The organism is uncultured Bradyrhizobium sp. (assembly GCF_964252615.1).
Classification (GTDB): domain Bacteria; phylum Pseudomonadota; class Alphaproteobacteria; order Rhizobiales; family Xanthobacteraceae; genus Bradyrhizobium.
This window is the reverse complement of sequence record NZ_CAXUNQ010000005.1, coordinates 1-56,057: the sequence shown is the minus strand read 5'-3', so window position 1 is coordinate 56,057 and position 56,057 is coordinate 1. Positions and strand designations below refer to the sequence as shown.

The 56,057-nt window shown below is 62.1% G+C and carries 56 protein-coding genes (1 of these 56 running past the window's edge); 17 read left to right on the top strand and 39 right to left on the bottom strand.

Annotation, left to right across the window (positions count from 1 at the left end; all coding sequences use genetic code 11):
- On the top strand, positions 1 to 841 hold the 3' portion of the coding sequence (locus ACFE72_RS04875; protein ID WP_375411934.1) for a carbohydrate ABC transporter permease. Its footprint begins 83 nt before the window's first position; only the last 841 of its 924 coding nucleotides appear in the window; its start codon lies beyond the left edge, outside the window; the stop codon is at positions 839 to 841.
- Entirely contained in the window at positions 838 to 1,662 is an 825-nt protein-coding gene (locus ACFE72_RS04870; RefSeq protein ID WP_375411933.1) for a carbohydrate ABC transporter permease, read from the top strand. Before ACFE72_RS04875 ends, ACFE72_RS04870 begins: the two co-directional genes overlap by 4 nt.
- A gap of 101 nt (positions 1,663 to 1,763) precedes the next feature.
- On the opposite strand, the gene ACFE72_RS04865 is transcribed toward ACFE72_RS04870, so the two are convergent.
- From ACFE72_RS04865 to ACFE72_RS04835, 7 genes are all read right to left on the bottom strand, one after another.
- On the bottom strand, positions 1,764 to 4,472 hold the full coding sequence (locus ACFE72_RS04865) for a molybdopterin-dependent oxidoreductase (RefSeq protein ID WP_375411932.1): 2,709 nt from the start codon (positions 4,470 to 4,472) through the stop codon (positions 1,764 to 1,766).
- Between the two features lie 18 nt (positions 4,473 to 4,490).
- Entirely contained in the window at positions 4,491 to 5,708 is a 1,218-nt protein-coding gene (locus ACFE72_RS04860) for an NAD(P)/FAD-dependent oxidoreductase (protein WP_375411931.1), read from the bottom strand.
- 10 nt (positions 5,709 to 5,718) lie between these two features.
- The gene (locus tag ACFE72_RS04855) at positions 5,719 to 6,144 is read right to left on the bottom strand and encodes a globin family protein (RefSeq protein ID WP_375412044.1); all 426 of its coding nucleotides are present in this window, start codon (positions 6,142 to 6,144) and stop codon (positions 5,719 to 5,721) included.
- Between the two features lie 121 nt (positions 6,145 to 6,265).
- Positions 6,266 to 7,060, bottom strand: a complete 795-nt coding sequence (locus tag ACFE72_RS04850) for an ABC transporter ATP-binding protein (RefSeq protein ID WP_375411930.1) — start codon at positions 7,058 to 7,060, stop codon at positions 6,266 to 6,268.
- 10 nt (positions 7,061 to 7,070) lie between these two features.
- Positions 7,071 to 7,964, bottom strand: coding sequence for a nitrate ABC transporter permease (ntrB, locus tag ACFE72_RS04845; protein WP_375411929.1), 894 nt, complete (start codon positions 7,962 to 7,964; stop codon positions 7,071 to 7,073).
- 2 nt (positions 7,965 to 7,966) lie between these two features.
- Entirely contained in the window at positions 7,967 to 9,283 is a 1,317-nt protein-coding gene (locus ACFE72_RS04840; RefSeq protein WP_375411928.1) for a CmpA/NrtA family ABC transporter substrate-binding protein, read from the bottom strand.
- Positions 9,284 to 9,691: 408 nt separating this feature from the next.
- Entirely contained in the window at positions 9,692 to 10,606 is a 915-nt protein-coding gene (locus tag ACFE72_RS04835; protein WP_375411927.1) for an intradiol ring-cleavage dioxygenase, read from the bottom strand.
- A gap of 138 nt (positions 10,607 to 10,744) precedes the next feature.
- On the opposite strand from ACFE72_RS04835, the gene ACFE72_RS04830 reads away from it, so the two are divergent.
- Positions 10,745 to 12,019 carry a serine hydrolase domain-containing protein gene (locus ACFE72_RS04830; protein WP_375411926.1) on the top strand — a complete coding sequence of 425 codons (1,275 nt, stop codon included), beginning with the start codon at positions 10,745 to 10,747 and terminating at the stop codon, positions 12,017 to 12,019.
- Between the two features lie 203 nt (positions 12,020 to 12,222).
- Here ACFE72_RS04830 and ACFE72_RS04825 read toward each other — a convergent pair whose 3' ends face one another.
- Both ACFE72_RS04825 and ACFE72_RS04820 read right to left on the bottom strand, forming a co-directional pair.
- Positions 12,223 to 12,534 carry a hypothetical protein gene (locus tag ACFE72_RS04825; protein WP_375411925.1) on the bottom strand — a complete coding sequence of 104 codons (312 nt, stop codon included), beginning with the start codon at positions 12,532 to 12,534 and terminating at the stop codon, positions 12,223 to 12,225.
- The gene (locus ACFE72_RS04820) at positions 12,527 to 13,087 is read right to left on the bottom strand and encodes a cysteine hydrolase family protein (protein WP_375411924.1); all 561 of its coding nucleotides are present in this window, start codon (positions 13,085 to 13,087) and stop codon (positions 12,527 to 12,529) included. Before ACFE72_RS04820 ends, ACFE72_RS04825 begins: the two co-directional genes overlap by 8 nt.
- A 273-nt stretch (positions 13,088 to 13,360) precedes the next feature.
- Here ACFE72_RS04820 and ACFE72_RS04815 point away from each other — a divergent pair, with 273 nt between their 5' ends.
- Together ACFE72_RS04815 and ACFE72_RS04810 are read left to right on the top strand one after the other, a co-directional pair.
- A complete protein-coding gene (locus tag ACFE72_RS04815) occupies positions 13,361 to 14,407 on the top strand; it encodes a LysR family transcriptional regulator (RefSeq protein ID WP_375411923.1) in 1,047 nt (348 codons plus the stop codon).
- A gap of 12 nt (positions 14,408 to 14,419) precedes the next feature.
- Entirely contained in the window at positions 14,420 to 14,812 is a 393-nt protein-coding gene (locus tag ACFE72_RS04810; protein ID WP_375411922.1) for a helix-turn-helix domain-containing protein, read from the top strand.
- A 34-nt stretch (positions 14,813 to 14,846) separates the two neighbouring features.
- Here ACFE72_RS04810 and ACFE72_RS04805 read toward each other — a convergent pair whose 3' ends face one another.
- Together ACFE72_RS04805 and ACFE72_RS04800 are read right to left on the bottom strand one after the other, a co-directional pair.
- A complete protein-coding gene (locus ACFE72_RS04805; protein ID WP_375411921.1) occupies positions 14,847 to 16,496 on the bottom strand; it encodes an FAD-dependent oxidoreductase in 1,650 nt (549 codons plus the stop codon).
- A gap of 9 nt (positions 16,497 to 16,505) precedes the next feature.
- Complete coding sequence (locus ACFE72_RS04800; protein WP_375411920.1) at positions 16,506 to 17,480, bottom strand: Bug family tripartite tricarboxylate transporter substrate binding protein; 975 nt, start codon at positions 17,478 to 17,480, stop codon at positions 16,506 to 16,508.
- Between the two features lie 384 nt (positions 17,481 to 17,864).
- Here ACFE72_RS04800 and ACFE72_RS04795 point away from each other — a divergent pair, with 384 nt between their 5' ends.
- The gene (locus ACFE72_RS04795; protein WP_375411919.1) at positions 17,865 to 19,070 is read left to right on the top strand and encodes a murein L,D-transpeptidase; all 1,206 of its coding nucleotides are present in this window, start codon (positions 17,865 to 17,867) and stop codon (positions 19,068 to 19,070) included.
- Positions 19,067 to 19,891, top strand: a complete 825-nt coding sequence (locus ACFE72_RS04790) for an enoyl-CoA hydratase (RefSeq protein WP_375411918.1) — start codon at positions 19,067 to 19,069, stop codon at positions 19,889 to 19,891. Before ACFE72_RS04795 ends, ACFE72_RS04790 begins: the two co-directional genes overlap by 4 nt.
- A gap of 176 nt (positions 19,892 to 20,067) precedes the next feature.
- On the opposite strand, the gene ACFE72_RS04785 is transcribed toward ACFE72_RS04790, so the two are convergent.
- The 4 genes from ACFE72_RS04785 to ACFE72_RS04770 form a co-directional block, all read right to left on the bottom strand.
- Positions 20,068 to 21,147 (bottom strand): isocitrate/isopropylmalate dehydrogenase family protein, encoded by a 1,080-nt coding sequence (locus ACFE72_RS04785; RefSeq protein WP_375412043.1) that lies wholly within the window; start codon positions 21,145 to 21,147, stop codon positions 20,068 to 20,070.
- Positions 21,148 to 21,593: 446 nt separating this feature from the next.
- Positions 21,594 to 21,872 carry a hypothetical protein gene (locus tag ACFE72_RS04780; protein ID WP_375411917.1) on the bottom strand — a complete coding sequence of 93 codons (279 nt, stop codon included), beginning with the start codon at positions 21,870 to 21,872 and terminating at the stop codon, positions 21,594 to 21,596.
- A 52-nt stretch (positions 21,873 to 21,924) separates the two neighbouring features.
- A complete protein-coding gene (locus ACFE72_RS04775; RefSeq protein WP_375411916.1) occupies positions 21,925 to 22,878 on the bottom strand; it encodes an alpha/beta fold hydrolase in 954 nt (317 codons plus the stop codon).
- A complete protein-coding gene (locus tag ACFE72_RS04770; protein WP_375411915.1) occupies positions 22,782 to 23,651 on the bottom strand; it encodes a tripartite tricarboxylate transporter substrate binding protein in 870 nt (289 codons plus the stop codon). The genes ACFE72_RS04775 and ACFE72_RS04770 overlap by 97 nt, the downstream gene beginning before the upstream one ends.
- A 288-nt stretch (positions 23,652 to 23,939) precedes the next feature.
- On the opposite strand from ACFE72_RS04770, the gene ACFE72_RS04765 reads away from it, so the two are divergent.
- The 4 genes from ACFE72_RS04765 (at position 23,940) to ACFE72_RS04750 (ending at position 26,656) form a co-directional block, all read left to right on the top strand.
- The gene (locus ACFE72_RS04765; protein ID WP_375411914.1) at positions 23,940 to 24,911 is read left to right on the top strand and encodes a LysR family transcriptional regulator; all 972 of its coding nucleotides are present in this window, start codon (positions 23,940 to 23,942) and stop codon (positions 24,909 to 24,911) included.
- Between the two features lie 108 nt (positions 24,912 to 25,019).
- On the top strand, positions 25,020 to 26,084 hold the full coding sequence (locus ACFE72_RS04760; RefSeq protein WP_375411913.1) for an extracellular solute-binding protein: 1,065 nt from the start codon (positions 25,020 to 25,022) through the stop codon (positions 26,082 to 26,084).
- Positions 26,085 to 26,257: 173 nt separating this feature from the next.
- Positions 26,258 to 26,413 carry a hypothetical protein gene (locus tag ACFE72_RS04755; protein WP_375411912.1) on the top strand — a complete coding sequence of 52 codons (156 nt, stop codon included), beginning with the start codon at positions 26,258 to 26,260 and terminating at the stop codon, positions 26,411 to 26,413.
- Between the two features lie 72 nt (positions 26,414 to 26,485).
- Positions 26,486 to 26,656 (top strand): hypothetical protein, encoded by a 171-nt coding sequence (locus tag ACFE72_RS04750; RefSeq protein WP_375411911.1) that lies wholly within the window; start codon positions 26,486 to 26,488, stop codon positions 26,654 to 26,656.
- Between the two features lie 52 nt (positions 26,657 to 26,708).
- On the opposite strand, the gene ACFE72_RS04745 is transcribed toward ACFE72_RS04750, so the two are convergent.
- From ACFE72_RS04745 to ACFE72_RS04735, 3 genes are all read right to left on the bottom strand, one after another.
- Positions 26,709 to 28,052 (bottom strand): MFS transporter, encoded by a 1,344-nt coding sequence (locus tag ACFE72_RS04745; protein ID WP_375411910.1) that lies wholly within the window; start codon positions 28,050 to 28,052, stop codon positions 26,709 to 26,711.
- Positions 28,053 to 28,132: 80 nt separating this feature from the next.
- Positions 28,133 to 29,662: an aldehyde dehydrogenase gene (locus ACFE72_RS04740; protein WP_375411909.1), complete on the bottom strand. Its 1,530-nt coding sequence runs from the start codon at positions 29,660 to 29,662 to the stop codon at positions 28,133 to 28,135.
- Positions 29,659 to 30,309, bottom strand: coding sequence for a GntR family transcriptional regulator (locus ACFE72_RS04735; RefSeq protein WP_375411908.1), 651 nt, complete (start codon positions 30,307 to 30,309; stop codon positions 29,659 to 29,661). Before ACFE72_RS04735 ends, ACFE72_RS04740 begins: the two co-directional genes overlap by 4 nt.
- Before the next feature lie 153 nt (positions 30,310 to 30,462).
- On the opposite strand from ACFE72_RS04735, the gene ACFE72_RS04730 reads away from it, so the two are divergent.
- On the top strand, positions 30,463 to 31,242 hold the full coding sequence (locus ACFE72_RS04730) for an alpha/beta fold hydrolase (RefSeq protein WP_375411907.1): 780 nt from the start codon (positions 30,463 to 30,465) through the stop codon (positions 31,240 to 31,242).
- A gap of 49 nt (positions 31,243 to 31,291) precedes the next feature.
- Here the strand turns inward: ACFE72_RS04730 and ACFE72_RS04725 are convergent, their stop codons facing one another.
- From ACFE72_RS04725 to ACFE72_RS04710, 4 genes are all read right to left on the bottom strand, one after another.
- Positions 31,292 to 31,513: a hypothetical protein gene (locus tag ACFE72_RS04725; RefSeq protein WP_375411906.1), complete on the bottom strand. Its 222-nt coding sequence runs from the start codon at positions 31,511 to 31,513 to the stop codon at positions 31,292 to 31,294.
- Between the two features lie 122 nt (positions 31,514 to 31,635).
- Positions 31,636 to 31,863 carry a hypothetical protein gene (locus ACFE72_RS04720; protein ID WP_375411905.1) on the bottom strand — a complete coding sequence of 76 codons (228 nt, stop codon included), beginning with the start codon at positions 31,861 to 31,863 and terminating at the stop codon, positions 31,636 to 31,638.
- Between the two features lie 125 nt (positions 31,864 to 31,988).
- The gene (locus tag ACFE72_RS04715) at positions 31,989 to 32,714 is read right to left on the bottom strand and encodes a Crp/Fnr family transcriptional regulator (protein ID WP_375411904.1); all 726 of its coding nucleotides are present in this window, start codon (positions 32,712 to 32,714) and stop codon (positions 31,989 to 31,991) included.
- A gap of 27 nt (positions 32,715 to 32,741) precedes the next feature.
- A complete protein-coding gene (locus tag ACFE72_RS04710) occupies positions 32,742 to 33,809 on the bottom strand; it encodes an alcohol dehydrogenase (protein ID WP_375411903.1) in 1,068 nt (355 codons plus the stop codon).
- A 360-nt stretch (positions 33,810 to 34,169) separates the two neighbouring features.
- Between ACFE72_RS04710 and ACFE72_RS04705 the strand changes: the two genes are divergently transcribed.
- The 4 genes from ACFE72_RS04705 (at position 34,170) to ACFE72_RS04690 (ending at position 38,785) form a co-directional block, all read left to right on the top strand.
- The gene (locus ACFE72_RS04705; RefSeq protein WP_375412042.1) at positions 34,170 to 35,369 is read left to right on the top strand and encodes an ABC transporter substrate-binding protein; all 1,200 of its coding nucleotides are present in this window, start codon (positions 34,170 to 34,172) and stop codon (positions 35,367 to 35,369) included.
- A 133-nt stretch (positions 35,370 to 35,502) separates the two neighbouring features.
- Positions 35,503 to 36,378: a branched-chain amino acid ABC transporter permease gene (locus tag ACFE72_RS04700; protein WP_375411902.1), complete on the top strand. Its 876-nt coding sequence runs from the start codon at positions 35,503 to 35,505 to the stop codon at positions 36,376 to 36,378.
- 2 nt (positions 36,379 to 36,380) lie between these two features.
- On the top strand, positions 36,381 to 37,307 hold the full coding sequence (locus ACFE72_RS04695; RefSeq protein WP_375411901.1) for a branched-chain amino acid ABC transporter permease: 927 nt from the start codon (positions 36,381 to 36,383) through the stop codon (positions 37,305 to 37,307).
- A complete protein-coding gene (locus ACFE72_RS04690) occupies positions 37,307 to 38,785 on the top strand; it encodes an ATP-binding cassette domain-containing protein (protein WP_375411900.1) in 1,479 nt (492 codons plus the stop codon). The genes ACFE72_RS04695 and ACFE72_RS04690 overlap by 1 nt, the downstream gene beginning before the upstream one ends.
- Here ACFE72_RS04690 and ACFE72_RS04685 read toward each other — a convergent pair.
- The 15 genes from ACFE72_RS04685 to ACFE72_RS04615 form a co-directional block, all read right to left on the bottom strand.
- Positions 38,782 to 39,783: an Ldh family oxidoreductase gene (locus ACFE72_RS04685; RefSeq protein ID WP_375411899.1), complete on the bottom strand. Its 1,002-nt coding sequence runs from the start codon at positions 39,781 to 39,783 to the stop codon at positions 38,782 to 38,784. The genes ACFE72_RS04690 and ACFE72_RS04685 overlap by 4 nt on opposite strands.
- Positions 39,780 to 40,988 carry a UxaA family hydrolase gene (locus ACFE72_RS04680; protein ID WP_375412041.1) on the bottom strand — a complete coding sequence of 403 codons (1,209 nt, stop codon included), beginning with the start codon at positions 40,986 to 40,988 and terminating at the stop codon, positions 39,780 to 39,782. Before ACFE72_RS04680 ends, ACFE72_RS04685 begins: the two co-directional genes overlap by 4 nt.
- Before the next feature lie 74 nt (positions 40,989 to 41,062).
- Positions 41,063 to 41,392 (bottom strand): UxaA family hydrolase, encoded by a 330-nt coding sequence (locus tag ACFE72_RS04675; RefSeq protein WP_375411898.1) that lies wholly within the window; start codon positions 41,390 to 41,392, stop codon positions 41,063 to 41,065.
- A 74-nt stretch (positions 41,393 to 41,466) separates the two neighbouring features.
- On the bottom strand, positions 41,467 to 42,252 hold the full coding sequence (locus ACFE72_RS04670; RefSeq protein WP_375411897.1) for a GntR family transcriptional regulator: 786 nt from the start codon (positions 42,250 to 42,252) through the stop codon (positions 41,467 to 41,469).
- Between the two features lie 30 nt (positions 42,253 to 42,282).
- Complete coding sequence (locus ACFE72_RS04665) at positions 42,283 to 44,034, bottom strand: L-aspartate oxidase (protein WP_375411896.1); 1,752 nt, start codon at positions 44,032 to 44,034, stop codon at positions 42,283 to 42,285.
- 4 nt (positions 44,035 to 44,038) lie between these two features.
- Positions 44,039 to 44,647: a fumarate hydratase C-terminal domain-containing protein gene (locus ACFE72_RS04660; RefSeq protein WP_375411895.1), complete on the bottom strand. Its 609-nt coding sequence runs from the start codon at positions 44,645 to 44,647 to the stop codon at positions 44,039 to 44,041.
- A 10-nt stretch (positions 44,648 to 44,657) separates the two neighbouring features.
- A complete protein-coding gene (locus tag ACFE72_RS04655) occupies positions 44,658 to 45,533 on the bottom strand; it encodes a fumarate hydratase (RefSeq protein ID WP_375411894.1) in 876 nt (291 codons plus the stop codon).
- Between the two features lie 9 nt (positions 45,534 to 45,542).
- Positions 45,543 to 45,884 carry a succinate dehydrogenase gene (locus ACFE72_RS04650; RefSeq protein ID WP_375411893.1) on the bottom strand — a complete coding sequence of 114 codons (342 nt, stop codon included), beginning with the start codon at positions 45,882 to 45,884 and terminating at the stop codon, positions 45,543 to 45,545.
- Complete coding sequence (locus tag ACFE72_RS04645) at positions 45,881 to 46,225, bottom strand: succinate dehydrogenase (protein ID WP_375411892.1); 345 nt, start codon at positions 46,223 to 46,225, stop codon at positions 45,881 to 45,883. The genes ACFE72_RS04650 and ACFE72_RS04645 overlap by 4 nt, the downstream gene beginning before the upstream one ends.
- Positions 46,207 to 46,908 carry a succinate dehydrogenase/fumarate reductase iron-sulfur subunit gene (locus tag ACFE72_RS04640; RefSeq protein WP_375411891.1) on the bottom strand — a complete coding sequence of 234 codons (702 nt, stop codon included), beginning with the start codon at positions 46,906 to 46,908 and terminating at the stop codon, positions 46,207 to 46,209. Before ACFE72_RS04640 ends, ACFE72_RS04645 begins: the two co-directional genes overlap by 19 nt.
- A 75-nt stretch (positions 46,909 to 46,983) precedes the next feature.
- Entirely contained in the window at positions 46,984 to 47,994 is a 1,011-nt protein-coding gene (locus tag ACFE72_RS04635) for an ABC transporter substrate-binding protein (protein ID WP_375411890.1), read from the bottom strand.
- Between the two features lie 13 nt (positions 47,995 to 48,007).
- On the bottom strand, positions 48,008 to 48,907 hold the full coding sequence (locus tag ACFE72_RS04630) for an ABC transporter permease (RefSeq protein WP_375411889.1): 900 nt from the start codon (positions 48,905 to 48,907) through the stop codon (positions 48,008 to 48,010).
- Positions 48,900 to 49,670, bottom strand: a complete 771-nt coding sequence (locus ACFE72_RS04625) for an ABC transporter ATP-binding protein (RefSeq protein WP_375411888.1) — start codon at positions 49,668 to 49,670, stop codon at positions 48,900 to 48,902. The genes ACFE72_RS04630 and ACFE72_RS04625 overlap by 8 nt, the downstream gene beginning before the upstream one ends.
- Positions 49,671 to 49,677: 7 nt before the next feature.
- On the bottom strand, positions 49,678 to 51,306 hold the full coding sequence (locus ACFE72_RS04620; RefSeq protein WP_375411887.1) for a thiamine pyrophosphate-binding protein: 1,629 nt from the start codon (positions 51,304 to 51,306) through the stop codon (positions 49,678 to 49,680).
- Between the two features lie 94 nt (positions 51,307 to 51,400).
- Entirely contained in the window at positions 51,401 to 52,492 is a 1,092-nt protein-coding gene (locus ACFE72_RS04615) for a YeiH family protein (protein ID WP_375411886.1), read from the bottom strand.
- 179 nt (positions 52,493 to 52,671) lie between these two features.
- On the opposite strand from ACFE72_RS04615, the gene ACFE72_RS04610 reads away from it, so the two are divergent.
- A complete protein-coding gene (locus ACFE72_RS04610) occupies positions 52,672 to 52,971 on the top strand; it encodes a hypothetical protein (protein WP_375411885.1) in 300 nt (99 codons plus the stop codon).
- Between the two features lie 13 nt (positions 52,972 to 52,984).
- Here the strand turns inward: ACFE72_RS04610 and ACFE72_RS04605 are convergent, their stop codons facing one another.
- Positions 52,985 to 54,673 (bottom strand): thiamine pyrophosphate-binding protein, encoded by a 1,689-nt coding sequence (locus tag ACFE72_RS04605; RefSeq protein WP_375411884.1) that lies wholly within the window; start codon positions 54,671 to 54,673, stop codon positions 52,985 to 52,987.
- A gap of 100 nt (positions 54,674 to 54,773) precedes the next feature.
- A complete protein-coding gene (locus tag ACFE72_RS04600; protein ID WP_375411883.1) occupies positions 54,774 to 55,772 on the bottom strand; it encodes a zinc-binding alcohol dehydrogenase family protein in 999 nt (332 codons plus the stop codon).
- Between the last annotated feature and the right edge of the window lie 285 nt (positions 55,773 to 56,057).

Here is a 56,057-nt window from a genome sequence, read left to right as displayed (position 1 = left end):
GGCGCTGATCGTCGTACTCGCCGTTATCGTATTTCCGTGGGTGTTCACGATCTGGATGAGTTTCAACGAATGGAAGGTCGGCTCGCCGACCACCTTCGTCGGCCTCACCAACTACCTGCGACTGCCGAACGATCCGCGCTTTGTCGAAGCGGTGTGGCATACGCTCGTCTACACCGCGCTGTCGGTGCTGCTGCCGCTGTTGCTCGGCACATTCGCCGCCGTAGTATTTCACCAAAGATTTCCGATGCGCGGCTTCCTGCGCGGCATCTTCATCATGCCGATGATGGCGACACCGGTCGCGATTGCGCTGGTGTGGACTATGATGTTTCACCCGCAACTCGGCGTGCTGAACTACCTGCTGTCGCTGGCCGGCATTCCGCCGCAGCTCTGGGTTTTCCATCCCGCGACCGTCATCCCCTCGCTGGTGCTGGTCGAGACCTGGCAGTGGACGCCGCTGGTGATGCTGATCGTGCTCGGCGGGCTGGCGGCGATTCCGATCGAGCCATACGAGAGCGCGCGCATCGACGGCGCCAATTTCTGGCAGATGTTCCGCTACATCACGCTGCCGCTGATCACGCCGTTCCTGTTCATCGCCGCCATGATCCGCATGATCGATGCGGTCAAGAGCTTCGATATCATCTTTGCGATCACGCAAGGGGGGCCGGGCTCGGCCTCGGAGACGATCAACCTTTATCTCTACAGCGTGGCCTTCATCTATTATGACCTCGGCTATGGCTCGGCGATCGCGGTCGTATTCTTTGTCCTTATCGTGGCGCTGGCGGCCGCACTGCTGCACCTGCGCCAGCGCACGCACTGGGCCGAGATCGGGGCCGGCGCATGAACCTGAAGCAAATGCTCGGCAAGATCGGGCTTTGGTTCGCGGTGTTCGTCATCGTGTCGCCGGCCGTGCTGTTCTTCTTCTGGATGGCTTCACTTTCGGTCAAGTTCGAGGTCGACAACGCAGCCTACCCGCCGGTTTTCATTCCCGAGCGCTTCGCCTGGAAGAACTATGCCGACGTGCTCTCGTCCAACCGGTTTCTGACCTATTTCGTCAACAGCCTGCTGGTCACGGGATCGGCGACACTGCTTGCGATGCTGGTCGGCGTGCCGGCCGGCTACGGCATCGCCCGGATGGCGGCGCACAAATCCGCCGTCGTGATCCTGATCGCGCGCATCACACCGGGCCTGTCTTATCTCATTCCGCTTTTCCTGCTGTTTCAGTGGTTCGGTCTGCTCGGCACGCTGTGGCCGCAGATCATTATCCATCTCGTGGTGACGGTGCCGATCGTGATCTGGATCATGATCGGCTATTTCGAGACCACGCCGCTGGAACTTGAGGAAGCCGCGCTGATCGATGGCGCCACGCGCTGGCAGGTGTTCCGCCACGTCGCGCTTCCGATCGCGCGGCCCGGCATCGCGGTCGCGTTCATCCTGGCGGTAATCTTCTCCTGGAATAACTTCGTATTCGGCATCGTGCTGGCCGGACGGGAGACGCGCACGCTGCCGGTTGCGGTTTACAACATGATCTCGTTCGACCAGTTGAGCTGGGGACCTCTCGCCGCCGCGGCGCTGCTCGTTACCCTGCCGGTGCTGCTGCTGACCGTGTTCGCGCAGCGCCAGATCGTGGCGGGGCTGACTGCGGGGGCGGTGAAGGGCGGGTAATAAGCCCGCTCGTCATTGCGAGGACCCCTTGCGACGAAGCAATCCAGTCGTGCCACACGCGCCGCTCTGGATTGCTTCGCTTCGCCGGCAACGATGGCGTACTAATTCGCCGCCGCCAATCGGCGCGGCTGCGCCTTAGAAGCATCCGCCTGCACAATAAGCCGCTTCAGTTCCGGAATGCACGAGCCGCAATTGGTGCCGGCTTTCAGCCGCGCGCCGATATCGGACGCCGAGCCTGCACCCGCCACGATGGCGTCGCAGATCGCGGCGCGGCCGACGCCGAAGCAGGCGCACACGATCTGTCCGGGATTGGCCAGCCCGTCGACCGATTTACCCGACAGCAGCATGCGGCGCTGATCGTCGTCGAGCGCATCCATCGCGAACAGGTTCCTGACCACGCCCCAGTCGCCGGCATCCTGCGCGGGACCGACGAACAGGCAGGTTTCGATGCGGTCGCCGGTAAATGACGCGGCGCGAAAAATGCCGCCGCCGAAATCCCTGTATTCGGCGAGGTCGTCGCTGGCGACGGACCGCAACCAGGATTGCCATCTCGCAAGATCGGCATTGTCCGCCAGCAGATAACCATAGCCGCCGTTGACGGCGAGACGCGCCCACCAGACGTTCGGCGGCAATTCGAGTTGAACGCGTGACAGCGCGAAGCCGCGAAAGACGTATTCATAGGGTGCGATCGATGCCGGTGTCGCCTTGTTTTCGGGCTGGCCGGAAAACGGATCGGTGAACGGCGCCACCAGCGCGCCGACCCGTGCGGACGAGGCGTTGTCGTCGCTCCAGTGGATCGGCGCGAACAGCATGCCGCGCTGCTGGCGCGTGCTGACGGTTACCTTGAGGATGCAGCGGCCGTAATCGGTGACGACGCGCGCAAAGTCGCCGTCGGCGAGGCCCGCCCTCGCCGCATCGTCGGGATGTATTTCGACGAAGGGCTCCGGCAGATGCTGGCTCAAGCGCGGACTGATGCCGGTACGCGTCATGGTGTGCCATTGATCGCGGATGCGGCCGGTGTTGAGCCGAAGCGGCCGCCCGGCCGTGGTTTCGGTTCGCAGCGCCGGAATTTCCGGAGCGATGAAGCGCGCCTTGCGGTCGTTGGTGTAGAAGCTGCCCGCCGCAAAGAAACGCCGCTGCGATTCGACTTCTCCCCATCGCATCGGCCACACGAGCGGGTCCATCGCCTCGAACGCATCGTCCGACAGCCGCGCCACGCCGCCAAGGTCGAAATCGCGGCTGCCGTTGTTCTCGAATGCGGACAGGGCGGCGTGTTCCCGAAACACCTCCGCCGCCGAATTGAACGCAAACGCCGCACCGAAGCCCAGCCGCTTGGCGACCTCGCTCAACATCCACCAATCCGGCTTCGCCTCGCCGGGCGGTTGGAGGAACGCGCGCTGCCGCGACACGCGGCGTTCCGAATTGGTCACCGTGCCGGATTTTTCGCCCCAGGCCTGTGCCGGCAGCAGCACATGCGCGCCGGCATTCACGGTGTCGTTGGAGCGCACGTTCTCGGAAATCACGAACAGATCGAGCTTTTTCAGTGCGGCGCGCGCGGTATCGGCGTCGGGCAGCGACACCGCCGGATTGGTGCCGATCACCCACAGCGCCTTGATCTCGCCGCGTCCTATCGCCTCGAACATCTGGACCGCTTTGAGGCCCTCATGGGTCGCCATGCGCGGCGCCTTCCAGAACCGGCGCACCCGGTCGATGTCCGGCGGCGTGAAGTCCATATGTGCGGCGAGTTGATTGGCAAGGCCGCCGACCTCGCGCCCGCCCATGGCATTGGGTTGTCCGGTCAGCGAGAAAGGCGATGCGCCGGACCTGCCGATACGCCCGGTGGCCAGATGGCAATTGATGATGGCATTGACCTTGTCAGTGCCTTGCGCGGATTGATTGACACCTTGCGAATACAACGTGACCACGCGCGAGGTATTCCGGAACATCTGGAAGAACGCCGCGACGTCGGTTTCGCCGAGGCCCGTCGCCAGCGCGGTCGCGCCGGCACTCCCCGCGATCATTTTCGCGCGCGCAAGCGCTTCGCCGAAGCCGGAAGTATGCCGGTCAATATAATCGTGATCGAGCGCGCCGTTGTCCGCCAGATGCGCCAGCAGTCCCGAGAACAGCGCGGTGTCGGTCCCCGGCTTCAGCGCAAGGAACAGGTCGGCATCGCCTGCGGTGTCGGTGCGACGCGGATCGACGACGACAATGCGCGCGCCACGGTTCTGCTTGTTGGCGAGCATGCGCTGGAACAGCACCGGATGACACCACGCCGCGTTGGAGCCGACCAGAACCAGAAGATCGGCTTCGTCGAAGTCCTCGTAGCAGCCGGGAACGGTATCGGCGCCGAAAGCGCGGCGATGTCCCGCCACCGACGAGGACATGCACAACCGCGAATTGGTATCGACGTTGGCACTGCCGATGAATCCCTTCATCAGCTTGTTGGCGACGTAGTAATCTTCGGTCAGCAACTGCCCCGACAGATAGAATGCCACCGCACCCGGACCGTCGCGTGCGATGATGTGCTGGAAACGATGCGCCACATGGTCGAGCGCGTCGCTCCAGGCCACCCGTTCCATATTGCCCCTGCTGCAGCGGATCATCGGGTGGAGCAGCCGCGCATCGAGCCCGAGCGTTTCGCCCAGCGCCGAGCCTTTCGAGCACAGCCGGCCGAAATTCGCAGGGTGTCCGGGATCGCCTGATATCGCAGCGCCGCCGCTGCCATCCGGCGTCGCCAGCACGCCGCACCCGACGCCGCAGTAGGGACAGCTCGTGCGGGTGGCACGCAAGGCGGGATCGACCATGGTCATGCCAGCCCCGTCATCGCGTCACGCTGCCTCCGAACGGATGGCGAGCGAGCGGCCGAACATCATGTCGCCGCGGATTGCGGCGATCGGCGCGCGGGTGCGAATCAATTCGAGGTACCACAACGCATCGGCGGTATCGCCGACCAGCACGGCGCCGGCCAGGCAGCCGTTTGCGATCACCAGCTTCTTGTAGGCGCCGCGCTTGGTATCGTTGAGCACGATGGTTTCGGTTCCCTCAGCCGCGATAAAATCGCCTGCGGAAAATACAGCGACGCCGGAAACTTTCAGGTTGGTGGCGACGACGCTGCCGCGATAGACCGCCTCTCCGCCCGAAAGATGGCGTGCCAGCACGCGCGCCTGTTCATAGGCCGGCTCGACCAGGCCATAACAGACGCCGCGATGCTCCGCGCATTCGCCGAGCGCGAAGATATCTGCCGCACCGGTTTGCAGACGATCGTCGACGACGACGCCGCGATTGACCGGTAGCCCGGCATCTTTCGCCAGCGCGACGTTGGGCCGGATGCCGGCCGCAAAAATCACGGCGTCGGCGCCGATGCTGCGTCCATCGGACAATTCGACGCCTTCGACGAAGCGTTCGCCCTGAAGGCGCGCGGTATTGGCGTTGAGCAGGACGTTGATGCCCTTGCGTTCGACCAGGGTTTTCAGCAATTCCGCCGCCGGCAGGTCGAGCTGGCGCTCCATCAGCCGATCCATCAAATGGATCAGCGTCACCGGCGCGCCGGCCTTGGCGAGTCCATAGGCCGCCTCCAGCCCCAGCAAGCCGCCGCCGACCACGACCACGCGCGTCTTGCGCGCGGCAAGCGTCAGCAGCAGGTCGACATCCCGGCTGTCGCGAAACGTATGCACGCCCGCGAGATCGGCGCCGGGCACGTTCAATCGCAGTGGAGTCGAGCCGGTGGCGAGCACGAGCTTGGAAAACGTAACGCACTGTTCATTGGCGATCTTGAGTTCGCGGCGGCCGATATCGATCTCGGTCGCGACGCAGCCGTATTTCAGCGTGACGCCGCGGTCGCGCCACCAGGACGCGGGCTTGAGCTCGATATCATGCGAGGCGGTTTCGCCCGCCAGCACCGAGGACAGCAGCACGCGGTTGTAGGCCAGCCGCGGCTCGTCGCCGATGACCGCAATGGCGTAACGGCCGAGCGAGGTCTTCGCCAATTCATCGACCAGGCGTGCCGCCGCCATTCCATTACCGACGATTACCAGCGGCTCACTCACCGAACGCTCCCTACTCGGCCGCCTCGGCGCTGCCGTACGCTTCGGCGATCATGTATCCCGACAGGGTGCCGTAGGCGGCGGTCCATGCCTCCGCGACGTCCGGCGTCCAGGCCTTGCCGAGCCCTTTTTCCAAAGTCCAGAGCAAGGCGCTGCCGACCACCGGATAGTGCGCCGGTCTGGCGCCGTAATTGACATGTCGCTTCGCCAGCGCGCTCGCCGCCGGCAGGATCGATTCTAAGTGGCTCAAGCCGTTGACGACCACGGCCAGCATCGCCATCAGCTTCTTGCGCTGCTCGGCCATGTCGGCGGGGAACATTGGCTTCACCGCCGGCGCGATCTCGAACAGCCGGTCGTAAAACAATGCCGCCGCGGTTTCCGAAATCGGCACGACCTTGGCGAAGCTTTCCTGCACGAGTTTGACCTGATCCGGTGTCATGCGCGCCTCCGTTCCCTGCACCGCGTCATGCGCGGGCTTGACCCGCGCCTCCGTCTTGAAACTCTTTGCGCTTTCGGTGGATTGCCGGGTCAAGCCCGGCAATGGCGAGAGCACGGGTTGGCTACGCCGCTTCCACGAAGCGATGCCGTTCGTAGAGGAATTCCAGCACGCGCTGCCGGCATTTCAGGTAGCCGGCGTTAGTCGCAAGCTCCAGCCGCTTGCGCGGCCGCGCCAGCGGCACGTCCAACACCTCGCCGATCCGCGCGCTGGGACCGTTGGTCATCATCACGATGCGGTCGGACAGCAGCACGGCCTCGTCGACGTCATGCGTGATCATCAAAATCGTGTTGCCGAGCTTCTGATGCAGCGCCATCACCGAGTCCTGAAGGTGCGCGCGGGTCAATGCGTCCAGCGCGCCGAACGGCTCGTCCAGCAGCAACACTTTCGGCTCCATCGCCAGCGCGCGCGCAATGCCGACGCGCTGCTTCATGCCGCCGGAAATTTCCGATGGCCGTTTGTCCTTGGCATGGGTCATCTGCACGAGGTTGAGGTTATGCATCACCCAGGCGTCGCGCTCGGCTTTGGTCTTGGTTTTGGCGAAAACCTTGTCGACGCCAAGCTTGACGTTTTCATAGACCGTGAGCCAGGGCAGCAGGCTGTGGTTCTGGAACACCACCGCGCGATCCGGACCCGGGGAATTGACCTCGCGATTTTCCAGCAGCACGCATCCCATGGTCGCGTTGGTGAGGCCGGCGACGATGTTGAGCAGCGTCGACTTGCCGCAACCGGAATGCCCGATGATCGAGACGTATTCGCCCTTCTCGATCGTGAGATATACATCCTTCAGCACCTCGGTCGCCGTATGGCCGCGCGTGAACACCTTGTCGATATGGTCGAGTTTTAGATATGGCTGCATGACATGTTCCCTAGTTCAGCGCGGTGCCGCGGGTCACGATTCTGGCGAGACCCGCGATGATGCGGTCGAGCACGAAGCCGATGATACCGACGTAGAACAGCGCCAGAATGATTTCGCTGATGTGCGAGGAATTCCATGCGTCCCAGATGAAGAACCCGATGCCGACGCCGCCGATCAGCATTTCCGCGGCCACGATGGCGAGCCAGGACAGGCCGATACCGATGCGCAGGCCGGTGAAGATGTACGGCGCGGCTGCCGGGATCATGATCTTCCAGAAGAATTCCAGCGGATTGAGCTGGACCACCGCGGCGACGTTGCGGTAGTCCTGCGGGATATTGCGGATGCCGACCGCGGTATTGATGATAATCGGCCAGATCGAGGTGATGAAAATCACGAAGATCGCCGAAGGCTGGCCGTCACGGAATGCGGCGAGCGACAGCGGCAGCCAGGCCAGCGGCGGAATCGTCCGCAGCACCTGGAAAATTGGATCGAGCCCGCGCATCGCCCACACCGACTGACCGACCAGCGTGCCCAGCGCAATACCGGCCACGGCCGCGAGCGAATAGCCGAGCGCGACGCGCTGCAGGCTGGCGGAGAGATGCCAGAACAGGCCCTTGTCGATGCCGCCGCGGTCGAAGAACGGGTCGAAGATCAGTTCCTTGGTTTCCTTGAAAACCCGCGACGGCGGCGGCAGCGTCGAACCCGCCCGCCGGCACGCCAGTTCCCAGAACAGCATCAGCAACGCAAGCACGATCAACGGCGGCACCACGCGCTCCGCGGTTTCGCGCGCCATCTTGACGTATTTATCCGCGACCGGTAGCCGCTTCGGCGTCAGTTTTACAATCGCAGCCGGCGCGCTGGCGAGGACCGCGGCGGACTCGATTTTCTTTGCGGGCATATTCATCATCAGACCTCGACGCGTTTGATCGACAGCGACTTCAAATACGCGGCGGGATTTTCCGGATCGAATACCTTGCCGTCGAAGAAGGTCTCCTTGCCGCGTGACGTCGAGGCCGGAATTTCCGAAGCGGCGATGCCAAGATCCTTTGCGGCCTCCTTCCACAGATCCTCGCGGTTGACCTTGGCGATCATTGCCTTGGCGTCAGTGCCCGCCTCGTATTTGCCCCAGCGGATGTCCTCGGTGATGAACCAGAGGTCGTGGCTCTGGAACGGATATGAGGCGTGGTCCGCCCAGAACCGCATGATGTGCGGCGAATTCTCGACCACCCGGCCGGTGCCGTAGTCGAACTTGCCCTTGACGCGGTCGGTCACGTCGTCGACCGGACAGTTGATCCACTGCCGCTTGGCGCAGATCGCGGCGACTTCCTCGCGATTGTCAGGCTTCTCGCACCATTGCTGCGCTTCCATCACCGCCATCAGCAGCGCCCTGGCGGCCTTGGGGTATTTGTCGACGTAAGCGGCGCGCATGCCGAAGGATTTTTCCGGATGCTTGTCCCACAGTTCGCCCGTGGTGATTGCAGTGTAGCCGATCTCCTGATGGATCAGTTGCAGGTTCCACGGCTCGCAGACGCAGAAGCAATCCATGGTGCCAACCTTCATATTGGCGACCATCTGCGGCGGCGGCACCACGATGGTTTCGATGTCCTTGTCGGGATCGATCCCGCCGGCGGCGAGCCAGTAGCGGATCCACAAATCATGGGTGCCGCCCGGGAACGTCATCGCCGCCTTGATCGATTTTCCCGACGCTTTTTTCTTGTCGAGCGCGACCTTGAACGGCGTGGTGTCGACGCCGACCTTGACGTCGCTGTATTCCTTGGCGACCGAGATGCACTGGCCGTTCAAATTGAGCCGCGCCAAGATGTACATCGGCGTCGGCTGGTTGTTCTGCGTCACCTTGCCCGCGGAGATCAGATACGGCATGGGCGTCAGGATATGCGCGCCGTCGATGCCGTTGCCTTCCGAGCCGAGCACCAGATTGTCGCGCGTGGTGCCCCATGAAGCCTGCTTCTGCACTTCGACATCGGGCATGCCGTATTTGGCGAAGATGCCCTTTTCCTTGGCGACAAACAGCGGCGATGCGTCCGTCAGCGCGATGAAGCCCAGTTTCGCAGCCTTCACCTCGGGGCCCGCGCTTTCCGCAAAGGCGCCGGCGGGGAAATTCAGTTTTGCAGCCGCAAGAAGCGCTGCAGTCCCCGCTGTCGCTTTGAGGATTTGACGGCGGCTAAGGCCCCGGCGCGGCGTCTGACTGTCGGTCTTGGTCATGGATGCTATCGTCCTTTGCGTCTGAATGGCCGTCCGTCTCAAGTCACCTGCAGGCACGCGCTGAGGCATGGGGACGCGTTCTGGGGAGGCCCAGTCTGGCGGTGTCACAATTCGGATGATTGGTTTCGAAGGACGGCTTCAATGGCGTCGGCACCAACTATTCAAGCTTCGTGCCAAGCGCGTGCAGTGCAAAAAGAGTAAATATTATAAAGTGTTACACAACGGCTAGCCGTTGGCGCCTGCTAGTGGAGCGCATCCAAAATTTGCGATTCGCTCATTTCTTGTGCGGCGCACAACAAATGAGCAGAGCAGCGCCGCCATTGCGAGAGGCTCTTGCGTAGCAATTCAGTATGCGTACGGTCTCTGGATTGCACTGCTTGCTCGCGCAATGACGTGGCGCGCAGCGACTTACGCGTCTTCCTTCACCGCCGCCATCATCGGCTTCGGCGCATTGCCCTTGCCGGGCTTCATCCGGAAATCGTAAGTCATCAGATGCCAGGGACCGCCGGCCGGTCTGCCGTCCGGCATCGCCGGATCGGTGTGCTGTTCGATTTTGGAAATCAGATCGTCCTTCACCCCGAACACCACGTCGGAATCAAGATATTTGTCGCCCTCGATGAAGACGTGGGTGATCAGCGGCTCATGGCCGGGAGCATTGACCAGAAAGTGCACATGGGCCGGCCGCATCGGATGCCGCCTCGTCTGCAGGATCATTTCGCCGACCGGACCGTCGGTGGGGATCGGATAGCTGCACGGCAGGATGGTGCGGAAGAAAAACCGCCCGTCAGAATCGGTGACGAACCGCGCCCGTGACGACGGCCCGGTCGTTTCATAGGAAGGCCTTTGTGAATCATAGTAGCCGTCATTATCGGCGTGCCAGACGTCGACCGGCACGTTCGCAAGCGGCTTGCCGGCAAGATCGGTGACGCGGCTCTGCACGAACATCGGCTCGCCATCGAGATCGGGCGAAATATCGGCTCCGTGCTGCATCGGCTTGTGCTCGCCGACATAGAACGGACCCAGCACCGTAGTCTCGGTGGCGCCGTCGCGTTCGCGGTGGTTGACCGCATCGACAAGCATTGATACTCCCAGCACGTCCGAGAGCAGAATGAACTCCTGCCGCGTCGAGGTGCATTTCTGGCCCACACGGGTCAGGAAATCGATCGCGTAGCCCCATTCGTCGAAGCTGAGATCGGTCTTGCGGACATAGTCGTGCAGCGACTTCACCAGCTCTTCCAGCAGGAATTTGACGCGCGGATCCGGCGTCTCTTCAAAACTGCGAATGACGGCGGCGGTGAGTTCGGTGTCATTGAATTGAGGCATTGGGGGCGTCCTGTGCGGATTCTCGGTTTAGGCAGCCAGCCTATACCAGGGCATCAGGGCAGAGTAGCGCGCCGGCATTGGAATGCCGAACACTTTTGGGCTATCAGGGCCTGTCCCGACCGCTCTGGAGCAACGCCGATGCTAGCGCCGACCCCTGCCTCGCCCGAATCCGCCGGCATGTCCAAACCCGCCCTCGACCGGATCGAGGATCACCTGAAGCGCCGCTATATCGAGGCGGGCCGCTTTCCGGGCACGCAGCTTCTGGTCTACCGCCGCGGCAGCGTCGTCCACTCGGCCGTGCAGGGTTTTGCCGATGTCGAGCGCAAGGCGCCGATCAAGGACGACACCATCTTTCGCATCTACTCCATGACCAAGCCGATCACGTCGGTCGCCTTCATGATGCTGGTTGAGGAAGGCCGCGTCGCGCTTGATGAGCCGGTCCACAAATACATTCCGGAATGGAAAAATCTCGGCGTATTCCAGGCCGGCACGGCGCCTGGGTTCCTGACCCGGCCACCGGCGCGGCCGATGCTGATTGTCGATTTGTTGCGTCACACCTCCGGGCTGACTTACGGATTCCAGCAGCGCAGCAATGTGGATGCCGCCTATCGCGAGAAAAAGATCGGCGAACTGATCAACGGAAGCACCCTGTCGTCCATGATCGGCGAGCTCGCAAAGACCCCGCTGGAATTTTCCCCGGGGGAAGCCTGGAATTATTCCGTCTCCGCCGATGTGATCGGCTATCTCATCCAAAAGATCAGCGGCAGACCGCTCGAGCAGTTCCTGAAGGAGCGTATTTTTGATCCGCTGGGAATGGCCGACACCGACTTCTTCGTGCCGGCGGATAAGGTTCATCGTTTCGCAGCCTGCTACAACGCCGACCCCGGCGGCCTGATGTCGTTTCATGCGGCCGAAAAAAAGGGCGGCCTGACGCTGCAGGACGACCCGACCAACAGTCCGTTCCTGACACCGCCGTCGTTTATCTCGGGCGGCGGCGGCCTGTGTTCGACCGCGGCAGATTACCTCACCTTCTGCCGCGCGCTGCTGAACGGCGGCGAACTCGGCGGCGCCAGACTGATCGGCCCTAAAACGCTGGCGCTGATGACGACAAACCACCTGCCCGGCGGGCGCGATCTGCCGGAAATGTCGCGATCGATGTTTGCGGAAGCGACCTACAACGGCATCGGTTTCGGCCTCGGCTTCTCCATCACCATGGACCCTGCCAAGACCCTCATTGCGGGCAGCGCCGGGGAGTATGCCTGGGGGGGTGCTGCGACGACGTCGTTCTGGATCGATCCTGCGGAGGAGTTGATCGTGGTTTTCATGACCCAGGTGCTGCCGTCGAGTGCCTATCCGGTACGGCGCGAGCTGCGCACCATGATCTACGCGGCCATCACCGACAGCAATCTCTAGCACGCTGCGCGCTCCACGGATGCTGCGCAACGCCGCTGTTGCGGAGTGGTTCGGCTGAGCCGGAAACGTCGGAAGAGTGATATTCGTAATGGTCCGCGTTCCGTAAAGCAGCGCTGCGCGCCGAATCAGCACGCGGGACCGCGAACTATCTCGAGCCCGGCCGTTGCCTCGGCAACGGCCGGGCTCGATCAGTGCACGGCTCGCTACTTGATCGAGTTCGGCCAGCGCGAACCGCGTCCGGCGGAGGGTCTGTCTTTCGAAGCCAGTTCCTCCGCTTTCCTCGCCCGGTCCGCCTCCTGAAGCTGCATAGCCTGACACAAGGCCTTCAATTCGGCATCAGCGACGCGATGCAGCCGCATCCGGAGCTGAAGAATTGCCACGGCCAGGATTTGAGCCGCTTCCGGATTCGCGCTTTCGACGAGCGAGACGCGAGTTTGCTCGAGATTGGCGATGATTGTACGTAGATGCGCGTCCGAGTCCGAGACTAAACGCAACCGATTATTTAAATTAGCCACCAGCGTTGTTCCCCCTGCCGAGCCTGCGCGGTTGAGTCGAGGCGATCCAGTCGTCGGTTTCGTATACGTCGCCGTAAAGACCAGATATCTTTGAAACAGCCCTATGAATTTGATTTGCCGGCACGTCCTCAAGCGCATGACTGGCTGATGCGTCCGACAGATACGTGACCTTGTGATTTCGATGGAAGGCATCGATCAGCGTCGACAAGCAGGCTGATTCGCCGGCGAACCCGGCCAGCACGATGCCGCCGCGACATTGATTCATCAGCGAAGCGAACGGCTCGCTGGCGTAACAGGACGGGCTGGAGCGTTCGAATATCATTTCGTTGCGACATGGTTCGAAGCCTTCGATCCAACGCACGAAGGGCGTAGCGCGGTTGAAGAACGCGCAGTCGTCGATCATGCGGATAAACGCGACCGGCAGGCCGAGCGTGCGCGAATGGTCAAGAACCTTTCGGCAATTAGCCAGCGGCCGATCGATTTCGGGAATCGCCAGCAGACGCGGCGCCGCCAGATATTCCTGCTGCATATCCACGAACACCACAACGGGCACGTGGGATGAATTCGCAAATGTCCGAAGGCTTACGACTGACGTCACGCGGTTCCCCTTTCAGCGGACGGGCCAGCGACAGGCCGCGGCCGCAATTGTTTCAGAGTGGCAGGTATACTCGCAAGTGAAACTGTGATGCCCGCAAAACAACTAATGTCTCCTCGCCGAACGGATTGAATACGGGCTTTTCCAAGGCCGGGTAACGCCACCACCATCCATCCGCGTTGTGCATGTTGCGATGTTCTGCCAGAGTTTAACCCGCAGGAGGTTTGGCGTATGCGCGCGTTGCTGGAAAGCGGCGTTCCTCAGGAGGAACACCACAGGGTCGGCCTCGGCGGGCTGACCGATTGGGATGCGGCCAGGGTTTTCCTGGAAGTCGTGCGCTGTGGAAGTTCCAGATCCGCCGCCGAGCGGCTCGGTCTGTCGATCAACGGCGTTCGCCGGCGAATTGACGACTTCGAGCGCCAGATCGGCGCTACGCTGTTCACGCGCGACGTTCACGGCACCCGGCTTACCGACGAAGGCGCGCTGGTTGTTTCGGCGGTGGAGCGCATGGAAGCCGCTTCGTTCGAATTGCTGCGGACCGGCAGCTCGGTGACCCAGACGCTCTCGGGCGAAGTCCGAATCGCGATCACCGAGGGCCTGGGGACATTTTGGCTGGCGCCCCGCCTCGTCGAATTTCAGCAATCCTTCCCGAACATCCTCATCGATCTGCATTGCGCGATGCGCTCGGCGGATGTTTCGCGCCATGAAGCCGATATTGCAATCCATCTTTCGCGACCTACGATGCTGGACGTAAAGCTGGTAAAGCTCGGGCGGATGCATGTAACGCCGTTCGCCAGCAAAAAATACATCGAAACCTATGGCATGCCGCGAACCCGCGACGACTTGGTCAAGCACCGGATCGTGATGCAGGTCGCCGAGCAGGCCGCCACCAAGGAAATTTTCGAGAGCTGGTTCCCGGAGGTTTCCCGGCACAACCCGCTGGTGATGAAGACCAATGTCTCCAGCGCCAACTACTGGGCGGTAGCCAATGGCGCCGGGATCGGATTATTCCCGACCTATGCCTGCGTGCTGGGGGCAAAAATCGTGCCTTTGGACATCGATTTGCACCGTTCGTTCGATATTTGGCTGTCTTATCATCCGGGTAGCAGCCGTATCCCCCGTATCCGGCACATGATCGACTGGATTGTCGAGGCCTTTAACTCTAAAAGATTTCCGTGGTTTAAAGACGAATTCATCCATCCAAATGACCTGAAAGCGGTATATAAGGAAGAATCCCTGAGAAACCTGTTCGAGGGTTTCTCGATCGAAGGACGGTAGGTAGAGCTCGATATGAACAAATTAGCGGTAAAGAGAATGAAACAGCGCAGTGCCGGCAAACCCGACATTGAGATGGGCAAAAGAATCCGCTTGCGCCGCGTTGAGCAACGAATTTCACAGGCAGAGCTTGGCCAGAAGCTGGGTGTCAGTTTCCAGCAGGTCCAGAAATACGAGAAGGGCGTCAACCGGGTCGGCGCGGCCCGGCTTCAGCAAATCGCCACAGCGCTCGATGTGCCCGTGACCTTCTTCTATGACGGCGACGGCAAATCGCGGGAAGTAGAGAGCCTGCTGTTTCTCGACAGCGCGTTCAGCCTTCGGCTTCTGCGGGCTTACAGCAAGATCAAGGACCAGACCGTGCAGCGTCAGCTGGTGTCCCTGATGGAATCGATCGCCGCCGAAGACTAGAGCATGGGGTATGGTTGAGCGCCGCTGCGCGATTTCAACCTGTCGCCCCCCGCACGTGATCGACCAGCGCCAGGGAATCGGGCGGCAGCGTGTCGCCGCGCCAGGCGACGTGCTGGTCCGGCCGGGACAGCACCAGCCTGTGGTCGTATAGGCCGCAGGCCTCTGCTACATCAACATCGAGCACCGCCAGCGGCATCCCCCTGCGCTCGGCCGCAGCCTGAAGCGCAGCCGTGTCGAGCGACGAATCAAACCTCAGGAGGGTAAACTCCGGCCCCATCGCGTCGTACAGCGAGCGGCCGTCGTTGCGCCAAAAATGCGGCGTGCGGCAGCCGGGCACGGTCGATGGCGTATAGCCGTCCATCGTATAGGCCGGATGTTCGGCGCCGTCGTAAGCGATGATCGGCGAGCCGTCGTAAAAGGTGCCGAAATTGAGCCCGGCGCAGGCGTATTGCTGGACGTTGATCTCGTAGGCGACGCGCCCGACGTCCCGCCGCGCCAGTTCTCCCTGCCATCCGGCATCCTCGATGTCGGCAGGCACCGCGCCGCGGCGCCGGATTTCAGCTTCCGCATGCACCATGGCGAACCGCGACACCTGGCTCGTGATCGGCCAACGTTCCGCCTCGTAGGCGTCGAGGATGGCAAGCGGCGCCCAGCCATTGAGATGGGCTGCAAGCAGCCACGACAGGTTCATGGCATCGGCAATCCCGGCATTCATGCCGTAGCCCGCATAAGGCACCCAGATATGCGCCGCGTCGCCCGCGATGAACGCGCAACGGTCGCGGAACTTGTCCGCGATAAGTCGCCGGCCGACCCAATCTTCCTTCGAGATGAGGTCGTAGCGAAAATCGCCGGTCACGCCGAGGATGGCCCGAATGCAGGCGTCGCGGTCGACCGACTCGAAATCCGGCTCATCCGGCTTCATGTAATTATGCACCAGCCATCGCTCGACGCCGTCGATCGCATAGACCATGCCGGCGCGCCGAGGATTGATGGACCCTGTCCCCCACGCGCGCTCATGCCGCTGCAGCTTGATCAGATCGGGCGCGCGGATGTAGCTCGACTGCACCCGCTGCACCACGGCATCGCCGGTCAGTCCGGCGCCGATGGCCTTGCGGACGACGGAGCGGGCGCCGTCACAGCCGACCAGGAAACGGCAGCTCATTCGCGTGCCGGTGCCGCTATCGAGGTCGCGAAGCGTGGCGCGCGCCGACGTCTCCCCGACCGCAACCTCGTCGACGGAAGTGCGGTTGACGATGCGGATGCGCCGCTGGGCCGCGGCGTGCTCGAACAGGACCGGCTCGAGAAAGATCTGATTGATGCGATGCGGCGGTTCCGGCGTCGGCCAGTTGCAGTCGGGGCCGTCGGTCATGGTGAAGCGGTCGCGGCGACACGGAATGCGGATTCGCGTCAGTTCCTGTCCCGTGAAGGTGGTGCGGTAACTGATGTCGTGGGGGTAATCCGCGGGCAATCCGGCGTTGCGCACCTTGTCGGCAATGCCCAGCCGCCGGAAGGTTTCCATGGTGCGGGCGGCGACGTGATTGCATTTCGGATCCGGCGCGGCCGCAGGGGCGCGCGTCTCGACCACCGTAACCTCGATACCGCGCCATGCGAGATCAATGGCTAAGGTAAGCCCGACCGGCCCTGCGCCCACGATCAGGACGTCCGATTCGATATCTGTCGGCATGCGTCGCGCCTAATCCGCCTCGGCGCCGGAATTCTTCACCACCACCGCCCAGCGCTCGACCTCGGTTTTGACATAGGCGGCAAAGCCGCCCGGCGTCGATCCGGTCAACGGCTCCAGCGCCAGCGCCGTCAGCTTGCCGCGCGTCGCGGGATCGGCCACCAGCTTGTCGATTTGCCCCGCCAGTTGTTCGACGATTTTCTCAGGAGTGCCTGCGGGCGCGACTACGCCCTGCCACGCGACCAGTTCGAAGCCCGGTAGCCCCGCTTCCGCCAGGGTTGGAATATCCGGCGCCGCCGCGACCCGGCCCGGCGTGGTGACGCCGAGAACCCGGACCTTACCCTCGCGGATCTGCTGCAGCGCCGGCTGCAAGTCGACCACCATGAACGGAATATGGCCGGCGATCACGTCGAGCATGGCCGGCACGCTGCCGCGATACGGCACATGGCGGATGTCAACGCCGGCCGCGGTTTTCAGCATCTCTGCGCCGAGATGCTGCGGGCTGCCGATTCCGGCCGACCCGTACGGCAGCCCGGGCGTCGATTTCAAGTAGGCGATGAAGTCGGCCAACGTCCGCGCCGGCACCGACGGGTTGATGATGAGAGCGAAGGGTACCCCTGCCAGCAGTGCGATCGGTGTAAAGTCCTTGACCGGATCGTAGGGCAGCTTCTTGTACAGCGCCTTGTTGATGGCCAGCGTGGTCGACGTCGCCATCAGCAGCGTGTAGCCGTCGGGTTCGGAACGCGCGACCTCGTTGGCACCCAGCGTCGTGCCGGCTCCCGGCTTGTTCTCCACGATGCAGGTCGCGTTGAGGCCGCTCTTCAATTGATCGGCGACCAGGCGGCCGAGAAAGTCGGTGGTGCCTCCCGCCGGATAAGGCACGACCATTCTAATGGTTCGGGCCGGGTAGCCGGACTGAGCGACGGCCGGGGACGCCAGCAGCGCCGCCGCTCCGACGGCCATCGCATCCCGACGCGTCAACCGCATGGCGTTCTCCCGTTTTCTTTGTCATGACCGGCTTGGCGGTCATCCATCTGCTTTCGAGATTCTTGTGAAGCGGGATCGATGCGCAGGTCAAGTCCATGCACGACGGACCGCCGTCTTGCGGCAGTGCGATAGAGACAAGGCAGCTTAATGGGAAGGCAACTTCTGTTGGCTAAGCGTTGCAAAGATGCATCCGCGGATGTAGCTCTCACCCGATTGACGGAACCTGCGCCGATTGGCGCCCTGAAAGCATCAACAATGCGAAAAGTGATACTTGCTGCCGCGGCCCTTCTCTTTGGCACCGGACCGGGATTTTCTCAAGGTTCCGGTAGCGCATCCATCCCGCCAGGGCCCGTAGCGGCGCCGATGGGAGCGGCCCACCCAAGCGTGCACGCTGTACCCGCAAAGCCGGCGGCCGCAGCTTCGACACCCGAGTCACGTTCGGCGGCGGCTTTGGCGCTGTCGCACCAGCCGACCTTCGACGAAGGCACCGCAAGACGGATCAGGGAAGCCGCGCTGAGCTATTCCGATATCGCGGTACGCGGCGGATGGCCGATGATTCCCGCCGACGCCAAATTCGCACCTGGCGTGCAGGGACCGCACGACGATCTCTTGCGCAAACGCCTGATCATCACCGAGGATCTCGCGGCCGACAAATCCGCCGGACCGTATGATGACGTCCTCGCAGAAGCCTTGAAGCGCTTCCAGGCGCGTCACGGCCTCGCCGCCACGGGCGCCATGACGCCGCGGACCTTGGCCGCGCTCAATGTCTCCGTGCATAAGCGCGTCCAGCAACTGGAAGCCTCGCTGGAACGGATCGCCAACATGGATTTCAAGTTCGGAGAGCGTTACGTCGTGGTCAATCTTCCGGCCACCTATGCGGAGGCGATCGAAAACGACACGGTGGTGCGGCGCTATCGCGTCATCGTCGGCAAGACCGAAAAACCCTCGCCGACGCTGACCGCCGAGATTACCAGCGTCAACCTCAACCCGACCTGGACGGTGCCGTCTTCAATTTCGAAAACCGAGATTTCGGCGCATATGCGCAAGGACCCCGGCTATCTCGCCCGCATGCACATGGAGGTGCTCGGCGCCAACGACGCCCCGATCGATCCGCATTCGGTGGACTGGTCCGGCAGCCGCACGCCGAATTTTACCGTGCGCCAGCAGTCCGGCGCCTGGAACGCGCTCGGCGCGGTGAAGATCGACATGCCGAATCCCTATTCGGTCTACATGCACGATACCAACCAGCGCAACCTGTTCGCGGACGATTACCGGTTCGATTCGCACGGCTGCTCGCGCGTCGACAATGTGCGCGACCTCGCCGCCTGGCTGCTCAAGGACCAGCCGAAATGGACGCGCGCGGAAATCGACCGCGTCATCGCCGGCGGCGCGCGCGAAGACGTCCATCTAACCAGGAAGATCCCGGTGGCGTGGATTTATCTGACCGGATGGATGACCAGCGACCAGACGGTGCAGTTTCGCAACGACATCTACGATCAGGATGCGCAATTGCTGGAAGCCACCGCCGAAGAAGCCGCCTTCTTCAACCAGGCCGGCAGCCATCCTCTCACCGCGCATCTCGCCCGATGATGTTGAACGTCCCGAAAGATCAGGAGAAGTCCTACGCCGAGGGCAAGATCCTGCAAAGCGTTGGCGACGGCATCGGCATCGTCACGTTCAACAATCCCGAAAAGCGCAATGCCATGTCGCTGGACATGTGGGAAGGGCTTGGGCTGGCACTGATCGAATTGCGCGACGATCCAGGGGTCCGCGTTGTAGTTCTGGTCGGCGCCGGCGACAAGGCGTTCGTGTCCGGCGCGGATATCAGCCAGTTCGAGAAGACTCGCCACAACGCCGAAGCCTCGGAAGAGTATTCAAAACGCAGCGCCGCGCAACGCGCCTTGCTGGCCGATTATCCAAAGCCGACCATCGCCTGCATCCGCGGCTTTTGCCTCGGCGGCGGCATGCAGGTGGCAATGCTGGCGGATATCCGCCTTGCCGCCGATGACAGCCAGTTCGGCATTCCCGCGGCAAAACTCGGCATCGCCTATGGCTATGACGGCCTGCGCAACCTGGTGACGCTGGTCGGCCCGTCCTGGGCGCGGCTGATCATGTACACCGGCATGCGGATCGGTTCCGCAGAAGCGCAGCGGATCGGGCTCGTCGACCGCGTATTGCCCGACGCCGAACTGTGGGACGCAACGCTGGAAATCGCCCGCGCCATCTCCGGCAACGCGCCGCTCGCGATCAAGGCCGCTAAGATCACCATCGCGCAGGTGTTGAAAGATCCGGACGACCGCGACTTCGACGCGGTCAAGGCGATCGGCAGCGCCTGCATGGACAGCGAAGATTTTCGCGAAGGCCGCCGCGCCTTCATGGAAAAGCGCAAGCCGGTGTTCAAGGGGAAGTAGCGGCCGCGTGCTCCGGACGCCGTGCATCCTCAGCGTCGTCCCCGCGCGGGCGGGGACCCATACTCCATGTGCTCTATAATCCGGATAGCGTCAGTATCCTTGTTGAACTCCGCGGTTTTATCACAGATGCCAGGGGTTATGGTCCCCGCCTCCGCGGGGACGACAGTGCTGTGAGGCTACAGCGCCGCCAGCACCGCTTTTGCGATATCCGCAGTGCCGTTGCTGCCGCCGAACTCCATCGGCCTGATGCCATCGGCATAGACCTTGTCGACCGCGCGCTCGATGCGTTCGCCCTGCTCGGCCGCAGCTTCGAGCCCATGATGGTCGGCGAGCCAGTCCAGCATCATTGCCGCCGACAGAATCATCCCGGTCGGGTTGGCCTTGCCCATTCCCATGATGTCGGGGGCGGTGCCGTGACAAGGCTGAAACACCGCGTGGCGGTCGCCGATATCTGCCGAGGGCGCCATGCCCATGCCCCCGATCAGGCCGGCGGTCATGTCGGACAGAATGTCGCCGAACATGTTCTCCATCACCATCACATCGAAATCCCACGGCCGCTTCACCAGCAAGGCCGAGCAGGCATCGACATAGAGCCGGTCCGCCTTCACCCCGGGATGCCGCGCGGCGGCCGCGTCGAACATCTGCCTGAAGAACGCGAATGCCTTGAACACGTTCGCCTTGTCGACGCAGGTCAGTGCGCCCGGCCTGCCGCGCGCCTTGCGGCGCTCCGCCAACCGGAATGAAAATTCGAACAATCGCTCCGAGGTCTTGCGGGTGATCACCAGCGTTTCGCGCGCCTCGTCGTCGGTAACGACACCCTTCCCCATCGACGCGAACAGGCCTTCGGTGGATTCCCGGATCACGATCAGATCGATGCCGCGTTTGTCGGCGCCCACGATCGGGCTGGGTACGCCCGGGATCAGCCGCGCCGGGCGAACGCCGGCATAGAGGTCGAAGTGAAAGCGCAATTCGACCTGCGGCATGATCTCGGTGTTGTCCGGATAGCGCACCGCCGGCAACCCGCAGGCGCCGAGCAGGATCGCATCGGCCTCGTCGCACAGCCGTACCGTCGAGTCCGGCATGGATTTTCCGGTCGCGAGATAATTGTCGGCGCCCGCCGGCGCGTCGGTGAAGCGGAATTTCAGCGACGAAGTCGCCTCGATCTTGCGCAGCACCTCCAGCGCCGGCGCCATCACCTCCGGACCGATACCGTCGCCGGCCAGCACGGCGATATGGAGCGCATCGTTGGCGGACATCAGATTTCCTTCCCTGGTGGAACGTCCGTCATGCGCGGGCCTGACCCGCATCCATCCCGCTTTCACGAAAAGCATCTTGTGAAACGAGATCGATTGCCGGGTCAAGCCCGGCAATGACGTAGAACACGCCGTCATGCCGGCCTTGTGCCGGGCATCCACCGCGCCGTCATGCCCGGCCTTGTGCCGGGCATCCACGTCCTTCTTTCCGATGTGAGCAAAGACGTGGATGGCCGGGACGAGCCCTGTCATATGCACACATCTCGCCGTCATTGCCGGGTCAAACACCGGCAATGACGGCAAAGATGTGTGCCAGTGTCGCTCTTTCGCCGAAACCGACTTGTCGCGACTGCAATTGCAGGCGTCGGCGGCGCGACGATGCCTATACCGTGCTGAAGGTCTGGCAGGACTGCGGCTGCGTCCTCGAATCAGTCAAGCGCCGCAGGCAGTCATAACGCTTGCGTCAGCTTCCGCCGCCGCCGGGTTCGTGAAGCCGAAAGCGGCGGCGCGGATTCGCCGGAGGTTCGATCGACGAGCGCAAGCCGCTCTAGAACCACGGCCAAAGCTCCTTCGAGCTCCGGATCGTCAATTTCAAACAGCGCCTTCATGAAACGAAGGTGACGGCACGTCCTTGCAGAAACGTCCAGGAGCGGCGACATATCTTCAGAATATTTCTTTGTCATGGGTTTCCGGCTGCCAAATGAGGAAACAAAAGCAAAAATTGCCAAAGTGCATCCTTGAGAGAGATCGTTGTTGGAAGTCGTAAGCGCATGCGCATCCCTACTCGTGACAAACGACGCCGTCGTGCAGCGAAGAAAAGTGCAGAATTTGGCTAGCACATGCGGCGGGCTGTAGCATCCCCAGCATTTGATAGGGTGTATCCAGATGCGAGACTTGCACGGACCTGATGTTTTCGCGAAGCGCGGTTTCCTGCTCCGCTGATGCAATATTCCCGCCGCTTGGATACAGCGCGAGCACCGGCGCCGCGATTCGTTCGAGATAGGGCTTGGCATTGACCGAAGCCGCAAAATTGACCATTGCCGCAACAACTTCGACGTCGGCTTTGCCGACCTCCTTGGCGTACCATTCCATGAAGGCGGGATCGAAATCGGCGGGAAAGCGCGCGAGGCTGTTTGACGTGCGGGCCCAGCCTTCCACACCCAGCGTTCGGATCGCTTCTTCCCAGGTCGGATATCCTACCGCATAGGCATTGCGAATCCATTCATTGGCCCATACCGCTGGCGCAAGGACCACGAGCGTACGCACGCGGTCAGGCCGCTCCGCCGCAAAGATCAGCGCAATTGCGCCTCCGATGGATTCTCCGACCAGATGAAACGTTTCCGCTCCGGCGTGATCGGCGATGGCTTCCAAATCGTCGATATACGTGGCGATGGAAATAGACCCCGCCGGATCGGCCAGCGGCTGAGATTTGCCTAGTCCCCGCAGATCGGGACAGATCACACGATAGAAACGGGCAAGATACGGAACAATGGCGAACCAGAACTCTCCGGAGCGCGCGAAGCCGTGAACAAGCACGATGGTGCCGGCAACGCGCCAGCGATCCGTGTAGTCGTGCACCGCGTAATGCAGTGGTGCGCCATCGGCTGATGTGACGAACGGCATGCCTTGGTTCCGGGTCAATTCTGCTTCAGTTGAAGCTGCTTTGCGAGCCGCTCCATCTCGGCGTATTCGTCGTGCACATACTTGGCCGCCTCCGCCAAACTTATGTTCCATATCTCTTCGCCGCGCCGCTCGGCGATTATTTTGAATTCGGGATTCATCGCGGCTTCGGAGAAGGCCGCTCGCAGCTTTTCGAACCGATCCGCAGGCAGATCGCGCGGCGCGATGACGCCGCGCCACAATAATGTCTGCGCCTGCGAAAGATTTACCTCTGCGAGACTTTGAACGTCAGGCAACGCCGCGTATCTTCGGGACGAAGTCACCAGCAGGCATTTCGCCTTTCCCTCCGCAACGAACGGTACGATCGTGGCAATAGCGCCGCCATAGATATCGATGGTTTGCGAAATAAAGGCGGTCACCGTCTGGTCTGCTCCCGAATACGGGATGATGCGCTGACGGATGCCTGCCGCCTCGAAGATCCGTCCGGTTGCGAACTGGACGAAGCCGCCCACGCCGTCCGATCCATAGGTGTATTTGTCGGGATTGTTTCGCAGTTGCGTGAGAAATTCCTCGGCGTTCTTCGCGGGAAAATCGGGCTGGACGCATAACACGCCCGGCGCTTCCGTCGTCATGGCAACGATCTGATAGTCCATCGGCGTATAATTCGGGGTCGCGACATGGGGCGCCATCGTGATCGGCCCGCTCCACACGCCGCCGATGGTGTAGCCATCATTCGGCGCGCGGGTTACATTGCCGACTCCAATGGTTCCGCTGGCGCCCGGTTTGTTGAAGATGACAATCTGCTGGCCCAACAAGGGAGACGCAAACTTGGCCAGGGAGCGCATGATGGTGTCGGTGCTGCTTCCGGGCCCGGCCGGAATCACCATTTGGATCGGCCGTTCCGGATAGGATTCAGCATCGGCCGACCCCATCAAGGGCGGGGTCAGCGTGAAAAACGCGATAGCTGCCGCAGATGCGAAAAGGCTGATGCTACTTTGGTATGATTCCAGTCTAAACCATGCCGACATATGGCGTTTTCCCCCTTGCGGTGTGCGAAAGTTCGCTACCGTCTACCCCAACCCATAGCAACGCAAGGTTTCGCCGAAGGTAAATAGTGACCTGCAATAGGCGATGATGTCTAATGAGTTATTGGAAATCCGGTATAAGATTTACAAATGAGCGATCTTCCGAACACCCAGCCGCTGCGCTGCTTCGTCACGGTGGCCCGTGAGGGCAGCGTTTCGCGCGCGGCGGCCTCATTGCATCTCACCCAGCCGGCAGTCAGCCTGCAACTGAAGGGACTGGAAGAAAGCACCGGGCTTTTGCTGTTCAACCGAACTCCGGGCGGGTTGACGCTGACGGAAGCCGGAACTGCCCTTCTGCCTCGAGCGCAGGAAGCGTTGTCTGCCTTGTCCGGTTTTCGAACCACCGCGAATTCCCTGCAAGATTCGCTCCGTGAGACACTCCGTCTCGGCACGATCCTGGATCCTGAATTTACCCGTCTCGGCGCCTTTATCAAAGAGTTAACGGCTTCATCGCCACGAACCGAGGTATTCCTTCGTCATGGCATGAGCGACGACGTGCTGTCGCAGATCCGCAAAGGCGAACTCGACGTCGGATTTTACATCGACGCAACGCCCGAGCGATTTCCGCCGTCGGCGCCTGCTCCCGAGCGGGATAGCGGGGCCGGCAGCTTCGTGCTCGCGCCGCTGCTGACCTTCACCTATTACGTCATCGCTCCTGCGGAGTGGACCCATCAGGTCACGGGAAAAAGCTGGCGCGAACTCGGAAGCCTGCCTTGGCTTGCGACGCCCTCCGCTTCAGCTCATCGACGCCTCCTTGACGATATTTTTCGTCCCTTTGGCGTGATGCCCAAGCGCGTCGCGCTCACCGATCAGGAAGAAGCAATGATCGACTTCGTCGAATCCGGCATTGGTCTCAGCCTTGCCCGCAAATGCGTTCTTGACCGCAGGGGACACAAGCGCAATTTCGTCATCGCCGACAAGGTGTCGCTGGCGTGCGACCTGAGCATTGCCTGCCTGAAATCGCGGCGCCACGAACCGACCGTCGCGCGCGCTTTTTCCGCCATGGGCCGGGCATGGTTCCATCCGAACCCGCGGCCATCCCCCTCGCCCGTCGCTCTCTGATCGACGGTCCGTCGTGCGATGCGGCTGCCAGGCGCGGAAACCGCCGAGATTGGCTATAACTGCCCACCGCTCATCGTTTGACGGCCGCGCGGCCACGGAAAGGATACCATGCGAAACCGAAAATGGTCGAGGCGCGAGGTGCTCAAGGCTTCGACGGCGGTGGCGGGCGCGTTGTTTGCCGAGCCGCTCACGGCGGCTCCGCCGCCGCCGGCTGCGGTCACGCCGGCCCTGCTCGAAGCTGCGCGCCGCGAAGGCAAGGTTTCGTTCTACTCGGCACTCGAACTCAACGTAGCGGAACGATTGGGCAGGACTTTCGAGGCCAGATATCCGGGCATTACGGTGCGCGTCGAGCGCTCGGGCGCGGAGCGTATTTTTCAGCGCATTGCGCAGGAACAGGCGAGTGGAATCAACGCCGTTGACGTCGCCAATTCCACCGATCCCGCGCATTACCTCGACTGGAAGAAGAACGACTGGCTCGCGCCTTATCTTCCGGAAGACGTCGCCCGACATTTTCCGGCCGACCAGTTCGACGCCGACGGAATGTACGCCACCTCCTGCGCCTGGCTCGAGGCGATCGGTTACAACACCAACCTGGTGAAGCGCGAAGACGCGCCGAAAAGCTACGCCGATCTGCTCGATCCCAGGTGGGCAGCCAAGATCGTCAAGGGCCACCCCGGTTATAGCGGCGCGATCCTGACCGCAACCTTCGTGCTGACGCGCGATCTCGGCTGGCCGTATTTGGAGAAGCTGGCGCAGCAAAAGGTACTGCAGGTGCAGTCCGCGGCCGACCCTCCGAAGAAGATCCTGCTCGGCGAACGCGCGGTGATGGCGGACGGCAACGACTACAATCTGGTGCTGCTCAAGGACGACGGCAAGCCGGTCCAGGCGGTCTACGCCACCGAAGGCTCGCCGCTGATCATCGTTCCCTCAGGCGTGTTCCGCAACGCACCCAATCCAAATGCGGCGCGGTTGTTCCAGAGTTTCTTTTTCAGCGCCGAAACACAGCAGCTGTTGGTCGACATCTTTGCCCATCGATCATTTCATGCGCTGGTCAAGGAGAAGCCCGGCCACGTGCCGCTTGCTGAAATCAAGCTGCTGAAAGCCGACCCGGCCGAAGTGCTGGCGCAGAGCGAAGCCATCAAGGCGCGCTATACCAAACTGTTCGGGGTGTAACGGATCGCGGCGCACCGCGGCGCGAATGAGATCGCAGCGCGCCGACAGTCCACGCCAGGGGAGATGCCGGTGGGCGAATGGTTCGGCGTGGCGCTCGCATTGGTGTCGAGTTGCCTTGGCGGAAGTGCTGCGGCAGTCACCCGCTATCTGGTCGCAATGCCGATCCGATCACATTGGTCATCCTGCGATGGGACATCGGCTTTCTATGCGTGCTGCCGGCTGCGGTCCTGTTGCGGGTGCGATGGCCGCCGCGCAGCGACTGGTTCGTCGTCGCCACGCTGGGGCTTTGCTTCTTCGGATTGTTTTTCGTCTCTACAACATCGCGGTGAGTTTTACCATCGCGGCCCGCGCCAGCCTTGCGCTGTCGACGCTGCCGCTGCAGACCATGGTGGTCGGCGCCCTTGCTCCGCATCGAGCCGCTGACCCGACGAAAAACGGTAGGCGTCTGCATTGCGGTCCTCGGCGTTATTGCCGCCCTGGTTTCCGGTCTTTCCGCCGCGCCCCCGGGCACATGGCGCGGCGAGTTGATCATGGTCGCCGCCGTGCTGTGCATGTCGTTCTACAACGTCTAGTCCCGCCCCTTCATCCGGCGATCCAGCGCGCTCGAAGGGCTAAGCCCGTGCCTCACGCCGCGCCCGCCACCTCCTCCAGGCCGCGATTGCGCGGCTCGACGCCCCAGGCCCACACCACGACGATCTGCACGACGACCAGTGCGATCATCAGCCAGACCACGCCGGGCAGCTGGTACGAGGCCATCAGGCTGCCTACGATGAAGGGGGAGACCACGGTGGCGCCGCGGCCGAGAGTGTTGCAGATGCCGTTGGCGCGCAATCTGATCTCGGTCGGGAACAGTTCCGGGGTATAGACGCCGAACAGGATCGCGGTCTGCACATAGATCGCGACGATCAGCACGAAACCGACGCTCAGCACGATCGCCGGATCGGAGGCCGCGTTGAAGCGGGCATAGATATAGCCGCTGGCGATGGTGACGACGGACGCGCCGATGATGCTCCAGCGCCGGCCAATCGCATCCGACAGATACGCCCCGAGCGCACAGCCGACCAGCGATGCCGCCGACAGCACCAGCGTGTAGCCAAGCGAATTGGCGATGGTGAGTCCCTGGCGCAAGAAGAACTGCGGCAGGAAAATCACGAAGCCGAAGATCAACGTATTGATCGTGATCAGCACCCAGCAGCCTACCAGCAGGCGTTGCAGCAGCGGCGGCTTGAGCATGTCCATTGCGGCAACCTGCGCGACCGGTGCCGGCACAACCACCGGAGGCAGCGTGCCGCCGGCGGCGGATTCGGTCTCGATTGCCTGCATCAGGGCTTCGGCTTCCGCGGTACGGCCCTGCGATTCAAGCCAGCGCGGCGATTCGGGCAGGTTCTTTCGCAGATACCAGACGACAAGCGAGCCGACGCCGGCAATGACGAACATCGGTCGCCAGCCGAAAGCCGGGATAATGAGATAGCCCAGCAGCGCCGTCACCGGGAATCCGGCCACCACCAGGAACGCCATCATCGACAGCCAGCGCCCGCGCGTCTTCGGTGGTACGAATTCGGTCAGGGCCGAATAGCCGACCACGATTTCGGCCCCAAGGCCTAAGCCCTGCACGAAGCGGCAGGCGATCAGCTGATTCATATCCTGCGCGAAGGCCGCCGCCAGCGAGGCAAGTCCAAAGATCAAGAGATTGATCTGGTAGGTGAACCGCCGCCCCATCTTGTCGCCGACAAATCCCGTGATCAGCGCGCCCAGCGTCATGCCGACGAAGGTTAGCGAAATGAACTGCAGATTTTGCGGAACGGTGGAGAATTTGGTTTGCACGGCGGAGGCCAGCACGCCGCCGGCGATATAAAGGTCGTAGCCGTCGAAAAACATGCCGGCGCCGACCAGCCAGAAAATCCGGTAGTGAAACGATGAGACCGGCAGCCGGTCGAGACGTGCGCCGGCGTTTACCGCGGTAGCCATGTCAACTTCCCCCCATGTCGTCTTGTCGGTTGATGCGGCGGCCGGCCTGCTCCGCAGCCGGTGCCGCCATCGCTTGCGTTCTAGTTCAGTCGCAGCTGCGCCGCCGTGTCGCGGTACCAGTCGAACGGCTGATCGTGCGTTGCGACCATCACGCTCTTGGTATTGAAATGGTCGTTGAAACTCTCGGTGCCGCACTCGCGCCCGATGCCGGAGTCATCGACGCCGCCCCATGGCGACGCCGGATCGAGACGGTGGTGGTCGTTGATCCAGACAATGCCCGCCTTGACCGCGGACGCCACGCGATGGGCGCGCCCGATGTCGCGGGTGCGAATCGCAGCCGCCAGCCCGAACGGCGAATCGTTGGCAAGGCGCAGCGCATCGGCTTCGTCAGTAAATCGAGTCACCGAAGTGAAAGGACCGAACACCTCTTCCTGAAAGATGCGCATGTCGGACTTGACCTCGGCGAATACCGTCGGTTCGACGAAGTAGCCCTCGTCATGGCCGGGCACCTTGGCGGCGACGCCGCCGGTGACCAGCCGCGCGCCATCCTCAATGCCGAAGCGCGCATACGACAACACGCGATCGCGCTGCCGCGCGGAGATCACCGGGCCGAGCTGCGTGTCGGGATCGAAGGGATCTCCGATGCGGATAGCTCTGGTCTTTGCTGCAAGCTTTTCGACGAATTCGTCATAGATGGCCGCCTGCACGATGTGCCGCGACGCGCAGACGCAGGTTTGTCCGGCGCCGATGAACGCGCCGAAGGCGGCATAGTTGACGGCCTGATCGACGTCGTAGTCGTCGAACACCATCACCGGCGTCTTCCCGCCGAGTTCCATGGTCTGGTGCGCGAACACTCTTGCCGCGGCGCCGCCGGCGATGCGGCCGGCCTCGGTGCCGCCGGTCAGCACCAGCTTGTTGATGTCGGGATGCTCGGCCAGCATCCTGCCGGCGCCCTGGCCAAGGCCGAGCACGACATTGAACACGCCGGGCGGCAGCCCTGCCTCGGTAAAGATCTGCGCCAGTTTCAGCGTCGTCAGCGGCGTGTATTCCGACGGTTTTACGACGGTGACGCATCCGCTCGCCAGCACCGCGGCCAGCGATTTGCACATGATCATCAAAGGATGATTGAACGGCGTGCAGTTGGCGACAACGCCGATCGGCGTGCGCAGCGTGTAGTTCAGATACGAGCCTTCGACCGGAATAACGGCATCGCGGCGCGCCAGCGCCAGCCCCGCAAAATAGCGGAAGAAATCCGGCAGCCGCGCCAACTGCGCGCGCGTCTCATTGATGGGCCGGCCGTTGTTCAGCGTCTCCAGCCGGTATAGCTGCTCCAGATTGGCTTCGAACGCGTCCGCCAGCCGGTTGACCAGACGCGCGCGGGCGCGAATGTCCATGCCGCCCCAGGCGCGCCCCTCGAACGCGGCACGCGCGCTTTTCATGGCGCGATCGATATCGCCCGCGGTGGAATTCGGTATCCGCGCAATCACGTTGCCGGTCGCGGGATTGCGGACATCAAGCATTTCGCCGCCGCCTGGCTCGATCTCGCGCCCGTCGATGAAGTTGCCGTGGATTTCGACGTCGATCGCACCCTGCCTCGCCGGCATATTCATGTCATTCTCCCTTCGACGATCACCGCGTTGCGCGCCAGCGCCGGCAGTACGCGCTTTTCGGTCTGGGTGATGTGCGCCTTGATGATGCGCGCTGCGGTTCGCGTGTCGCGGCGCTGCATCGCCTCGATCAGGCTCACATGTTCGGCCACGAGTTGCGCCGGGTCGTGCCTCTTCACATTGGCAAGGCTGACCCGCACCAGCCGATCGGCCTGTCCGATCAGATCGCACAGCGCCGCGGCCATGCGGCGATTGCCGGAAGCGTGCGCCAGCGCGAAGTGGAAAGCACGGTTGTAGGCGATGAAGTCTTCGTGCTCGCCGGCGAACAACCGGAACTCATCAAGCGCCTTCAGTCGATCTTGCGGCGCATTCTCGATTGCTTCGGCGACGCAAGCGGGCTCCAGCGCCAACCGAAACCGCAGCAGGTCGCGCGCATCCGCCAGCGAAATCGGGTTGACCCGATAACCCTGCCGCGGCTGCACCGTGACGAGATGCTCGCGCTCGAGCCTCAACAATGCCTCGCGTATCGGTTGCCGGCTTACCGCATAACGCTCGGCAAGGTCTTGCTCGCGCATATCACCACCGGGCACCAAGCGGCACGTCAGAATATCAGATCGCAGGCTTTCATAAACATTATCGCGTAAAAGCATATTGGTTTCCCGGCTCGATACCAATAATTGGCAGCCGTGAAATATCACGTCAAGCGAAAATGGCTTGAAAAGTCCGATCTTTTATTTATCAATCGGTACGGCCGCGGACGCGCGGCACCGGCGTCGAATTCCACATGCGAGAACAGAGATCGAATGGACAGGCGTTTTGCCAACGGCACGGTCAACGCTTCGCAGTCCGGCAGCGGTCCACCGCTGGTTCTGTTGCATTCGTTGCTGTCGGATCGCGCGAGTTTTGACAGGGTTGCCCCGGAACTGTCAGAAACCTTCCGGGTGATCGTTCCGGAACTGCCGGGCTTCGGCGAATCGGAAGCCGTCCGCGGCGGCCTTGCCGCGGTTGCCGACAGGATAGCCGGCGCCATCAATGACTTTGCCGATGGCGAGGATGTCATCGTGCTTGGCAACGGCTATGGCGGCTTTGTCGCGCTGCAGATGGCAATCCGCCATCCGAACACCGCAACCAGACTGATTCTTGCCGATTGCGGCGCGGCATTCTCCGAGCCAGGCCGTGAAGCCTTCCGCAACATGGCGGCGGCATCGCGGACGAGGGGATTATCCGCGATCACCGACGTTGCGATGCGCCGGCTGTTCGCGCCGGAATTTCAGGAGGCAAATCCCGACCTGATGCGTGACCGACGTGAGGCATTCCTGCGCACGGACCCGGACGTGTTCCGCGCCGCATGTGAGGCGCTGGCGGAACTCGATCTCCGGCCGCAACTCGGTCAGGTCAAGATCCCTGTCCTGGTCCTGGTTGGCGAACAGGACGAGGCGACGCCTCCGCCGATGTCTCACGAAATGGCCGCAGGTTTGCCGCAAGCCCGTCTCAAGATCATTCCCGGCTGCGCGCACGTCCCGCAACTGCAATCGCCACGAGTTTTTTTGGACGCGATCGGCGATTTTCTGCTGCAGTCCTAGGTCCAGACCTCGCGACGACGTGCTGCACCATGTCGGCGTCAGATCTGCGTCAGAACGGAGTGTCCCATTTCTCGTCCGGGAGTCCCTTGCCGGACTTCACCGTGAATTCGTGAGGTGAGAGGGTGAAGCCCGCGTCGGTAGCGTGCGACTTCCCCCCGGACCCCTTCAGCACGGCGGTATCCAAGCGCGAGCCGGCATGGATGTTGGATCCAATAAAGAAGCTGGCAATGATCAGGACCGTGATTCCGATCGGAAAGATGATTTTGTCCATCTTCGTAACTCCGTTTGACGCATTTCCTCCAATCGCAACGACGAAGCGTGAGCGGCGGGAGCGCGTCGAGCCTGGTTGAAGTAAGATCATGGCCGGTGTGAAGCCGGCGCTGTCATTGGGGACTAACGATTGGAATTGATCTGGCGGTTTGCGGTCTGCACCGGCGCCTGTTCCGGCGTAAAGACGGTGCCGACGAATTCCGCCTGCGCGGCATCGGAAATCCAGGATGCAGCAGGAGAATTCAACGTCAGCGCAGCCAGCAGAAGAACTCCACAAGCCGCAAGGACTCCCATGGTCCAGTAAAGATGCTGACGATCCGGTTGATTCGATTGGCTTGATGATCTCCGCATAGACGCCTCCTGTCATGGATGTGCGGCTATACGGATAATCCGAACCACGGCAGACCGATGTGAAGTGCTTCACACTGCCCGAATTAGAGGTGGCAGTTGGTTCGACCGGTCAAACGAAATCGCCGCTAGTCGGCTTTCGGCCCCGCTTCGACGAGCGTCTGAAGCGACGCAGCATCCAGCACGACAATCGCTCCATGCTCGAGACGAACCCAGTTACGGCTTTCCCAGCTTCGCAACTGCTTATTGATGCTCTCCCGCGACATGCCTACCATCTCGCTGATTTCCTGCTGCGTAATGGCGATTGCGCGCGCAGTGGATGACAGCCGATGTTTTTCAGTCAGGCGAATGAGTGCGCTGGCGAGACGGCCCGGCAGGTGTTGAAGGATGACATGTTCAACCTGCTCGCTGGTCCAGCGCACCCGCGCGCACAGCAGTTCGATGAATTTCATCGCCAGCGCCGGCTGGCTTCGCACGAAGGGGATAAATTCGCGGCGATCGATGACAAATATCTCGCAGTCTGAATTTGCGATCGCGTCCGTCGTCCGTTCCAGGCCGTCCAGCAGCGCCACTTCGCCGAAAACTTCGCCGGCGCCGATCAGATTAAGGATCGCGCTGCGGCCCTCGGCCGACGAACTGCTGATCTTCACAGTGCCGCTGATCACCGCATACAGGCTGTTGCCGGTATCGCCCTTCGAGAAGATCGTTGCGCCGCGCTTCAAAGTCGATAGCTTCGCGTAGCGGCAGAGCTGATCGAACGCATCCGGTTCTAGGTCGCTGAAGATCGGGTGTTTGCGCAACACCTCCAGCTTGCTGCCGGAAGCTCGGGGTCCGTTCTTCTTGTCTTGGGGCATGCCGGCTATGACTCCAAAACGGAATGGCTACGGCGTCAGTACGGCGCGCCCGACGACCTTGCCTTCCTTAAGATCGGTCAGCGCCTGGTTTGCTTTCGCAAGCGGCATCAACGTCACCGGGATCGGCGCGATCCTGTTTGCGCGCACCAGATCCAGCAGTTCCTGGGTCTCGCGCAGATTTCCAACATAGCTGCCTTGAATGGTCACCGCCTTGATCGGAATCAGCGGCAGCGCCCACGTCGCGCCGCCGCCGAACAGCCCGACGATGACCAGCTTGCCGCCCTTGGTCAGGCAGTCGAAGCCGAGCTGGGTGGTGGCGGCATTGCCGACGAGATCGATCACCGCCCTGATCGGGCCACCAGCCTTGCTGGCGAGCTGCTCCAGCGCATCGGGCGCGGCGCCATCGACGGTGGCGAGCGCGCCGGCTTTCTCGGCGGCTTCGCGCTTGCGCGCGTCGATGTCGACCACGATCGCGCCTTTGCCGCCCATCGCCTTCAGCAGCGACAGCGCCATCAAGCCAAGTCCCCCGGCGCCGAAAATGACGATCGGGCTGCTGATGTCCGCCTCGACTTTTTTCAGTGCGCTGTAAGTGGTGACGCCGGAGCAGGCATATGGCGCCGCGGTAAGGGGATCGAGGCCTTCCAGGTTAAGCAGGTACTTCGGATGCGGCACAGTCATGTGATCGGCGTAACCGCCGTCGCAATGAACGCCAAGCGAATATGGTTTCAGACACATATTCTCCTGGCCGGCGAGGCACACCTCGCATTTGCCGCAGCCGAGCCAGGGATAAACCAGCGCAACGTCACCAACCTTGAGGCCGCCTACGGCGTCGGCTTTGGCATCCGGCCCGAATGCGAGCACCTCGCCGACGGTTTCGTGTCCCATCGTTCGCGGCAGCGAAACGCCGCGGTCTCTTAGCGAGAGCGGCTTGCGGCCGTGGCCGAGATCGTAACCGCCTTCCCAGATATGCAGATCGCTGTGGCAAACGCCGGCCGCCCTGACCCTGATCAGCACCTGCGTGCCGGAAGGTTGCGGCGTGGGATGATCCACTTCCTTCAAGGGGGCGTTGAAATCCGTGACCTGAAAACTCTTCATGTGGGCTCTCCCGTCGAGGGTTTTGTTCTTGACCCGACATTGCCACGTCTTGCCATGGAGCGTCGAGCAAGTTCCGCAGGACACCGACGCGGTAAAGGCTATCTGCACCCCCGCTGCGCCTTAAGATTGGGCGCGCCGGATGATCAACGTTACATTGCAATGTTAATCCGCGCGATGGCAACGGATCAACATGAGACCCCCCTCCTTATTAGTAACTTCACGTGGCTTGCCGAGTTGTCCGAGCACGATACAATCAATCCGGGGCTGATCAACAAGACCCGGCCATCGGGCGACAAAGAAGGAAGAACGACGATGATGAGGATATCGCAACAAAGGCCCCGGTCATTGCGCGCCCTTCTAATGGCGACCGCGCTCGGCTTTGCAGCAAGCACCGCTTTCGCCGCCGATCCGATCAAAATCGGCGTTATCGCCGAAGCCCAGGCCATCGCCGGCGCGTCGATTCCCCAGGCGGCGCAGATGGCCGCCGAAGAAATCAACGCCAAGGGCGGCGTCGACGGGCGCATGATCGAGATCGTGCCTTACGACAATCACAGCTCATCAGCCGATTCGGTTCGAGCCTTCCAGCGCGCGGTCAATGAGGACAAGGTCCACGCCGTTATTTCCAGCTACATCAGCGAGGTGGTGCTGGCGCTGATGCCGTGGGCGTCGAGGCTGAAAACACCGTTCATCACCCCCGGGGCCGCCTCCAACGAGATCACCAAGGCCATCAACAAGGACTATGAAAAGAACAAATATACCTTCCACGGCTACCTGACGTCGGCTGCGTTGGCGCTGTCGGTGTGCGACGCCGCCAAGGATCTGCTCGTCGACGGCAAGAAGATGAAGACTGCCGTGATCATGAGCGAGGACGCAGCCTGGACCAAGCCGCTCGACGTCGGTTACGAGGAATGCCTGCCGAAGATCGGGCTGAAGGTTCTCGATCACATCCGGTTCTCGCCGGACACGACCGACTTCACGCCGATCTTCAACAAGATCGAAGGGGCGAAGCCGGACGTGATTATTACCGGCATTTCTCACGTCGGCGTGCAGCCGACGGTACAGTGGAAGAATCAGCAGGTGCCGATTCCGATGCTGGGCATCAGTTCGCAGGCCACCAACGAAACCTTCGGCAAGGACACCAATAACGCTTCCGACGGCGTGCTCTATCAGGGCGTCTCGGGACCGGGCGTAGCGGTCACGCCGAAATCGATTCCGTTCGCCGACGGGTTCAAGAAGAAGTTCGGCAACTATCCGTCCTATGCCGGCTACACGTCCTATGATGAAGTCTACTTCATTGCCGACGCCATCAAGCGGGCCGGTTCGACCGATGCCGACAAGCTGGTAGAGGCCCTTGAGAAAACCGATTGGGAAGGCACCATCGGCCGCATCCAATTCTACGGCAAGGATGACCAATTCACGCACGGCCTGAAATACGGCAAGGGGCTTATCACCGGTCTGATGCTGCAATGGCAGGATGGAGCGCAAACCAGCGTCTGGCCACCGGAAATCGCAAAGGCCAAGATCAAGTTTCCGAGCTTCATCAAGGTCACGACGAACTGACGCCGATCCCCGCCTTCGTCATTGCGAGGAGCACTTGCGACGAGGCAATCCAGCCCTGCAGATCTGGATTGCTTCGCTTCGCTCGCAATGACGGCGCGTTGCTTCTTCCTTCACTGACTGGCGCTCCCGACCCATGCTCGCTTTGCAAATTCTGATCGATGGCTTCGCCATCAGCGCGCTGTATGCCCTGGGCGCAACCGGCTTTACCTTGATCTTCGGCGTCTCCGGTGTTCTCAACCTGTCGCACGGCGCGATCATGGTGCTTGCGGCCGTGGCGGCCTGGGCGGCATCCAGCGTGCTGCACGTCGGCACCTATGCGGGCGCGACTATCGGCGTTGCAACCGCGCTGGTAGCGGCGCTTGTTACCTACTTCGCAGTGGTGCAACCGATCCAGAAATCCGGTCGCATTCCCAATGAGGAGAAGGAAATCTTCGTTCTCACCGGCACGTTGCTGTGGGGCATCATGATCCAGGAAGTTATCGCATATTTCTTCACCAATAATGCCAAGACCGTGCTTCCGATCATCGAGGGGGTCGTCAACATTCTTGGAGTGCGCACCCCGCAAAACGAAATCTTCACGGCGGTCGTTTGTTGTCTGGTAATCGCGCTGCTCTGGCTGCTGGTCAATCGCACCCGCACCGGCAAGGCCGTGCTTGCAGCGTCGATGAATCCGCGTGGTGTCACCTTGCTCGGACTTGAACTTACCAACATCTATATCGTGGTGTGGGCGATCTACGGCGTTCTTGCCGGTATCGCGGGCGTGCTCCTCGGGATGTTTCTCGGCGTCAGTTCCTACAGCGTGGGACCGCTGACGGCCAGCGCGTTTTCGATCGTGGTCCTCGGCGGCCTCGGCAGCGTATCCGGCTCGCTGATCGCCGCATTCGTAGTCGGCTATCTGGAAACCCTCACCGCCTATCTGGTCTCTCCCGCTTACCGGACCATCCCCGCACTGCTGCTGCTTGTCATCGTGATGTATGTCAGGCCGCAGGGCCTGCTCGGGAGGCGCTGAGCATGGGCGTCTTCTTCAAATCGCGGCTGTTCTTCATTTCACTGGCAGTGGTCATCATCGCCTCGACGCTGCCGCTCTACGTCTCCGGCTATATCCTCGGCCTGCTGACGGTCGCCTATTATTTCGGCGTGTTTGCGATGGCGTGGGACCTGTTGTTCGGATTTGCCGGCGAGGTGAACTTCGGACCGACCTTCCTGATCGGCGTCGGGGCCTACACCGCGGGCATTCTCAACAACCAATATGGCTGGTCGGTATACCTGTGCATCGTGTTAGGCGCGGCGGCGTCGGTGGTCGCGGGATTTGTCCTCGCCCTGCCGGCCTTGCGTGTTCGCGGCCCCTATTTTGGATTAACCACGCTGGTCGCCGTCCTGATGCTACAAAATTTCATCGTGGTGTTTGCCGATCTGACCGGCGGTGAAATCGGCCTGACCATCCCTGACGTGATCACCATCAATGCCAACACGAATTACTGGATCGCGCTGGGATTCATGACCGTCAGCGCGATCATTCTGTACGGTCTGTCGCAATCGCCGATCGGCCTCGTGCTGCAGGCCAGCGGGCAGGATCCCGTGCAGGCGGGCGCGCTCGGCTTCAATATCGTCAAGCACAAGCTGGCCGCCTTCGTTGTTAGTGCGTTTTTCTCGGGCCTGTCCGGCGCACTTCTGGTGTTTTATTTCGGCACGGCTTCTGTCGGTACCGTGGTCGACGTCGCGGTCGGCGTGAATGTCATCGTCGCCGCGGTGTTGGGCGGTCGGCGGACGGTGCTGGGCGCCGCACTCGGTGCGATCTTCCTGATCGTAGCCGGTGAATTTCTGCGGCCGACCGGCGAATTGGCGACGTTTATCGTTTCCGCGGTCGCGCTGCTGGTCGTGCTGTTTTTCCCCGGCGGCTTCCTCGGCGCGGCGCTGTCACGCGAGGCGCGCACGTGATGGACGCAACCAGCGATCGGCCGGTGCTCGAGGTCCGCGGCCTGACCAAGCGTTTCGGCGGCCTCACCGCGGTCAAGAATCTCAACCTCGATCTGCGCGCCGGCGAAATCTTCGGGCTGATCGGCCCGAACGGCTCCGGCAAGTCCACCGCCATGAAGGCGATCATGGGCATCGAGCGTCCGAGTTCCGGCGATGTGAGGTTCGAGGGCGAAAATATCGCAGGCCTGCCGGCGCACAAGATTGCGCGAAAAGGTTTTGGCATGGTGTTTCAGCACTCGCGGCCGCTAAACCGGCAGACCGTGCTTGAAAACATCATGGTAGCGCTGCTGCCCGACAGCCTGTTCATGCTGTTCGCCGACAAGGCGCTGACCGAGCGCGCCCGATGGATCGCCGAAAGGGTCGGCCTCGGCGCGGTAATGGATCGCCGGCCGCCGACCCTGCCCTTTGCCGACCTGCGGCGGCTTGAGCTCGCAAAAGCGATCGCCCGCGATCCGAAGGTGGTTCTCGTCGATGAGCCCTTTGCAGGGCTTACCCTGGCCGAAGTCGGCGTTTTCTCCGAACTGATCCGCAGTTTTCGCGATGAAGGCCGCGCGGTGCTGTTGGTGGATCACAACGTCAAGAGTGTCGCCGCGCTGGTCGACCGTGTGCTCGCGATGTATCTCGGCGAGGAAATCGTCACCGGCCGCGCCGACGAGGTGATGCGCAACGAAACCGTGCGGCGTGTCTACCTCGGCGGCGCGATCGAAACATCCGCCCGTCCGGAAACCAGCTTCAAGGACAAAGTGCCGTTGCTGCAGATCGAGAATATCAGCGTGCACTACGGCAAGGCGCAGGCGCTGGAAAACGTCTCGATCCACGTGCATCAGGGCGAGTTCGTTTCCGTCGTGGGCCTCAATGGCGCCGGCAAGACCACGCTGTTCAACACCATCTCGGGATTTCTACCCTATACCGGCGAGATTGTCCGTGACGGCGAGAAGCTGCGCGGAATCAGTCCGGCGCGTATCGCGCGAAGCGGTATTGTGCAATGCCCCGAGTCGCGCGAACTGTTCGGTGAAATGAGCGTTCGCGAAAATCTCGATCTCGGCGGCCAGCATTTGTCGGACGAAGATAAAGACAAGCAGATGGCCTGGCTGTTCGACCTGTTTCCGATCCTCAAGGAGCGCCAGGGCCAAATGGCGCAGACCTTGTCCGGCGGTGAGCAGCAAATGCTGGCGATCGGCCGTGCGCTGATGATGCAGCCGAAGATCTTGATTCTCGATGAGCCGACGCTGGGCCTGGCCCCGGTCATTCTCGAACAGCTCTCGAAAGCGTTGGAAAGGCTGCGGCAGACCACGCCGATTACGGTGTTGCTCGGCGAGCAGAATGTCACCTTCGCGCTGCCGCACGCCGATCGTGTCTATGTGCTGGAACACGCGCGCATTGTCTGGGAAGGCGACCCCGGCCGCTTCGCCCAGGAAGCCGGTGCCGGCTATCTCTAGATCGTGAGCCGGCCGTCTGCCACCATCTCAATGTCGGGCGGAACAACAATGCCTTCGCGCGCGGCGCGGTTGCGGTTGGCCAGCCGGCGCGCGCCGGGCAGACGCGCACCCGGTTGCTGCTCGATCGCACCGACCAAAGCGGACATTCGCTCGCCGAATCCAGCGTGACCGAAAGCCGATGGATCGATCGCGAGCAGCAATTGACCAGTCGCGGGAGGCGGACCCTTGCCGTCGAGAAATGACGATGCCTCGAAGGCGAGGTTTGCGCCTGGCAGGCAGGCGGCCAGCACTTCCACCATGAACGCCAGGGCCGCGCCCTTGGCGCCGCCGAGCGGAATCATGCTGCCTTGCAGGGCTTGCTCCGGATCGGTGGTGGCGTGGCCATCGGCGTCGAGCGCCCATCCTTCCGGGATCGATTCGCCACGCTGCTTCGCCGCGACGATCGGACCGCGCGCAACCCTCGACAGCGCGAGATCGACAACCGCGGGCTCATGGCCCACCACGGGCGCGGCAAACGCAATCGGGTTGGTGCCGAATATCGGCTCGCGCCCGCCCCAAGGCGCCATCGCCCCCGGCGTATTGGCGAACAGCAGCGCGACCAGGCCCTTGCGGGCCAGCGCTTCGCACGGCAGACCGGTCTCGCCGCAATGATTGGAACGCCGGATCGAGGCGGTCGCGATGCCTTGCGCGGCCGCAAGCGCCGGTAACTCGGCGACGGCAAGATCGATCGCGGGGTAGGCAAAGCCGTGTGCGGCGTCGATGGCCAACACGCCGGGGCGAATTTGCGCCGCCGACGGCTGCGCCTGCCCGTCGATCTTGCGGCTCCGGACCATCTGCAGATAGGTCGGGATCCGCGACAGCCCGTGGCCCTTGAGCCCGTCGGCCTCGGCGGAGATCAGCGCACGCGCGACCGACCGAGCATTATCGGCCCTGCACCCGCTGCGGACAAAGACCGCGGCCACCCATTCGATTGCTTCGCTGATCGAAAGCGTCGTCACGCGCTTCGATAGAGCTTCGTGAGCGAGAACTCGCGATGACCGAGCGACTCGGCTGCGGTCAGGCGGCCGTTGCAGGTGCGTACGATCATGTCGATCAACGCGTCGCCGGCCTGATCGAGCGTCATTTCGCGGCGAAGCACGCCGGTGACATCGACGTCGACGTGCTCGCCCATGGTGCGCAGCGTCTTCGGATTGCCCGATATCTTGATCACCGGCACGATCGGGTTGCCGATCACATTGCCCTGCCCGGTCGGGAAGGTATGGACCACATAACCGCCCGCCGCCATCAAGGTCACGCATTCGGCCGCGGCCGACGAGGAGTCCATGTAGTACAGGCCCGGACCCCTGGCCGGCGCTTCGGCCGGCTCGAGCGCGTCGATGTAGCGGCACTTGCGGCCGATTTTTTCGAGGTTGCCGAGCGCCTTCTCCTCGATCGTCGTAAGACCGCCGGCGATGTTGCCCTTGGTGGGCTGGGAATCCGAGAGGTCGTTGGTCTTGTGCGCCTCGATCACGTCGTCCTGATACGCTTTCCACATCCTGTACCATTTTTCGGCGATTTCAGGACTCGCGGCGCGTTCGCGGCACAGATGTTCGGCGCCGGTGATTTCAGAGGTTTCGCCGAACACGCCATAAATGCCGTGCGGAATAAGCTTGTCGTACATGTTGCCGACGGTCGGACAGGAGGACAAACCGGTCGTGGTATCGGACTCGCCGCATTTGGTGGAAATCCAGAGCTCCGAAACCGGGCATTCCTCGCGCTTCAATTCCGATGCCCATTGCACAAAACGTTTGGCCTGATAGCTGGCTTCGGCAATCGTCGCGATGTCGCCGTGGCCTTCGATGCCGAAGCCGACCACGGGCTTGCCAGTCTTGGCGATGCCGTCGACCACGCGGCCGGTCCAGCCGTCCTCGATGCCGATCACGACCACCGCGGCGACGTTGGGGTTCGAGCCGACGCCGATCAGAGTGCGGAAAAATAGATCGAGGTCCTCGCCGAATTGCAGCCGGCCGTAGGCGTGAGGAATTGCCATCGTGCCTTTGACATTGTTCGCCACCGCTTCGCACGCCGAGTTCGACAGATCGTCGAGCGGCAGGATGACCACGTGGTTGCGGATGCCGACGCGGCCGTTCTCGCGGCGCCACCCCCGGAACGTAGCCTTGGCAAAATCGGTCGAGGCGCGCTTGCCGTCGAGCGATTTGGTCATCAACTGGTCGGGAGCGCCGCCGACGAACGGGGACGACATTTCGTGCGCAATGGTTGTTGCCATGATGCTGCTCCTCACCAACGCTTGGTTTTCATGTTCTGGGTGTGGACGTGGCGTCCTTTGCCGGTCGCTGCGACCATGCGGCCCACGTCCTGTCCGTATTTGATCACGGTGTCTTTATCGGCAAGATCGATCAACGCGACCTTGTGCCCGATCGGGATGTCGTCCTTGACGTCGACGGAGAATGTCGAATTGTCCTCGGTGACGACGCCGAAGGCTTTCGTGCCGGCCTTCAGGCCTTCGACCACCACGACGGCGACGTTGTCCTTCGGACTGTGCGAGAGAACCTGGGGGATGTTGGACTTCTGACCTGCGGGCTGGGCCGCGCCTTCTTGAGAACTCATTCCTGTCTCCACCGTCACTGAGCCTTGAGTCTTGTATAAGATAGCAAATCTGATGCGGCAAGCGCCGCGCCGGCTTATTTGAGATCGCTGAGATAATGCGACCGGTCGGTGCGGCACAGCGATCTCCGCCACTCCGCGGGCGTGCCGTCGACCCCCAGCGCGACGCGATCGATCAGCAGGATCGGCTCGCCCGGTTCGCTTCCCAGGAGTTCGATCTGGCGCGGTCCTGCCGCGACGGCTTTGAGGCTTTCCGAACCGCGCGCGATGGTCACGCCATATTTCACCGAATAGAGCGCATAGAGGTTGTTCGGCAAATCCTTGATCCGCTCGATGCCGGGAAATAGCGCGCGCGGCAGCACGATCTTTTCATGGATGCTGGGGCGTCCATCGAGCGATCGCACGCGTTCGATCGTGACGACCGATTCTTTCGGGCCAATTCCGAGCCGTTTCGACGCCACCTCGTCGGCCTTGGCGACCGACACCGAAATGGTGCGGCTTTCCGGAAAGCGCCGCACGCCGCCGTCGGACACCATCCGGAAGAACTGGAACAGGATGCGCTCTTCGTCGTGCGACGCAACGAAGGTGCCGCGGCCCTGGCGACGTACCAGCAGGCTTTCCGAGCTCATCTCATCCAGCGCCTTGCGCACGGTGCCCGGACTGACACCGAGTCCCGCCGCGATTTCAGGCTCGCTCGGCAGCAGTTGACCAGGCGACCAGCTGCCATCGCCGAGCCGCTTCATCAGCAGCTCCTTGACCTGACGATACAGCGGTCGATAGCCGAGCGAGGCATGCGCGGCATTTCCAGCAAGCGGCGCTGGCCTCGCCTCGGACCGCCTACCGCTTCGCTTTGGGCTGCTCATCTTGTGAGTCTCGTGTTCGACTGAATTGCATCAGGGATGGGCTGCGACGGCCGGAGTTTCCGGTATCGCATCAAGCAGCGTCCGGCCCGGCTCGATGCGCGGAAACTGAACCGGCTCGGTGGTGACGTGGATATCGTTGTCGTGCATCCGAACGACCGTATAGCGCGAGGTCGCAAGATCGGACGCGTGCGGGTGATCCTCGCGAAAATGCGCGCCGCGGCTGTCGGTGCGGGCCTGCGCCGCTGCGCAGATCGTGCGGCTCACCTGGATGAGATTTTCGAGATTCAACCGGTCGGTCCAGGTCAGATTGTAACGCCGGTCATCATCCGGCACGCCGCAACGCACAAGCGCGTCCCGCAGATCGTCGAGCGCTTCTGCTCCACGAGCCAAGCTGGCGCGGCTCCGCAAGATTCCGACGTCATTCCACATCGCCTCCAGCAAGCCTTCACGGATCTCATTGAGATCGCCGGACGGGCGGCCGAGCGGAGAGAATGCGCGGTCGAGCGATTGCTCGATCGCTGCGGGTTCGGGATCAGCGAAGCTGCCTTCGCGCAGCACCGCACGCGCCATCGAGGCGCCGGCGATACCGCCGAACACCGTCGAATTGGCGACGCCGTTGCCGCCGAGACGATTGGCGCCGTGTACGCCGCCGGTATCCTCGCCGGCCGCATAGAGCCGCGGCATCGAGGTGCGACATTCAAGATCGAACACGACGCCGCCCATCATGTAATGCGCGGTCGGCACCACCTCGACCAGGCCGCCGGCGAGATCGAATCCGCAATCGGCGCATCGCTCCACCATGCCCTTGAACATCTTGGCGACATTCGCAGGCCCAAGGTGATGCATTTGGATATGCACGCCGCCATTCCTGGTCGCGTACCCCTTGCGGATCTGATACATGATCGAACGGCTGACCACGTCGCGCGTGGCGCGCTCCCCGCGTTCGTCGTATTCGAACATGAAACGCGCGCCGCGGGAATCGAGCAATCGCCCGCCTGCCCCGCGCAAGCCCTCTTCCAGAACCGTTCCCGTCATCCGCGTGCCCGCGCCCGCAAGCAGGCCGGTGGGGTGAAACTGCACCATCTCCATGTCGCGCAATGCAAGTCCGGCGCGAAGCGCCATGGCAAGGCCGTCGCAGGTCTTGTCGCCGGACGGCGTGTGATACTTGTACATTGTGGGACCGCCGCCGGTCGCAAGCAGCGTGGCCTTCGCGCGCACAAAACTGGGTTCGCCGGTCCGCATGTTCAGCATCAGCACGCCGGCGAGGCCCGATCCATCGGCAGCCGGAATGAAGTCGAGCGCCCGGTGGTCCTCCATACGGTTGACGTCGCGCCGCCACACCTGTTCGGAGAGCCGGTTGATGATTTCGATGCCGGTCAGGTCGCCCTTGTGCACGGTGCGGTCGAAGGTCTGCCCGGCGAAGGCTTTCTGATGCACGCTGCCGTCGGGATTGCGGTCGAAGAAGCAGCCGAGTTCGTTTTCCAATTCACGAATTCTCACTTGAGCTTCGGTGACCAGCTTCCATGCGAGATCCTGGTCGTTGAGCCACTTGCCGCCTTCGATGGTGTCCATGAAATGGCGCTCGACGGAATCGCCCGGCGCCAATGCGACGTTGTAGCCGCCCTGGACCATCCGCGTGCATCCGCACTTGCCCAGCAATCCTTTCACCGCCACGGTCACATCGAGCGAAGGCGCGGTCTTTTTTGCATGCAAAGCCGCGAACAGTCCGGCGCCGCCCGCTCCGAGGATCAGGATATCGGTTTCGATCCGGCGTAGAGCCATGCTGTCAGGCCGCTCCGATACTCTTGAGGACCGCGTCGCGCCGGCTTGCGACGTTTCTCTGATTGTCCGCGAACAAGGAACCGCCGTGCGAATCCATTCCGACCAGCAGCGGGCCGAAATTCCTGATGCGGAATCGCCACAGGCTTTCGGGGTGAAGATCGTCCAGGTCGACGTCCTCGATCTGCTCGATCCAGGTGGTTTCCAGTGCCGCGGCGCCGCCGACAATGGCCAGATAGGCGCCGCCCAATTCGCTGAACGCAGCCGATGTATCCGGTCCCATGCCGCCCTTGCCGATGATGATGCGAACGCCTTCGCGCGTCATCAACGGATGCGTGAACCGCTCCATGCGCTGCGACGTCGTGGTGCCGATGCAGAACGGCGTATAACCGGCCGGCGCCTCGGCCGAGACAGGCACCTTGTGGACGTTGGGCGCGGTGTGGATCACCGCATGGCCCTGCAGATCGAGCCTGGTGCGGCGGCCGCGATCGAACATATGAATGAGGGTGGCGTCGCGGATGCCGTACAGCGTCTTTTCCAAGGTTACGGTATCGCCGATCTTCAGCACGCGGGCCTGATCCGGCGTGATCGGCATTTCAAGCGTGTGGTGCGCCATAGTCATATCCTCAAGAGGAAAAGCTGATGCCGCCGGGCGTGATCGTCGCCCGCGCGCGGCGTGCCGAATGGCACTGGATATTCACCGCTACCGGATTTTGCGTGATATGGGTCGCGGCGACTTCGACATGAACCGCAAAGCTGGTCGAGCGCCCGCCAAGGCCTTGCGGACCGATGCCCAGTTCATTCACCGCGCGCGACAATTCGGTCTCGATTTTAGCCCCTTCATCGTCGGAGCAGACCGATCCCAAAGGACGGGTCGCAGCAATTTTGGCGAGGTGCATGCAGAGGTCCGAGGTGCCGCCGATCCCGACGCCGACGATGGTCGGCGGACAGACGCGGCCGCCGGACTCGATCACCCGGTCGATGACGAAACGCTTGACCGCGCCGACGCCGTCGGACGGCAGCAGCATTCGCAGGAATGAACCGTTCTCCGACCCTGAGCCCTTCGGAATCATCTCGATGGACACTGTTTCCGGTTCTTCGTCGAAATCGACATGGATGATCGGAACGCGGATGCCGCTCGAGGTCTGGTTGTTCTTGCGCGTAATCGGATGAACCACGGACGAGCGAAGCGAGCATTCCAGCGTAGCACGCTCGCAGCCCGCGCGGATCGCCCGCTTCATCATGGCGCCATCGAACTCGACATCGCGGCCGACCACGACGTTGTAAATCGGAATGCCGGTATCCTGACAAAGAATATTCTTGGTCCGCTCGGCGACCGCGATGTTCTCGATCATGGTGTCGAGGATGCTGCGGCCGGTCGCGTCGGTTTCGGTGCGAACCAGTTCCTTGAATCCGGCCTTTATGTCCGCGGGAAGCACTTTCAGCGCCTGCACATAAAGCGTTTTGCAGATTTCTTCGACTTCGTGCATATCGAGCTGCATGATTTCCTCCTAGATTCCGTTCAACAAGAATAACAACCCGACGGTGATCGAACAGGCCACGCAGATCGATACCACGATGGCGCTGCGCTCGCGCACGGCGAACAATTCGATGGCCAGCACGCGAAGGCCTAGCGCCATGTGCATGCCGAGCGCGGTGACCAGCCCCCATTCCGCGACTCGAACGAACGGGTTGTGGGTGACATCGAGAAAGCTCTGAAACGAACCAGCGCCGCCGAGAGCGGTCCCGAGCGCCGTGAAATGCAACGGCAGGAATATGGCCAAAGCGATGCCGGACAGGCGGTGCAGCATCGCCGCCAGGAATCCCGGTTTGAGGTGCGGATTGTAGATCATGTAAGATAAACCGCGAGCGCGGCCCTCCCGCCAAGAACCAGCAGCAGCACCGAAAAAGCCAGCATCGCGACATCCAGCGAACGATTACGCCATTTCACCCATTCACGGAGGATCGAGCGCAATCCGATCGGCGCATGGATGGCCGCAGCCAGCACGAAGACCAGATAGAAGCCCAGGAACCAGCGGTTGCCATGGGTGCGAGCCAGTATCTCGCCCGCCGTCAGCCCGCCTCGAATCGCATAGATGATCGTGACCAGATGAATGGTGACCGCGAACGCTAGGATGATGGCGGTGCCACGCTGCGCGAGATACAGGACCGGGTTCATCGCCGGCGTTTCCATGCCCGCACCGAGGTCGCGCGCTTCAAGCCCGCGATCGAAAACGTCGGCGACAGCACCTTCGGACAGAATTCGGTGCAGCTCATATGGCTGTGACAGGAATGGCAGCCGGCGTCCCCGGATACGGCCTCTAGACGCTGATCCTGGCCGCGATCGCGCACATCGTTGACGAGCGTCCACGCGCGATTGAGCGCGGCGGGACCGAGATAATCCTCATTCCATGACACGACGTCGCAGGCGGAATAGCAGATGCCGCAATTGATGCACTCGATGCCGGCATCGGCGGCCTGTCGCCCGGCGGAATCGGGCGCCACGACGGCGAAATCCTCGGGTGGATTCTGGCCGGGCTCGAAGTAACCGTGGGCGCGCCGCCATTTCTCGAAAAACGGCGCCATGTCGACGGCGAGATCCTTCACAATCGGCAGGTTGCGCAGCGGTTCCAACTGGATCGTGCCGGCTTCCAACTGGTCGACCCGGGTCCGGCAGGTCCAGCGGGGCCGCCCGTTCACGGTCATCGCGCACGAGCCGCACATGCCGACGCGGCAGGCGAACCGATACGACAGCGTCGCATCCTGCGTGCGCTGAATCTCCGTTACCACGTCCAGCACGGTCTGGTTGTCGCGCCGCGACAGTTCGAAGGTTTGAAACTCGCCGGTCCGGCCGCCGCGCCATACCTTCACCGTCATCGTATCTGCTCGATGCGATGCGGTGTTTTCAGTGCGGGCAGGAAGGGTCATGTCGTCAACTCGACCGTTATCGTTCTAGCTGCCGGGCGCGCCGTGGATGCCGCTGAAGAAGACGTCTTTCCAGTCACCGGTCCTGGTGGTTATAAGCCCCGCCCGATTCATGTAATCCAGATAGGTCAGGATCTTCTTCGGCGTGGTCGTCCATTCGTTCTGCGGATTCCTGATGATCTTTTCAGCGTCCGCCGCAGCGAGTTTGGAATTTTCCGCCTTGACCCAAATCACCGCCGCCGCCGCCGGATCGGCCTTGATGCGGGTCATGCTTTCCTCGAGCGCGTCGAGGAAGGCTTTCATGATTTTCGGATTTGCCGTCGCGAACTTCGAATTTGCCCACACCGTGTTGAAGGTGTGGGGTCCGCCGAGCACTTCGTAGCTGTCCAGCACCTTGTGCACGCGCGGGTCGGCCAGTTCCATCTCCTGAAATGGTGCCGATCCGAAATGCGAGTTGATCTCGGATTTCCCGCCCAGCATGGACGCCAGCGCATCGGGATGGCTCATCGAAACCGTGAACGCATCGAGCTTGCCCTCCCCACCTTTGCCAAAAACCTTCTCCGCGGCTATCTGCAGCGTGACCGCCTGGATCGAGGTCTTGACGCCGGGAAGGGCTATCTTGTCCTTTTCGGTATAATCCTTGATCGATTTGATGTTGGGATTGGTCGTGACCAGGTAAAGCGGCATTGAATTGAGCGCCGCCACGCCCTTCACCATCGCATTGGTCCGGGTTTTGCCCCAGATCGTCAGCAACGGCCCGACGCCGCCGGATGCGAAATCGAGGTTGCCCGACAGGATCGCGTCGTTCATCGGAGCGCCGGCGGACAGGCGCAGCCATTCGACCTTGATATCGAGCCCCTGCTTCTTCGCCTGTTGCTCGAACAGTTTTTGTTCTTCCATCAGCGTCAGCGGCAAATAGCCTAACCCGAACTGCTTTGCGATACGAACGGTATCCGCCTCGGCATGCGCCGCGCCACCGAGACCGGCGCTCATGAGGGCTACCGCTGTGATCAGTCGCACTGCCCTTTGAAGTCTCATTCCGTTCTCCTTGTCACGAATGCATGCCCCAGCGGCCGATTGTCTGGTTCTCAATGGTGCGGAAGATCACATTTTCGATCACGAGGCCGATGATGATCACCGTCAGCAGACCTGCGAACACGTTTGGAATATCCAGCGTGTTCTTGTTCTCGAAGATGAACCATCCCAATCCGCCCTGGCCGGAACTGACACCGAACACCAGTTCTGCGGCGATCAGCGTACGCCATGCGAATGCCCAACCGATCTTCAACCCGGTAAGAATACTGGGAAAGGCTGCCGGAATTAGGATTTTCCAGATGTAGCGCGGTCCCGAGAGGCCATAGTTTCGACCCACCATCTTTAGCGTATTGCTGACCGACAGAAAGCCCGAATGGGTGTTCAGCGCAATCGCCCATGTCACCGAATGCACCAGCACGAAAATCAGGCTGCCGTTGCCGAGCCCGAACCAGATCAGGGCCAGCGGCAGCAGCGCGATCGCCGGCAGCGGATTGAACATCGACGTCATGGTTTCGAGAAAATCCGTACCTACGCGCGACATGATCGCAAGCGCCGTCAGCAGGGCCGCGAGCACGACGCCGCAGGCATATCCCATCAGCAGCACCTTGATCGATGCCCAGGCGCGCGCCGGAAGCACTCCGCTGAGGATGGCATCGATGAAAGCCTTGACCGTTGCGCTGAACGTCGGAAACAGCAGATCGTTGTTCAACAAGCGCCCGTAGGCCTCCCAGATCAGCGCCAGCACCGCCAGGATCAACAGTTTGCGAAGCCAAACCTGATTGTAAATGCGCTCCAGCGTCGACAACGGCTTTTGCACCACGGCCATATGCGCGGTCTGGTCCGCATCGCGGACGATCTCGGGTCGCAGCGGCGTGATGATATCGTCGCCCGCGGCGGTCGCCCGCAGTTCAGACATTCTCCGCCTCCTCGATCTGGTCGGCGAACAGCATATGCTGAATGCGTTTTTCCAGTTCGATGGCGTCCTGGATATGCGCGCCGCTGTTCAACTCGGCCTTCACCCGCCCCGGATGGGGAGACAACAACAGAATTCGTGTTCCAATCTTGATGGCTTCGGGAATCGAATGCGTCACGAACAGCACGGTGAAGCGCGTCTCGTTCCACAACGCCAGCAGTTCGTCCTGCATCTTGCGGCGCGTCAGCGCGTCGAGCGCCGCGAAAGGCTCATCCATCAGCAGTATGTCGGGCTCCATCGCCATGCCCCGCGCGATCGCCACGCGCTGCTTCATGCCGCCCGACAGCGTATGCGGATAACTGTCGGCGAAGTTCGCCAGGTTGACTTTGTTGATGTAGTGCATCGCGCGATCCTCCACCTCGCGGGCCGACATCCGGCTGGAGGATTGCAGAGGAAACATCACGTTCTGCCGCACCGTCTTCCACGGCAGAAGCTGGTCGAACTCCTGGAAAACCATCATGCGATCGGGGCCCGGATGTTTGATCAGGTTCCCCTTGAGCCGGATTTCGCCTTCGGTCGGGGTCATGTAGCCGCCGACCGCCTTCAGCAGCGTCGATTTTCCACAGCCCGACGGTCCAAGCAGAATGAATCTCTCTCCTTCGAACACCTCGAAGTCGATTCTGTACGTGGCCGTCACCAGATGATCCGGCGTCTTGTATTGCAGCGTGACGCCTTTCACTTCGAGCAGCGGAGCGGTGATGTTCATCGGTTTCTCATCGGCGGATAACCGGAGCGGCCACGCTCTCGATCATGACGTTGATACAGGCTGGCTTGCGGCTTAGATAGGCGCGATCGAGCGCGTCGGTTAGATCTACCGCTTTCGAAACAAGCGCGCCGAATCCTCCGAGCGCCTCCGCCACGCGATCATAGCGCGACGGCAGCAGATCGCAATTCTTGGCGCGCTCCGCGCCGTATTGACGCAACTGTATCTGATATTCGGCATTCCAGCGCGCGTCGTTGCCGACCACGACGATGATCGGAAGATCATAACGCACCGCGGTGTCGAATTCGGCCATATGGAACCCAAAGCTACCGTCTCCCAGGACGGCAACCGCCGGACGGTCAGCGTGAACGAGCTTCGCGGCGATTGCAAACGGGATGGAGATTCCAATTGTGCCGGCGATGCCGTTTATGATTCGTCGATCCGCCGACACCAGCGCCTGTGCCCATTGCCCGATCTCGCCGCCATCGGAAACGAATGTCGCCCCTTTATGCTTTTTGAGGAAATCACCGACTGCCTTGCACATCTCGACGGGATGAATCCGGTCGCGGCCGGTCGCGCAAACCGATTTCCATTGCGGAGGTCGGTAACCGAGCATTGCGTTCACCCGCTCGCGCCAGATCGACGGTTTCGCGCGCGCCTCTGGATTGCGTTCGGCGAGGGTCTTGATCGCCGTTGCGGCGTCGGCGACCGCAGAAAGCAACAGCCGGTCACCCGTCACCTTCACCGCGCGCGCGATCAAGGCGGCGTCGGGGTCGATCACGATCCACCTGCAGGACGGCGACAAGGCCGGTGCTTCGCCGAACCGCAGCGTGAAATCGATCGGCTTTCCGATCAACACGACGAGATCGGCTTCGGCCAGGATTTGGGCGAACGCGCCGAGCCCGGGATCATTGATGCCGCGCGGGCTTTCCATTCCGATCACCGGAACATCGCGTGCGTCCGCCGCCTCCCGCATCATCGAACGGCCGCGCTCGGTACACATCGCCGGGCCGCAAATCACCAGCGGCCTGGCCGCCGCGCCGAGACAAGACACTACCGTGTCCGCAACCTCCGCCGGCAACGGCGAAGCGCCAGGCTGGATGTCGGCTTTGGTTATCCGGATTATCTGGTCATCGGGAATGGTCTGCTCCAGCAGATCAACCGGAAGGCTGATGTGGACGGGCCCTGGACGCCCCGCAGCCGCAAGTTCAAACGCCTTCGCGATATCCGAGCCCAACCTTGTTGCGGCGTTGGCGGTCCATGACGCTTTGGTCGCCGGGCGCGCGAGGTCAGCCTGCGCCATCTCCTGAAAGGCGCCACGACCTAGTTCACTGAGACCGGCATGTCCGGAAAGAAGTACCAGGGGCGATTCAGAGGCCAGCGCCGTATAGAGCGCTGCAACCGCGTTGCTATGGCCCTGCCCTCCGGTCACCAGCGCGATTCCGGGCTCACCGGTCAATCGCCCCCACGCATCGGCCATGTGCACGCAAGCGGCTTCATGCCGGACGTGGATCAACTCGATCCCGGTCGACAGCAGCGCGTCGAAAATCGGCATGATGTGGTTGCCGGACAGCGCGAAGATGCGCGTGACGCCCAGATCCTCCAGCGCCCCGGCGACGATGTCCGCTCCTTTCAACATGCGCCGTTCCACATCCTTGATGCTGCGATCTGGAAAAATGACATGGCTGCCGGGTACGGTAAAGAAACCATATGTCTAATTCGCGAGCGCGCCATCATGCGATCTTAAGCAGCCGGATCAGTGCGACGCTGATGGCGATGAGAACGAGAAGCGAGACCACGACCGCCACGGTGACGCGGGCCCCGACGCGGCCGACAACCCTTACATCAACCCCGAGCCCCAAAGCGGCCATCGATACCACCGTCAGCAGTTTTGCCGAAATCATGATCGGCCCCAATAGGGCGACCGGAATCAGTCCGAGCGAGCGGCACGTTGCGAGCACGAGAAAACCGATGATGAACCACGGAATGAGGAAAAACAGGCCGGGCTGCGGCGCGGGGGCGGAAACGTCAAGTCTCGAGCGCAACAGCGACAGCAACACAACCACCGGCCCGAGCATCAGGACGCGCACGAGTTTGACCAGCGTTCCCAGTTGCGCGCTGACGGCGCTGATCGGTACCGTCGCCGCGAGAACCTGGGGCACGGCATAGACGGTCAACCCGGCCAGCACGCCGTACTGCGTTTCCGACAGTGCCAGCAGCGGAATGAACAGCGGCAGTCCGAGCACGACGACGACGCCGAGAATCGCTGTGAATGCGATCGAGGAAGCGATTTCGTCGCTGTCGGCTCCGATCACCGGCGCCACCGCCGCGATAGCGGAATTGCCGCAGATCGAATTGCCGCAAGCAATCAAGATGGCAACGCGCTGCGGCAAGCCCAGCGCGCGGCTGGTGATGTAGCTTGCAGCCAGCGCCGCGACCACCGCCGCGACGATGCCAAGGAGCAGCGCCGGGCCGGACGTCACGATCGCGCCGAGGCTGAGCGATGCGCCGAGCAGCACGACGGCGATTTCGAGCAGGGTTTTGGCGCTGAACCAGATGCCCGCGTTCCAGATTCCGCCGGGCTGCCAAAAGCTGCGAATGGCGATGCCGAGCAGAATGGCGATCACCAGCGCTTCAATGTAGGGATGTCCGAAAGCCCGCTCCTCCCAGTTCTGCACGACCATCGAAATCACGGTGACGACGATGCAGAGCATCAGGCCTGGCACGATGGCCGTCAGATCCGCCGGCGCTGAAGCAGGGCGTTGCCGCCGACCGGCGCCGGCGTCGCCGCTTGCCGCGGCTTCTGCGTGTTGTCGGTCATCCATCAGCGGCAGCTGCGCCCGGCCCGCGAGTTTCTATGTCTTATATAAGACCTGGGGCGCGCCGCGGTCCAGCGCGAAATCACGCGGCTTGGAAAAAGATGCTCCGGCGCACCGGCGCAGTAACAGGAACGCCTATGAAACAACGCCAATATGGAGAGTTGTATCCTTGAACTAGCGCGGTTTTGGGGCATTTTGACGAGATGACATCGACGAACAATCCGAGCCGAAACCGAAGCGGTCCGCCGGCTCTCATAGAGCCGGATCTGGCGGCGTGGGCGGAGAAAATCACCATCGGTTCGACAAATGACCGGCGCGGCCTCTGGTACGGCGCGCTCGTATTCTGGCTCGTGGTGGCCTGCATTATTGCCGCACGCGTCGCGTTCCTGGACCCGGGCGGCATTCGCCCGGCCACCGCAACCTCGGCGATTCCGCCGGTGCTGGCCGGTAGTGCGCCGGACGTCATCCACGACGCTGAACTATAGCGGCCGCCGAATTTCATGCCCTCACCGAACCATCCACCATCACCTCGATCAGTTTCGCGCCCGGCCGGCCGAACGCCGACCTGAGTGCGCCCGCTACATCCTTTGCTTGCGTGATGCGGATCGCTTCAAGCCCGAGCGCAGTTGCGAGCCCGGAAAAATCCACCGGCGGGTCGACGAAATCCATGCCGACGAAATGGTCGTCCTTATGAAAGGCCAGCAGCCGTTGCTTGATGATCCGGTAGCCGCCGTTGTTCACGATCACCACCGTCAGCGGCACTTTGTGATGCGCCGCCGTCCATAAGGCCTGGATCGAGTACATGGCGCTGCCGTCGCCGGAGTAGCAAACCACCGGCCGATCGGGATTTGCCAGGCTGACGCCGACCGATGCCGGCAATCCCCAGCCGATCCCTCCCGAGGCGAGCCCGTGATAGCCATACCGATCGCGATGCGGACGCAATGCGGGCATGTAGCGTGACGACGTCAGCCCCTCGTCGACCAGGATGGCGTTCGCCGGCATCGCCTCGACGACCTGCAGCGCCAGCCAGTCGGGATCGATCGGGGAAGAATCGCGCCTGGCTGAGATTTGATCGATCAGTTTTGCCCGCTTCGCGGTCCAGTTGTTCGATGCCAGCGCGTCGATCCCGCGCTTGGCGCGCGCGTGAAGCGCCGAGCCGCCGGCGGTCTTGAGCGCGGGGATCAGCGCCCGCAGCGTTTGCTTGACATCGGCCTTTAAGGCGATTTCGGCCGGATAATTCTTGGCCAAGTCCCAATCGACCAGACCAATCTGCACGATCGATATTGCATCGGGCAACGGATCGACGTCGCTGTAGACCGACATCCTCAAGGGATCGCTTCCGAGCACGATCATCAGATCATGGGGATTTAAAATCTCGCGAACCTGCGGTTGCACGCGCGGCAGCGCGCCCATGAAGCACGGGCTTTCCGACAGGAAATGCGAACCGTAAGGCGCGGTCTGCTGCCAGGCCGGACAACCGAGTGCCGCCGCAAATTCGGCGGTTTCATTGAGCGCGTCGCTTTTGACGATCTCGTCGCCGACGATGATGACGGGACGCTGGGCCTCGAGGATGCGCAGAACCACCGCCTGCAGCGACTCATCGGACGGCTTTACGCGCGTATCGATGCGGGTCGAGCGGCCGAGCTCCAGCGCTGCATCCGAATTCAGGATGTCTCCGGGGAGCGAGATGAAAACCGGTCCGGTCGGCGGCGTGGTCGCGACTTTGGCGGCGCGGCGCACGATGCGCGGCAGATCCTCCAGCCGCGTGACTTCGACCGCCCACTTCACCAACGGCTCGGCGATCCGAACCAGCGGATCGTAAAGCACGGGTTCCATCAGTCCGTGACCCTGCTCCTGCTGACCGGCGGTGAGGATCATCGGCGTGCCGGTGAATTTCGCGTTGTACAACGCGCCCATGGCGTTGCCCAGTCCGGGTGCGACGTGAACGTTGCAGGCGACGAGACGCCCCGAAGCCCGGCTGAATCCATCCGCGATGGCGACCACGAGGCTTTCCTGCATCGCCATCACGTAAGTGAGGTCGGGATGCTCCTTCAGCGCGTGCATGATCGGCAGTTCGGTCGTTCCCGGATTACCGAACAGATGGGTGATCCCCTCGTCCTTGAGCAAAGCGAGGAACGCCGATCGTCCAGTGATGCGATTTGCCGCCGGCCTGATCTCCTTGTTCATGTCACCACCATGCGTTTGGGCTCGACGATCTCGAACATCCGCGGAAACTCGTTCATTAGTGTCATCCGTTCGCGGAATTCATCGGATTTAACGCCAGTACCTATCCCGACGGCCTGAAGATGACGCGATCCCGCGAGGAGCCGATGACGGCGAGATAGGCGGCCTTGGCATCCGACAGCGAATACACCGCGTTGGGCGAGATCGGGTATGGCTTGAGATGGCCGCTGGCAAATCCTGCAAGCGCCCCGCGCAACAGATCGCCGCTGGCGATCGACGAAAATGCTAACGTATCGATGCCGACATAGGTGTGCCGGCCGCGATAAAATTCCAGGATGTTGAATTCGACTACCGGGTTAACCGCAGCGATCAGGATTTGCCGGCCGGCCAATGCAAGCGAGCGATGCGCCGCCTGGAAATACGGATCGCCGACGGTATTGAATACGATGTCGGCGCCCTTGCCGCCGGTGAGCGCGCGGACGCGCGCAACCACATCGGTCACGGCGGAATTGATCACGTCGACAGGTCCGTTGGCATGACCTTCGTAAGCTTCATCCTTGCGCACGACGCCGATCACCCTGGCGCCGCGCCAGGTTGCAAGCTGCGCCGCCGCCTGGCCGACCTTTCCGTTCAGCCCCATGATCAGAACGGTATCTTGCGCGGTAGGCAGACCGGCGCGGCGAAATCCCTCGATCGCCGTCACGAACGGCACGCCGATCCCGGCGGCTTCCTCCATCGTGATCGCAGCGGGCTTTTCAACCAGCGCTGCGGTTTCGACAACCAAGCGGGTGGCGTGGGACCCGTCGCGGCGGATTCCAAGATCGCCGGACGAGCCGAATACCTCGCGGCCGAGCCATTCGGGTGGACCGTCGATGACGACGCCGGCAAAATCACGCCCCGGCGTGCGCGGGAAAACCGCGTAGGACATCAACCCGGTGGCGGCCTTGACGTCGGACGGATTGACGCCGGCGGCTTTAACCTCCACGACCACGTCGCCCGGCCCGGGCTTCAGCACGCAGGTCTCGATCGCGGCGTCGAACGATGTGACGTCGGCGGCCTTGGCGTTCAGCCGCAGCGCGGTTGCTTCGATTGCTTTATTCATTCCACCTGCTGCTCGCTTCGAAGGGCTCCCATGCAGGTATCCGATCAGGCCGCGCGCGGCAACAGACAGGGCGGGTGCGACGGTCCTTGCGGCATATGACGCAGGAGGTGTTGCGGCCGTGCCCCTAACGCAGCGCGGCGCGGCCTGCAAACGAGTTGGTCGTCATTACCGGGCTCGACCCGGCAATCCATCCGTCTTGGCAAAACCTTTTCGAAGCGCGATGGATACGCGTCAAGCCCGCGGTTGACGCAGCGTGTGTTGCGGCGTGTTGCAATATCGCGCTCC

Excerpts from the sequence above, each read along its gene's own strand:
- ACFE72_RS04870 (WP_375411933.1), top strand. The coding sequence starts at position 838 with ATGAACCTGAAGCAAATGCTCGGCAAGATCGGGCTTTGGTTCGCGGTG.
- ACFE72_RS04865 (WP_375411932.1), bottom strand. The coding sequence starts at position 4,472 with ATGACCATGGTCGATCCCGCCTTGCGTGCCACCCGCACGAGCTGTCCC.
- ACFE72_RS04855 (WP_375412044.1), bottom strand. The coding sequence starts at position 6,144 with ATGACACCGGATCAGGTCAAACTCGTGCAGGAAAGCTTCGCCAAGGTC.
- ACFE72_RS04850 (WP_375411930.1), bottom strand. The coding sequence starts at position 7,060 with ATGCAGCCATATCTAAAACTCGACCATATCGACAAGGTGTTCACGCGC.
- ntrB (WP_375411929.1), bottom strand. The coding sequence starts at position 7,964 with ATGAATATGCCCGCAAAGAAAATCGAGTCCGCCGCGGTCCTCGCCAGC.
- ACFE72_RS04840 (WP_375411928.1), bottom strand. The coding sequence starts at position 9,283 with ATGACCAAGACCGACAGTCAGACGCCGCGCCGGGGCCTTAGCCGCCGT.
- ACFE72_RS04835 (WP_375411927.1), bottom strand. The coding sequence starts at position 10,606 with ATGCCTCAATTCAATGACACCGAACTCACCGCCGCCGTCATTCGCAGT.
- ACFE72_RS04830 (WP_375411926.1), top strand. The coding sequence starts at position 10,745 with ATGCTAGCGCCGACCCCTGCCTCGCCCGAATCCGCCGGCATGTCCAAA.
- ACFE72_RS04815 (WP_375411923.1), top strand. The coding sequence starts at position 13,361 with ATGCGCGCGTTGCTGGAAAGCGGCGTTCCTCAGGAGGAACACCACAGG.
- ACFE72_RS04810 (WP_375411922.1), top strand. The coding sequence starts at position 14,420 with ATGAACAAATTAGCGGTAAAGAGAATGAAACAGCGCAGTGCCGGCAAA.
- ACFE72_RS04805 (WP_375411921.1), bottom strand. The coding sequence starts at position 16,496 with ATGCCGACAGATATCGAATCGGACGTCCTGATCGTGGGCGCAGGGCCG.
- ACFE72_RS04800 (WP_375411920.1), bottom strand. The coding sequence starts at position 17,480 with ATGCGGTTGACGCGTCGGGATGCGATGGCCGTCGGAGCGGCGGCGCTG.
- ACFE72_RS04790 (WP_375411918.1), top strand. The coding sequence starts at position 19,067 with ATGATGTTGAACGTCCCGAAAGATCAGGAGAAGTCCTACGCCGAGGGC.
- ACFE72_RS04785 (WP_375412043.1), bottom strand. The coding sequence starts at position 21,147 with ATGTCCGCCAACGATGCGCTCCATATCGCCGTGCTGGCCGGCGACGGT.
- ACFE72_RS04775 (WP_375411916.1), bottom strand. The coding sequence starts at position 22,878 with ATGGAACATAAGTTTGGCGGAGGCGGCCAAGTATGTGCACGACGAATA.
- ACFE72_RS04770 (WP_375411915.1), bottom strand. The coding sequence starts at position 23,651 with ATGGTGATTCCGGCCGGGCCCGGAAGCAGCACCGACACCATCATGCGC.
- ACFE72_RS04765 (WP_375411914.1), top strand. The coding sequence starts at position 23,940 with ATGAGCGATCTTCCGAACACCCAGCCGCTGCGCTGCTTCGTCACGGTG.
- ACFE72_RS04760 (WP_375411913.1), top strand. The coding sequence starts at position 25,020 with ATGCGAAACCGAAAATGGTCGAGGCGCGAGGTGCTCAAGGCTTCGACG.
- ACFE72_RS04745 (WP_375411910.1), bottom strand. The coding sequence starts at position 28,052 with ATGGCTACCGCGGTAAACGCCGGCGCACGTCTCGACCGGCTGCCGGTC.
- ACFE72_RS04740 (WP_375411909.1), bottom strand. The coding sequence starts at position 29,662 with ATGAATATGCCGGCGAGGCAGGGTGCGATCGACGTCGAAATCCACGGC.
- ACFE72_RS04735 (WP_375411908.1), bottom strand. The coding sequence starts at position 30,309 with ATGCTTTTACGCGATAATGTTTATGAAAGCCTGCGATCTGATATTCTG.
- ACFE72_RS04730 (WP_375411907.1), top strand. The coding sequence starts at position 30,463 with ATGGACAGGCGTTTTGCCAACGGCACGGTCAACGCTTCGCAGTCCGGC.
- ACFE72_RS04725 (WP_375411906.1), bottom strand. The coding sequence starts at position 31,513 with ATGGACAAAATCATCTTTCCGATCGGAATCACGGTCCTGATCATTGCC.
- ACFE72_RS04720 (WP_375411905.1), bottom strand. The coding sequence starts at position 31,863 with ATGCGGAGATCATCAAGCCAATCGAATCAACCGGATCGTCAGCATCTT.
- ACFE72_RS04715 (WP_375411904.1), bottom strand. The coding sequence starts at position 32,714 with ATGCCCCAAGACAAGAAGAACGGACCCCGAGCTTCCGGCAGCAAGCTG.
- ACFE72_RS04710 (WP_375411903.1), bottom strand. The coding sequence starts at position 33,809 with ATGAAGAGTTTTCAGGTCACGGATTTCAACGCCCCCTTGAAGGAAGTG.
- ACFE72_RS04705 (WP_375412042.1), top strand. The coding sequence starts at position 34,170 with ATGGCGACCGCGCTCGGCTTTGCAGCAAGCACCGCTTTCGCCGCCGAT.
- ACFE72_RS04700 (WP_375411902.1), top strand. The coding sequence starts at position 35,503 with ATGCTCGCTTTGCAAATTCTGATCGATGGCTTCGCCATCAGCGCGCTG.
- ACFE72_RS04695 (WP_375411901.1), top strand. The coding sequence starts at position 36,381 with ATGGGCGTCTTCTTCAAATCGCGGCTGTTCTTCATTTCACTGGCAGTG.
- ACFE72_RS04690 (WP_375411900.1), top strand. The coding sequence starts at position 37,307 with ATGGACGCAACCAGCGATCGGCCGGTGCTCGAGGTCCGCGGCCTGACC.
- ACFE72_RS04680 (WP_375412041.1), bottom strand. The coding sequence starts at position 40,988 with ATGACCAAATCGCTCGACGGCAAGCGCGCCTCGACCGATTTTGCCAAG.
- ACFE72_RS04675 (WP_375411898.1), bottom strand. The coding sequence starts at position 41,392 with ATGAGTTCTCAAGAAGGCGCGGCCCAGCCCGCAGGTCAGAAGTCCAAC.
- ACFE72_RS04670 (WP_375411897.1), bottom strand. The coding sequence starts at position 42,252 with ATGAGCAGCCCAAAGCGAAGCGGTAGGCGGTCCGAGGCGAGGCCAGCG.
- ACFE72_RS04665 (WP_375411896.1), bottom strand. The coding sequence starts at position 44,034 with ATGGCTCTACGCCGGATCGAAACCGATATCCTGATCCTCGGAGCGGGC.
- ACFE72_RS04660 (WP_375411895.1), bottom strand. The coding sequence starts at position 44,647 with ATGGCGCACCACACGCTTGAAATGCCGATCACGCCGGATCAGGCCCGC.
- ACFE72_RS04655 (WP_375411894.1), bottom strand. The coding sequence starts at position 45,533 with ATGCAGCTCGATATGCACGAAGTCGAAGAAATCTGCAAAACGCTTTAT.
- ACFE72_RS04650 (WP_375411893.1), bottom strand. The coding sequence starts at position 45,884 with ATGATCTACAATCCGCACCTCAAACCGGGATTCCTGGCGGCGATGCTG.
- ACFE72_RS04645 (WP_375411892.1), bottom strand. The coding sequence starts at position 46,225 with ATGGAAACGCCGGCGATGAACCCGGTCCTGTATCTCGCGCAGCGTGGC.
- ACFE72_RS04640 (WP_375411891.1), bottom strand. The coding sequence starts at position 46,908 with ATGACGGTGAAGGTATGGCGCGGCGGCCGGACCGGCGAGTTTCAAACC.
- ACFE72_RS04635 (WP_375411890.1), bottom strand. The coding sequence starts at position 47,994 with ATGAGACTTCAAAGGGCAGTGCGACTGATCACAGCGGTAGCCCTCATG.
- ACFE72_RS04630 (WP_375411889.1), bottom strand. The coding sequence starts at position 48,907 with ATGTCTGAACTGCGGGCGACCGCCGCGGGCGACGATATCATCACGCCG.
- ACFE72_RS04625 (WP_375411888.1), bottom strand. The coding sequence starts at position 49,670 with ATGAACATCACCGCTCCGCTGCTCGAAGTGAAAGGCGTCACGCTGCAA.
- ACFE72_RS04620 (WP_375411887.1), bottom strand. The coding sequence starts at position 51,306 with ATGTTGAAAGGAGCGGACATCGTCGCCGGGGCGCTGGAGGATCTGGGC.
- ACFE72_RS04615 (WP_375411886.1), bottom strand. The coding sequence starts at position 52,492 with ATGGATGACCGACAACACGCAGAAGCCGCGGCAAGCGGCGACGCCGGC.
- ACFE72_RS04605 (WP_375411884.1), bottom strand. The coding sequence starts at position 54,673 with ATGAACAAGGAGATCAGGCCGGCGGCAAATCGCATCACTGGACGATCG.
- ACFE72_RS04600 (WP_375411883.1), bottom strand. The coding sequence starts at position 55,772 with ATGAATAAAGCAATCGAAGCAACCGCGCTGCGGCTGAACGCCAAGGCC.